The organism is Thalassospira sp. MCCC 1A02491, from assembly GCF_001613785.1.
GTDB lineage: Bacteria > Pseudomonadota > Alphaproteobacteria > Rhodospirillales > Thalassospiraceae > Thalassospira > Thalassospira povalilytica.
In genome coordinates, this window is record NZ_LPVX01000001.1 from 57,672 (window position 1) to 115,342 (window position 57,671).

The following is a 57,671-nucleotide window of genomic DNA, read 5'->3' on the forward strand; positions in this document are numbered from 1 at the left end:
ATCGTCATCAATGTCGGGTCTGCTTTCATCAATATGCCGGTGATGTCGGCCTGCATCAAAACCGGTGTTGCCTATCTCGATACCGCCATCCATGAAGAGCAGGACAAAATCTGCGAAACCCCGCCATGGTATGCCAACTATGAATGGAAGCGCCGCGAAGAATGCGAAAAGGCCGGTACCACCGCGATCCTCGGTGTCGGCTTTGATCCGGGCGTTGTGAATGCCTATGCCAAACTGGCGGTCGAAGACTATTTCGACAAAATTGACTCGATTGACATCATCGACATCAATGCCGGCAGCCACGGCAAATATTTTGCCACCAACTTCGACCCGGAAATCAATTTCCGCGAATTCACCGGCACCGTCTATTCCTGGCAGGATAACGAGTGGAAATCGAATAAGATGTTCGAGATCAAAAAGATCTGGGACATGCCGGTGGTTGGCGAAAGCCAAACCTTCATGACCGGCCATGACGAAGTCCATTCCCTGTCCCAGAATCTTGACGTTCCGAACGTTCGCTTCTGGATGGGCTTTGGCGATCACTATGTCAATGTGTTCACGGTTCTGAAAAACATCGGCCTTCTGTCCGAACAGCCGGTCAAAACCGCCGAGGGCCTTGAAGTTGTGCCGCTTAAGGTCGTTAAGGCCTGCCTGCCCGATCCGAGCTCGCTTGCACCTGATTACACCGGTAAAACCTGCATCGGTGATCTGGTCAAGGGCACGAAGGATGGCAAGGAAACCGAGGTCCTGATCTATAACGTGGCCGATCACAAGGACGCCTATAACGAAGTCGGAAGCCAGGGCATTTCCTATACCGCCGGTGTTCCGCCGGTTGCCGCCGCGATGCTGATCGCAACGGGCGAATGGGATGTGAAGAAAATGGCCAATGTCGAAGAACTTCCGGCCAAGCCGTTCCTCAATCTGCTTAATGGCATGGGTCTTCCGACCCGCATCAAGGATGCCAATGGCGACCGGGCACTCGACTTTTCCTAAGTCCGGGTGACATCAGAAATACAAAGAAAATGGCGGGTTTTGACCCGCCATTTTTCATTTCAGCGATCCGAGAACCGCAAGACTTTCATATCGCTTGATATAGGGTTCATGAAACACCCGATCGACAAAGGCGCTGTATTCTTCCATGTCACCGACCTGAATGCGCAGCACAAAGTCATGGGCACCGGTGACGTGATGGCACTGCACGACTTCGGGCATTTTGGCGAATTCTTCGCGCATCAGCATATACCGGTCCGGGCGATCACGTTCCATGGTCAGCAGCACGATCACGGTCATGCGCTTGCCAAATACCTTGGGCGATACCACCGCAACATCACGTTCAATCACACCGGTTTCACGCAAACGCTGAACACGGCGCAGGCATGCCGCCGACGAAAGCCCCACTTTCCCCGCCAGTTCATTGCCTGTCATGCGGCTGTTTTCCTGCAACAGCTCCAGCAGGCGATAGTCGAATTTATCGAGTTCCGCCACGTTTCGAATTCCCGGCTCGTGATGATGCCATGTTAACCCATCAATCGGGTTCGGCCCCTAACACCCTGTAACCAAACATGGCGCAGGCCGCAAACGAAAGAAAATCGTTTTTACAGAATTTTTGCGAAAATCTCGCACGAATTTGCGAAGTTTGCGCGCCAATTCACATAAGTCAGGCGTAAATTGTTTTCGGGTTCAGAGGAAACTCTGCCCCTTATTAGCAAACAAACTAGCGAGCCAGCATCATGCCAGCACAGTTTACGAATGACTCCCTCGTCGCCACCACCAATGTAGCGCCGGTTTCGGGCGCATCCATCTGGCGCTGGCTCGTCCTTTTGCCCCGCAAATGGGCCCATGCCCACAAGGTCGCCCGCGACACCGAAATGCTTCGCCATGCCCCGCGTGAACGCCTTGAAGATATCGGCATTGCCCGCAGTGACATTGACTTTGCCTGCGAACACGGCCACGCCCCGCGGTAATTCACATCCCCCAAAAAAGATGGCAGACACGTGCCCCACACAGTCTGACCAACTAAAAAAGCCTGTCCATGCAGTGTGCATCGACAGGCTTTTTTTGTTCTGGCAATACGCGAATTACAAAAACCGTAAAACCGCCGCTCTCCTTGCTGTGGGAACGCGGAAATTCCTGCCCGAAACATCCGTCGCGACCAGCCTGTTTCTGCCGATTTGTGAAAGTTGATCACCCTGTTCGCGGCCGACGGGAAATAGGCCAAATACCCGTTTACCGCTTGGTTACCTGCGCCTGCGTGATGATCGCCCATAACAAGCCAAAAGAGAGAGATGAGGCGGTCATGCAATATCAGCTTAAAATCAATGGCGAGACCCGCACCGTTGATGCCGAACCCGGCACACCGTTGCTTTGGGTTTTGCGCGATGAACTTCAACTGACCGGGACCAAATTCGGTTGCGGTGTTGCCTATTGCGGTGCCTGCACCGTGCATGTGGACGGTTACCCGACCCGTTCCTGCCAGACCTTTGTCGAAGACGCGGTTGATAGCGAAATCACCACCATCGAAGGTGCGACCGACAAGGTTGCCCAAGCCGTTCAGGAAGCATGGCGTGAAAAAGACGTCGTGCAGTGCGGCTGGTGCCAGTCCGGTCAGATCATGTCGGCTATCGGTCTTTTGACCGAGAACCCGAAACCGACCGATGAAGACATCAAGGATTACATGAATGGCAATGCCTGCCGCTGTGTGACCTATATCCGGATCAACGAAGCCATCAAGCTCGCATCCCAGAAGCTGGAGGCCTAAGTCATGAACATCAATGTTTCACGTCGCGGTTTCCTTAAGGCATCTGCTGCGGGCACCACCGCCCTTCTGGTCGGGATCAATGCCAAGGGCGTTCTGGCCGCCGGTTCAACGGCGGCTGCGGCAACCGATCTCAACCCGTTTGTTAAAATTGATGCCGATGGCACTGTTACCGTCATCATCAAGCATTTTGAAATGGGCCAGGGCACGACAACCGGCCTGACCACACTGGTCGCCGAAGAACTCGATGCCAATTGGGATACGGTTGTTCCCGAATTCGCCCCGGCCGATGTTGAACGCTACAAGAACCTGTTCTTTGGTGCGCAGGGCACGGGTGGATCGACCTCAATCGCCAACTCCTTCATGCAGTATCGCGAAGCCGGCGCTGCTGCCCGTGATCTTCTGGTGCGTGCTGCCGCCCAAAGCTGGGGGGTTGATGCATCAACCATCACGGTTGAAAACGGCATGCTGTCATCGGGTGGAAAATCCGGTCATTTCGGCGAATTCGTTGCCATCGCCGCAACGCTTTCCCCTGTCGAAAAGCCCGTGGTCAAAACCCCCGATCAGTTCAAACTGATTGGCAGTGACAAGCTGCACCGCAAGGACAATACCGGTAAAACCAATGGCACCGCGATGTTTGCCATGGATGTCAATCTGCCCGGCATGATCTATGCCGCCATCATCCGCAGCCCGAAATTCGGCGGCACGGTGGTGTCATTTGATGACAGTGCCGCCAAGGATGTCGGTGGTTTTATCGCTGCACAGGTTCTGCCCAACAAGGCCGGCGTGGTTGCCTTTGGCAAAAATACCTGGGCTGCGTTTCAGGCCCGTGATGCCCTGTCGGTTGAATGGGATTTCAGTGCGGCGGAAACACGCAGCACCGATGCCATGATTGCCGATCATGTGGCATTGCTTGATGCTCCGCAATTTGATGCCAATCACGAAGTGCCGCTGGCCTCGGTTGCGCCGATCCTTGACGGGGCCGCCAAAACGATTGATGCACAATTCACCTTCCCGTTCCTGGCCCATGCGCCGCTGGAACCGGAAAACTGCACGATTGAGCCGGTTGGGGATGGTGTACGCGTCCATGACGGCTGCCAGTTCCCGACCCTGACCCGTCCGATGGTCGCCGCAACCCTTGGCATTGATCCGTCCAAGGTCGAGATCAGAACATTGTATGCCGGTGGTTCGTTCGGGCGTCGTGCCAATGCGGCATCGGATTACAATGTCGAAGCCGCCATGGCCTTTGCCGTTTCCGGGCGCAAGGTCCCGGTCAAACTGGTCTGGAGCCGCGAAGACGATATCAAGGGCGGCTATTATCGTCCGATGTCGGCCCATCGTGCCAAAATCGGCCTTGATGCCGATGGCAAGATTGTCGGCTGGGATCATCGTCTGGCAACCAAATCGATCGCCAAGGGTGGCCCGTTCGAAATGATGGTTCAGAACGGCGTTGACCCGACCTCGGTCGAAGGGGTCGCCGAAAGTCTTTATACCCTTCCCAATATGGGGATCGGTCTAAGTGACTTTACCACCGCGGTTCCGATCAACTGGTGGCGGTCAGTCGGTCATACCCATACCGGCTTTGTCATGGAAAGCCTGATGGATATGGTCGCGACCGAAACCGGTCAGGACCCGATTGACATGCGTCTTGCCATGCTCGATCCGTCCGGTGCCAATCAGGCCCGCATGATCGAGGCCATCAAACTGGTCCGCGAGATTTCCGGTTGGCAAAAAGGCGACAAGCGCGGCTTTGCGGCCCACTTCTCGTTCAATACCTGTGTGGCAGTGGTTGCCGATGTCACGGTCGAAGACACCACTGTTCACGTCAACAAGCTGTTCATGGCGGTCGAATGCGGGGTTGCCATCAATCCCGATGTCATCCGTGCCCAGATGGAAGGCGGGGCGGGCTATGCCCTTTCGGCCATCTTCCGCAACGAAGTCACCCTGACCGACGGCGAAGTCGATCAGTACAACTTCCCGGACTATGAATTGCTGCGCAATCCGGAAATGCCGGAAATCGAAGTCGCCATTGTTTCATCGAACAATGCACCAACCGGTGTTGGCGAACCGGGCGTTCCCCCGACCGGTCCGGCTGTTGCCAACGCCATCTTTGCCCAAACCGGCAAACGGATCCTTGATCTTCCCATGACCAAGGCCGGTTTCGATTTCGTCTAAGGTATCGTCGGCATTGCCGGCATCGCTGCCCGGGGGACCAAATTTCTTCCCCTTCCCCGGCTCTCCGGGCAGCTCCCCTTTTATTGAAAGGGCGTGTGACTGATGAATAACCAACTTTCCGCCATGCTGTCGGCCTGGCAGGAAAACCGCAACAGCACCGAATGGGTGCTGGGCACGGTTTACCGCACCGAAGGATCGGCCTATCGCAAGGCCGGGGCCATGATGCTGATTAACGGGCACGGACAGCAGTTCGGCCTGCTGAGTGGCGGCTGTCTTGAGGCCGACATTATCCGCAATGCCCGCAAGGCCATGCTGACCGGTCGCCCGGTCATGCTGACCTATGACGGCAATGACGAAGACGACCTTTCCTTCAAGCTTGGTGTTGGATGTGGCGGCACGGTCCATATCATGCTGCAACCGGTCAGTGCCGAAAACGACCTTGGCCTGTCGGATTTGCACAGCGCCCTGACCCGACGCCAAAGCGGCCTTTATTTTCAGAAAATCAACGCGGTCGAAGGCTATTTTCAGACTGGTGAAATTCACGCCTACCCGCCCGCCCATATCGAAAATCGTATCGATGGCGACTGGCTGGTTACGCCGATTTCCCCCGAACCCCACATCCTTGTGGTGGGGGGTGGCATTGATGCCCGCCCGGTGATCGGGATTGCCCATACCATGGGCTGGAAAACCACACTGGTCGATCCGCGCCCCGCCAATGCGCGGCCCGAACATTTTCCGCAGGCCGATATGATCCTGCGCACTATTGACCGGGACCTTGCCGTCTATGTCCGCGATCAGCGGGTCGATGCCGTGATCCTGATGGCGCATAGTGTCGGCATTGATGCCAATGCACTTGGCGTTTTGTGCGACACCCCGATCCGGCATCTTTCGGCCCTTGGCCCGCGCCATCGTTTTGCCGATGTGCTTGAACGCGCAGGCCTGACCCGCAATGATCTGGCATTTGATATTTCAAGCCCTGCGGGTCTGGATATTGGCGGGCAATTGCCCGAAAGCATTGCGCTTTCGATGTTGTCGGGCATCCATCACGCCCTGTTCAAGCAACGCGCCGCACCGGCCATGGCGCAGGCTGCGGAATAAGACTGATGCATTCATGACCCCGCAGACAAATCATCCCGTGCCCAAATGCGCTGCCCTTATTCTGGCTGCGGGTGAAAGTACGCGTTTTGGCGGCCGCAAACAGTTGGCCGACATCCATGGCGTTCCGATGATCCGCCACACAATCGATGTGCTTGCCAGTTTGCCCGGGCTTGATCGCTTTGTCGTACTGGGCGCTTTTGCCGATGAAATTCGCCCGGTCATTGGTACCGATTGTCATATCGTTGACAATCCGGACTGGGCATCGGGGATGGGAAGCTCGATCGCTGCTGGTATTAGGGCCATTGCGAAAAACGGGGATTATGACGCCGTTCTGATCGCGCTGTGTGATCAGGTCAGGCTAGGACGTGGCGATTATCAAAAACTGATCGGATCCTTTGACGGCGAACACATCATTGCCACGCGCTATTCCGGTGGCTTTGGTGTTCCGGCCCTGTTTCCGGCACATCTGTTTTCCGAGCTTGCGATCCTGTCCGGGCCATCGGGGGCGCGCGCAATCCTGAACGGGGCGGATCATGACGTGATCGGTCTTGAACTTGAAGCCGCGCGTTTTGATATCGATACCCGTGACGATCTGAACGCCGTTCTGAGCATGCCCGCTGGCTCGACTGTTCCCGGCAAGCCGGTTATTTCCGGCTGACCTGCGGGTGGAAATGCGCCATGGTAACCCTGCGCGCTGTTAACGAGATGACGTGAATGAAAGCAACCGCCAACATCATGGTCCTTCTGGTCGAGGACAATATGGATATCGCCGCAACCGTCAGTGACTATCTGACGATTGAGGGGGTCGAATGCGACCATGCCTATGATGGCGAAACCGCGTTCAAAATGGCCCTGACCGGGGAATATGACGTTATCCTGCTTGATCTGATGTTGCCATTTCGCGACGGCATCAGCATTTGCAAGGCGCTGCGCGATGAAGGGGTTGATACCCCGGTCTTGATGCTGACCGCGCGCGATACCCTTGATGACAAGATCGAAGGTTTCCACGCCGGTGCCGATGACTATCTGGTCAAACCGTTTGCGCTTGAAGAACTTTTGCTGCGGACCCGCGTTTTGTCACGTCGGCGCAGTGGCGAGGTAAAGCGTTTCTCGCTTGGGGACCTTCGGATTGATTTTGAAAACCGTTCGGTCGTGCGGGCCGGGCAAAATATCAACGTATCGCCAACCGGTTGGACGATATTGGAAGTTCTTGCGCAAAACAGCCCGCGCGTTGTCACCCGGTCGCGTCTTTCAATGGCATTGTGGCAGGGCGATCCGCCTGATACCAATGCGCTGAAAACGCATCTTTACAAATTGCGCCATCGGATCGACAAACCGTTCGAGCAAAATCTTATTCACACCATTCCGGGCCAGGGCGTGGCCCTGCGCGAGTAACTGTTATGTCGTCACCCTGCTGTGCCCCCAAGACCCGCTCCTTTTCGCGCTTTGTGCGCAATTACGTGTTGCTGGGTCTGATCATCACGCTGGTTCTGTATACCGCCGTGCTTAATTTCTACATGCTCTATGGCAAGTGGATGGTCGCAGCCTTTCAGCTTCAGCTGATTGCCGAACAATATGACGATCAGCTTCTTCGTGACCCGAATGCGCCCCTGCCCAAGGGGTTCAATATTGAATCCTTTGAAAATTTTGATCAGTTGCCCGCGGAATTGCGCGCCCATGTCACACCCGACGATCTGGAAACCGGCGAGCTTTTCTACATCAATACCGATCAATATACCGATCAGAAAACCCCGGAAAATCCGATCTTTCTGGTCTTTCCCCATCAGCTTGTCGATGGGCGCAACATCCTGATTTTGCAGACCTATCACGTGGGTGACGGTGATAGTGTGTTTTTCGAACGCCTGCATAATCTGGCATGGCTGTCTGTTCCCTTTGCCCTGATCGTGATCTGCATCTTTGCCTGGTTCCTGTGGATCATTGGCAAACGCCTGACCAAACCGTCCGAAGATTTGCAAAGCTGGGCCAACAACCTGACCGCCGACAACCTTGGTGCGCCGATCCCCGATTTCGGGTTCGAGGAACTGAATGACGTTGCCCACGAACTGCATCGGTCCGTTGACCAGATTGACAAATTCGTTGCCCGCGAACGCGAATTCCTGCGTCAGGCAAGCCACGAATTGCGCACGCCTGTCACCATCGTTTCGGGTAACGTGGAACTTCTGGAAAAAAGCCCGCTCAATGAAACCCAGTCACGGGTGATGGCACGCATCAAACGTGCAAACCGCAACATGCAGCAATTGCTTGAAACGCTTTTGTGGCTGGGTCGGGAAAACGCGCCGCTGGGCGAAACCGAGCACATCCATTTTTCAAGCTTTATCGAACAGGAAATCAGCGATCTTTCCTACCTGACCGAGGGCAAACACGTCACATGCCACTTTGTCCCCGATAGCCGGGAAACCGAAATCGCGACATCACGTGCGGCCCTGATGATTGTGGTCTCCAACCTGATCCGCAATGCGTTCCAGCACACCCCAAAAGGCCAGGTTACCATCACCCTGACCGGCACCGAACTGACCGTTGAAAACACCATTTCGACCTGTAACGGCCAATGCACCACGCCGCAGGGCGAAGGCATCGGCTTGCAGCTTGTCCGGCGCATTTGCCAGCGGCTGGACTGGCATTGCACATCGACACATCTGCCCAATGGCGGCATGTCGGTAAGCTTCGACCCCGGCGCCAGAACACTGGTCAAGCCGACGCCAGAACTGGTGGAAAGCTAAGTTCATCTGCATTCCTTGTCGCGGTATCGAAAAAACCGCGACAAGGTAACTGCCATCGCCTATCGTGATGGCATCATGGCATTTACCATTCGACAGCTTCAATATTTCGTCGCCGTTGCCGAACAGGGAACTGTATCGGGGGCGGCGCATATTCTGTCGATTTCGCAATCTGCCGTGACCGAGGCAATCAAGGAACTTGAAGCCGATCTTGGCGTCACCCTGTTTGACCGGCATTCGCGGGGCCTTAACATCACCCATAACGGGCATCAGTTCCTGCGCCATGCCACCACGATCCTGGCCAGCGTATCGGACGCCAAACAGGCCTTCGAAGACACCGCCAAGGCCGAACAGGGCGAATTGCATCTGGGCGTTACATCGCTTGTTGCCGGTTATGTTCTGTCTGACATTCTGGCCCGTTATCGCCGCGCCTATCCGCATGTGACGGTCAGTGCGATTGAAGATAACGGTGATTATCTGGAACATCTTCTGATTGGCGGGGAAATTGATGCCGCGGTCATGGTGATTTCCAACCTGCGCGATCGCCTTGCTCTGCAATCGGAAATTCTTGAAGTTTCCCCCTATCGTCTGTGGCTGCCACTTGGCCATCGGTTGGCCACCGCGCAAAGCATCACCCTTGATGATGTGACATCCGAACCGCTGATCATGTTGACCGTTGATGAAATCGAAGAAGCCACCGGCAAGCTTCTTGGTGCGCTGGGCACCCGTCCGCGGGTGGCATTTCGCACCAGATCGGTCGAGGCAGTACGCAGTCTGGTCGCCACTGGGGCGGGATTGTCGTTGCTGCCCGATCTGGTTTATCGCCCCTGGTCGCTTGAAGGTGACCGGATTGAAAGCCGCGATGTATCGGGCACCCTTCCGATGGTTCAGGTCGGTGTGGTCTGGCGCAAAGGGTCACCGCTTTCACAAGCCGCGCGCGATTTCATCGGATTGGCCCAGGCCCACCGCGCGACACGTCTGCGTTAAATCTACCAATCGCTTTGCTACCATACGCCTCAGGATGATATCGGAAAAACCGATAACGTATTTCTGATAAATGAAATTGTGAATGCTCAGGATCGGCGTACCCTTGGCTGCGGGAAATAAAAGTCACACGAATTGACGCCCTGCAACTGGGAGACATCACAATGAAATCGTTACTGAAATCGGGCACGTCCGTCATGGTCGTGCTTGCCTTGGCGGCAAGTCAGGCCGCCGCCGCCGACATGATGACCGAACTTGGCACCCCCGAAGGCAACGTGAATATCGTTGCATGGCCGGGCTATATCGAACGCGGTGAAACCGATGCCAATTTTGACTGGGTGACATCGTTTGAAAAGGAATCCGGATGCAAGGTGAATGTCAAAACCGCCAACACATCCGATGAAATGGTCGCCCTGATGAACGAGGGCGGTTTTGACCTTGTCACCGCATCGGGCGATGCATCGCTTCGCATGATTGCCGGCAAACGCGTTCAGCCAATCAATACCGACCTTATTCCAAGCTGGAACACGGTTGATGACCGTCTGAAAAGTGCCCCCTGGCACACGGTTGACGGCAAACATTACGGCACGCCCTATCAGTGGGGGCCGAACGTTTTGATGTATAATACCGAAGCCTTCAAGGAAGCGCCCAAAAGCTGGGATGTTGTTTTCAAGGAAATGACGCTGGCCGATGGCAAGTCCAACAAGGGCCGCGTTCAGGCCTATGACGGCCCGATCCATATTGCCGATGCGGCGCAATATCTGATGGCGCATAACCCGGAACTCGGCATCAAAAGCCCCTATGAGCTCAATGCCGATCAATATGCCGCCGCCCTTGACCTTTTGCGCGGACAGCGCGAACTGGTTTCGCGGTATTGGCATGACGCCTTCATCCAGATGGATGACTTCAAGAACGAAGGCGTTGTTGCATCGGGTTCCTGGCCGTTCCAGGTCAACCTTCTGAAATCCGAAGGTCTGCCGATTGCATCGACCATCCCCGAAGAAGGTGTGACCGGCTGGGCCGATACCACCATGCTTCATGCCGATGCCGAAAACCCGACCTGTGCCTATTTGTGGATGGAACATTCCCTGTCACCAAAAGTTCAGGGCGACCTTGCCGCATGGTTCGGTTCAAACCCGGCAGTTCCGGCTGCTTGTAAAGGCAATGCCCTTTTGGGTGACGAGGGTTGTGCAACCAACGGATTTGACGATTTCGACCGTGTCAGCTTCTGGCAGACCCCGGTTTCGAAATGTGAAAGCCAGGGCGAATGCGTCCCCTATTACCGTTGGGTATCTGACTATATCGGTGTGATTGGCGGTCGCTAAGACCTCCTTGTGACCAAACATGGTAGGGCGTCAGGTGTCTCGTACACCCGGCATCTGATGCCTGCCTGCTGAAATGCGCAATCGCTGCCAATCCGGGGGGCTTGGCCGTGCGATGGGCATCAGCCACGGTCACGCATCACCCGATTGGGCGCCACCCGCCACCTCCCTTGCGACCCGAAGCCCGCCCTGCGCGGGCGGGCTTCAAACAACTGGTTTACCAATGACGACTGCAGTTTCCTTTTCCAGAGTTTCACGCCATTTCGGCGCCGTCCGCGCCGTTGATGATGTGGATCTGTCAATTGCCGAGGGCGAATTTTTCGCCATGCTCGGCCCGTCAGGATCGGGCAAAACCACCTGCCTGCGCCTGATTGCCGGCTTTGAGCAACCGACAAGCGGCCATATCGAAATCTTCGGTACCAAGGTCGAAAACGTGCCGCCCTATCGGCGCAACGTGAATACCGTGTTTCAGGATTACGCCCTGTTCCCGCACATGAACATCATCGACAATGTGGCCTATGGCCTGATGATTCAGGGAATGGGCAAGGCCGAACGTCACAAGGCCGCCAATGAGGCCCTCGAACTTGTCGCCCTGCCGGGTTATGGCGACCGCCGGCCGGGGCAGCTTTCCGGTGGACAGCGCCAGCGCGTTGCGCTTGCCCGTGCCTTGGTCAACAAACCCAGGGTCCTTCTGCTGGATGAACCGCTGGGCGCGCTTGATCTGAAACTGCGTGAACAGATGCAGGAAGAACTTAAAACCCTGCAACGCAAACTTGGCATCACGTTCGTCTTTGTCACCCATGATCAGGGCGAAGCCCTGTCGATGGCCGATCGGGTTGCTGTTTTCAATGACGGTAAAATCCAGCAGGTCGGAAGTCCGCAGGATATCTATCAACGTCCGCAAAGCCGCTTTGTCGCCGATTTTGTCGGATCATCAAACGTTCTTGAACCCGATTTTGTCAAACAGCTGACCGGCAAGGCCGCCTATGCCAGCCTGCGCCCCGAAGCCATCCGCTTTGTTCAGTCTGATGGCCACGCAGCAACCGTGACCGGAAGCAGTTATTTGGGCGGCACCACCCGGGTCGGGTTGGCGCTTGGCGATATGCGGATCAATGCGCTGATCGCTGCCGATCAGGTCGTGCCGCAAAATGGCGCCGCTGTTCAAATCAGTTGGCAGGAAAGCGAATTGCATTTGATGGAGGATGCCCAATGACGGCCGCATCCCCCGTCACGGAACCCGCGCAAGGTACAGCCATTCTGCCCGGTCAGGGCGGATGGACCGGATCGCTGTCAGACCGGTTCTGGCGCAATCCCAAACTGCTTTTGATCCTGATGCTGACCCCGCCGGTTCTGTGGCTTGGCATCATCTATCTTGGATCGCTGTTTGCGTTGCTGGCGCAAAGCTTCTTTTCCATCGATGAATTTTCGGGGATGGTTCAGTACGAACTGACGCTTAAAACCTATGGCGAACTGTTCCGTCCGGCCAATCTTGATATCATCATCCGCACCGTTTCCATGGCGGCCATCGTCACGGTTGCCGCGGCCTGTGTGGCATTCCCCATTGCCTATTTCGCCGCGCGCTATGCACGCGGAAAATGGAAGGCACTGTTTTACATCGGTGTGATGCTGCCGCTTTGGTCAAGCTATCTGGTCAAGGTTTATGCCTGGAAACTGATCCTTGCCAAGGAAGGCATCCTGACATGGATTTTTGCCAAGCTGCATCTGACCTGGCTGCTTGAAGCGTGGCTGGCGATCCCGATCATTGGCGGCTATTCCCTGTCGGTCAGCTATACCGGGACTTTCCTTGTATTCCTTTATGTCTGGTTGCCCTTCATGGTTTTGCCGGTTCAGGCTGCCCTTGAACGTGTCCCGGGAAGCTATATCGAGGCATCGGGTGATCTTGGTGCCACGCCCGGTCAGACATTCCGCCATGTGATTTTCCCGCTGGCCTTGCCCGGTATTGTCGCGGGGTCGATCTTTACCTTCTCGCTGACCCTTGGCGATTACATCATTCCGCAAATTGTCGGGTCATCACGCCTGTTTATCGGTCAGGCCGTCTATGCCCAGCAAGGCACGGCGGGCAACATTCCGCTGGCCGCGGCCTTTACGGTCGTGCCGATTGTCATCATGGGCTTCTATCTTTGGGGTGCCAAACGCATGGGGGCTTTCGATGCGATCTGATGGAAAGCAACGCGCGCCCTTTGCGCTTAAGCTTGCTGCCGGGCTTGGACTTGCCTTCATGCATCTGCCCATTGCCCTGATCTTTGTCTATGCCTTCACGACCGAGGATAAGTCATATCAGTGGCCGCCCCCGGGTTTCACCCTGAAATGGCTGGAAGTTACATGGAACCGCCCGGATGTCTGGGATGCACTGAAACTGTCGCTTCAGGTCGCGACCATTTCGACCGTGATTGCCATGGTTTTGGGAACACTGTGTGCCGCCGCCGTATCACGCACCAAATTCTTTGGCCGCGAAACCATATCGCTTCTGGTGATCCTGCCGATTGCCTTGCCCGGCATTATCACCGGTATCGCGCTTCGATCCGCCTTCAGCATTGCTGACATCCCGTTCTCGATCTGGACGATCATTCTGGGTCACGCGACCTTCTGTGTTGTCGTTGTCTATAACAACGCCGTCGCACGGTTCCGGCGGACATCGGGGTCGCTTGTCGAAGCATCGATGGATCTGGGGGCCAACAGTTTCCAGACATTCCGCCATGTCATCCTGCCCAATATCGGCACGGCCCTTTTGGCGGGGGGGATGCTGGCCTTTGCCCTGTCCTTTGACGAGGTGATTGTCACGACCTTTACCGCCGGTCAGCAATCAACATTGCCGATCTGGATGCTCGAAGAACTTGTCCGACCGCGCCAGCGACCTGTCACCAACGTGGTGGCGATGGTTGTGGTTCTGGTCACGGTCCTGCCGATCCTTGCGGCCTATTACCTGACCCGTGATGGCGATCAGGTGGCCGGATCCGGGAAGTAACAACGTAATAACGATAGAAACGGGAGAGCTTATCATGGACACAAAGATGCTGATCGGCAGCAGCCTTGAAACGGGCGTCGAAGCCGAAGAAAACATCATCAATCCCAAAACCGGCGAAACCATCATGATGCTGCCCGAAGCATCGATGGAACAGATCGACCGGGCCGTAAATGCCGCCGAACATGCATTCCAGTCATGGTCGCGCACCACACCGGCAGAACGGTCGAATTACCTTCTGAAAATTGCCGACCGGATCGAGGCCGAGGCCGAAGAATTCGTCAAACTGGAATCGCTTAACTGTGGCAAACCGATCAATGCGGTGCGCGATGACGAAATCCCCGCCATTGTCGATTGCTATCGCTTCTTTGCCGGTGCTGTACGCTGCATGCAGGGATCGCTTGCCGGTGAATATATGCCCGGTCATACATCAATGATCCGTCGCGATCCCATCGGGGTTGTTGGTTCCATTGCGCCGTGGAACTATCCGATGATGATGATGGCCTGGAAACTGGCCCCTGCCATTGCCGGGGGCAACACCGTTGTCTTCAAACCGTCTGAACAAACCCCGCTGACCGCCCTTAAGCTTGCGACCATTCTGGCCGATATCCTGCCCGAAGGTGTCGTCAACATCGTTCTGGGCCGTGGGGCCACGGTCGGCAATGCCCTGATCAACCATCCCAAGGTCGATATGGTTTCGATCACCGGCGATGTCGCGACCGGCAAAAAGGTCCTTCAGGCCGCCGCCAAATCGGTCAAGCGCACCCATCTTGAACTCGGTGGCAAGGCGCCGGTGATTGTATTTGATGACGCGGATGTCGATGCCGTCGTCGAAGGCCTTCGCGCCTTCAGCTACTATAACGCCGGGCAGGATTGCACAGCGGCATGTCGTATCTATGCCGGCCCGAAAATCCATGACAAGCTGGTGGCAGATCTTTCATCGGCGGTTTCAAGCATTGCTTATGCCCGCCCCGATGATGCTGAAAACGAAATCGGCCCGCTGATTTCCGAACGTCAGCGCGACCGGGTGGCAAGCTTTGTCGCCCGTGCATCCGAACAAAAGCACATCGAAATCACCACGGGTGGCAAACTGCATGACGGGCCGGGCTTCTTCTATCAGCCGACCGTGATTGCCGGTGCCCTGCAAAGTGACGAGATCGTCCGTCGCGAGGTCTTTGGCCCCGTGGCCTCGATCACCCGCTTCACCGATGTCGACGAGGCCGTCGCATGGGCCAATGATTCCGATTACGGTCTGGCATCATCGATCTGGACCAAGGATATCTCGCGCGCCATGCAAACCAGTGCGCGGCTGCGGTATGGCTGTACCTGGATCAACACCCACTTCATGCTGGTCAATGAAATGCCCCATGGTGGTTTGAAACAGTCCGGCTATGGCAAGGACATGTCGCATTACGCACTCGAAGATTACACCGCTGCCCGTCACATCATGATCGCGCACGGCTAAGCTAAAAAAAAACAATCATCAGACAAAAGGGCAGCCCGGAAAGCTGCCCTTTTTTCATTTGTATGATTTATGGGTGAAACAGCCTTGCGGCGGGATGTTCGAACGTGACCCGCCCGTCTTTCATACCCCACACGGGGCGGCTGATTTCGGAAACCACCTGGGCGCGACTTTGGGCGGGCAGGATGATGAAGCTTGCAGCTTCGCCTGCCGCGATCCGGTTTGATTTGCCCAGAAGTTTGGCCGGGGCATCAGCGATCATGGCAAAGCAGTTTTCAAGTTCGGCTTCTGTCGAAAGCTGACTGACATTGGCATAAAGGTTCGCCATGCGTGACAGTGAACAATCGCCATAGGGCGTAAACGGATTAAGCACATTGTTGGTCGCAATCGTGCAGCAAACCCCATGCGCGGCCAACTTGTGTGCCGGGGCCACACCCCGCGGCACACTATGATCATGATCGCGCCCGGTCAGGAAAAGATCGGTTGCCGGAAGCACGGTCAATCCGATCCCGGCATCACGCATAATCGCAATCGTGTCTTCAAGTTGCGGTTTGGGCAGCACCGACAGTTTGGTGACATGGCCAATCATCACCCGGCGCTGCCAGCCAAAGGCAATGGATTGGCGGGCCACTTCATCAAGATGACGCCATGAACCGTCCAGATCAAAATCCAGATGGAAATCAAGATCTACATCATATTCCCGCGCCATTTCAAACAGGCGCAGGATCTGACCGTCGGGATCGGTATCCATATAGGGGCAGCCCCCCAAAAGATCCGCGCCGTTTTCAAGGGCCTCGCGCAGCAATTCCTCGGTCCCCGGATAATTCAGCAATCCTTCCTGCGGGAAGACGCAAATCTCGATATCCATCGCCCATGCGTAATCGGCCTTAAGCCGCTTAATCGCGTCAAAGCCCGCAAGCCCGATGCCCGGATCAATTTCCACATGGGTGCGAATGGCATTGGTGCCCTGGGTGATTGCCTTTTCAATCACCTTGGCCCCGCGGGCATAGACGTCATCTTCGGTAAAGCCGCTTTTGGCATTGGCAACCGCACTGATCGCACCTGAAAGCGTGCCGGTTTCATTCTTGGCACGATCCAGAATGCAGGCCTTATCCAGATGCAGGTGGCTTTCAACAAAGCCCGCCGTCACCAATTGCCCGGCCGCGTCAAAAGCCGCTCCATCCCCGGTTATCGATTGGCCGATTTCAACGATCTTGCCATTGGCGATCCCAAGATCAAGAAGGGTGTTTTCGCCATGCAGACAGGCATTCTTTACCAGATAATCAAACATCTCCAACCGCCACCTTTTCTTGATTTTTATCGCCCTGTTCACTGCCGCCAAGATAGGCGGCAATCAGGCGTTCATCCTGACGCAAATCCGATGCGGGACCCTCGGCAACTACCTGTCCCTGTTCAAGGACATAGGCATAATCCGCCACCGAAAGCGCCATGGTCGCCATCTGATCAACCAAAAGGATGGTCACGCCATCATCGCGAAGCTCGCCCAAAATGGCATAAAGTTCTTCGACCATCGCCGGTGCCAGACCAAGGGACGGTTCATCAAGCAACAGCGCCTTCGGCTTGGCGACCAGACCGCGCGCAATCGCCATCATTTGCTGCTCACCACCCGACAGCAACCCTGCCGGACTGTTGATGCGGTCACGCAACCGCGGGAAGCGTTTCAGGATGGCTTCAAGTTCTTCGGCACTGACCGGCTTGGGCTGCTTATAGGCCCCCAGTTCGATGTTTTCGCGCACTGTCAGTTCCGGGAAAACCTGACGCCCTTCGGGTACAAGGATCAATCCCTGTTCCACGATCTGATGCGGGGCAAGGGCATGGATATATTCGTTATTAAGAACAATCTGCCCCTTTACCGGGCGCAACAGTCCAGCAAGGGCGGTCAGGAAGGTCGACTTGCCCGCACCATTGGCGCCAAGCAGTGCGACCATCTCGCCCTGACGGACCTTGATATCAATCGATTGCAGAACCGGGGCCGCCCCATATCCCGCGGTCAGGCGCAGGGTTTCAATCACCGGGGAGTCCCCGGCTTCGAACGGAATGGGTCGTGGGCGCGCCTTCATCTTGCCATCGCCCAAATAGGCGGCAATGACTTGCGGGTTGCTTTGCACTGCCTGCGGGCTTCCGAAAATGATCTGGGTTCCGGCATCCACCGCCAAAATCTGATCAGAAATACCCATGACCATTTCCATGTCATGTTCGACCAGAACAACCGCGATCCCGGCATCGGCCAGTTGGCGCAGCAGTTTGGAAAGTGCGACCTTATCGGCATGCATCAATCCGGCAGCCGGTTCATCAAGCAGAAGAACACCGGGCCTGGTCGCAAGTGACCGGGCAATTTCGACAAGACGGCGATCCACATGCGGCAAATCACCCGCACGGGCATCGATATCGCCCTGATAGCCGCAAAATGCCAAAAGTCCGGCGGCATGATTGCGGTTGTCATCTGATGCAATCGCGCTGAACGGCTTGCCAAAACGACCAACCGGAAGACCGGCAATGACATTATCGACAACCGACATATTTTCAAAAAGCCGGGTCGCCTGATAGGTGCGCGCAATCCCGTTGCGGGCTGCAAAGTCGGTCGGTTTTCCGGCAATGTCCTGATCACCGATGCGAACCGCACCCTCGGTCGGTTTGTAGAACCCGCTGATGATGTTCAAAAGCGTGGTCTTGCCTGCCCCGTTTGGACCAATGATCGACGTAACCTGCCCCGGCTTGGCGGTGAAGGATACGGAATTGACCGCCTTCACCCCGCCAAAGGCAATCGAGATATCATCAACCACCAGACCGTCCGACTTGGCATAGGCTTTAAGCCCTGCCTCGATCTCGGCCGCGGGGGTGGCATTGACCGTGCGTTTTTTAAGCGGGATGAACCGTTCGACCACACCGACAATACCTCGCGGCGCGATCAACAGAACAACGATCAGAAGTCCGCCAAAAATCAGCAACCGATATTCGGCAAAATCGGCCAGCATTTCGGGCAGCATCACTGAAACCGTGGCGCCGACCAGTGGCCCCAGAACCGTACCGGCCCCGCCCAGAATGACCGCAAACAGATACAGGATTGATTGACTAAGCGGGAAGTTGCTGGGCGCAATAAACATCATAAGCGGCGCAAACAACGCACCGGCCAGACCCGCCATCGCCGCCGCAATGGCAAAGCCGGTCGCCTTGACGAAAAAGGCATTATAGCCCAGCGAACTGGCCGCAATTTCGGCATCGCGCATCGATGTCATCGCCATGCCCCAGCCACTTGTCGCCAGACGACGGAATGCCAGCAACGCAACCCCGCCCAGAATAACGCACAGCATCACAAGATCGGTTTCACTGAGCATATAGCCAAACAATTCGGGCATCGGGAAGCCCATCAAACCGTTCTGCCCGCCGGTCAGGGCACGCCATTCAATCGCGCCATGTTCGACAATAAAGGCAAAGGCAATGGTCACCATGGCAAGGAACGGCCCCGCCATCCGCACCGCCGAAAGGGCCAGCAAACACCCGGCAAGCCCGGCAATCACCGATGACACCACCAGCGACAGCCAGAAATTCAAGCCAGCCAACGTCAGGATCGCACTGGCATAGGCCCCGATGGCAAAGAACCCGACCTGCCCCAGTGACACCAGACCAGTCAAACCATAAAGAACGTTCAAACCCACACACAAAATCGTTGTGATCGCGACAAGACCAATGATGAACTGGGTATAGCCGCCGGTGATTGAAACACCGATCAACCCGCCAAGCACGGCAAGGATGATTGCAGCATCAAGGGCGACAGGTTTGTTCAGTTTGGGCATCGGATTTTTAAATTTCATATAGCGTTTCATCATCAGACCTTCTTGATCGCTGCACGACCAAACAGGCCGCTTGGTTTGATGGTCAGAACCGCGATCACAAGGGCGAACACGACGATGAAGGTATAAGACGATCCGAGATAGGTGGTCACAGCGGCCTCAACCAGGCCATAGATAAAGCCTGCCAACATGACGCTATAGGCCGAAGTCATGCCGCCCAGAATGGCGACGGCAAATGCCTTAAGCCCGAAAAGCGTTCCCATATCCGAATGCACCGAAAATAGCGGCGCGATCAGAAGTCCGGCACAACCGGCAAGCATCGATGAAATGGCAAAGGAACCCGTGACCATCACGGTGGTATTGATCCCCATCAGTTTGGCGGCCTGAAGGTTTTGCACCACCGCCAAAAGCGCACGACCCTGACGGGTATGGCGAAACAGACCATGCAGGGCCAGGGCCACACCGATGGCCGCAATCGGGATCAGGATCTGTTGCGGATAAACACCGGTGCTAAAGATATTCCAGGTTTCGCCGACAAGGGCGGATGGCAACGTGCGCGGTTCATTACCAAAGGTAAAAAGCACCGCGTTATCAAGCAAAATGCCGCCGGCAACCGTCGCCATCAGCCAGGCTTCGGAATTGCGAATGGCAAAGGGACGCACAAGGAAAAACTCGACCAGAATTCCGCCAAGCCCGCAGCACAGAATGGCAAGCGGATAGCCGACAATGACAGGCAAGCCATATTGTTCACAGAAAACAAAGCCCAATACCGCACCCAGCATCACCATCGATCCTTGGGCGAAATTGACCTTTGAGGACACCGAATAGGTGATCTGAAAACCAAGTGCGATCAGTCCGTACATACTGCCCAGACCGATCCCGGTAATCAGGGCTGCGATTAATAATGTCATTGCCAGTCGCCTGTTATGTCGCGCACCAGAAGTGCATCATTCAAAAAGGAATAAAGCCCTGTGCGATGCAGGGTGGGTCCGCCGCGCACAGGGGTAAAAAGCGGCTTATTTAATCGGAATGATTTCGCCTTCGACGAAATGCGCGAAGGTGTAATCTTCCGGACCAAGCGCGTCCTGATCATCCGGGGTGAACGGCTTGTCATAGGTTTTGATCATGCCTTCGATGCCCGAAATCTCGTACATCGCTTCGCGGATGGCCGGACCGTCGGTCGAACCGGCCTTTTCGATGGCCGCTGCAATCAGAAGGGTCGCGTCATAGGCATTGGCAATACCGGTCGCCGGGGTCACATCGGCGAGGGTTTTGATTTCCGGGAATTTTTCCTGAAGCTTGACGAACATCGGGCTGGTTGCATCGGTAAACAGATAGGTCTGGATGAAATGGACCTTCTCGCCGGATTTGCCTGCCAGTTCGGTAAAGCGACCGCCCGCCGGGCCCCAATGCGAGGAAATCGGCACATCCCAACCCATACGATCAAGCGACTTGATCACCTGTGCGGTCGGGGCAACGTTGGCAACCACAAACAGGGAGTCAGCACCATTTTCCTTAAGGCGGGTCAGTTGCGGGACAACATCGACGTCGTTTGATTCAAACTTTTCGATCCCGGCATGAGTCATGCCGCGTTTTTCCAGCGCCTTGAGCAAGCCCTTCTCGTTGGACTCCCCCCACGGGTTGTTGATCAGGATCATGCCCGGCTTTTTGGCACCGTAATTTGCAATCAGATATTCGGTGATTGCTTCGTCGACATATTCATCAACGGCGGAAACGCGGAACACATAGTTTTCTTCAGCACCGTTTTTGGTGATGCCGGTACCAGCAGCCCAAGGGCCGATGAACGGAATTTTCTGCTGATTGGCATACGGGACAATGGCAAAGGATACCGGCGTATCAAGACCGCCAATGATCGCAGCAACGCCTTCGCGCTGTGCCAGTTCACGGGCCGCGACCAGACCTTTGCCCGGGTTGCTTTCATCGTCGCGCGATACAAGTTCAAGCGGCTTGCCAAGAACGCCGCCCTCGGCATTGATCTTGTCAATCGCAAGGGTAATGCCGCGCGTGATTGCTTCGCCGGATTTGGCCGACTGGCCACTCAGCGCAGCAACAAGGCCAAGCTTCACGGTGTCTTCGGCACGGGCGTTATGGATGGGCAAGGTGGCAGCGAACATCATCGCAGCAGCGGCCCCCAAAAGGGCGGCACGGCGCGTCAGTTTCGGAATAGGCGAAGAAATAGGCATGTGAGACTCCCTGATTATGTGACTTTCGTATTCCGGTCGCATTCGGTCGTCGCAGTTTCACGATACGCGCCGAACAACCACCGCACTGCAGCAAGGCCCGTGCCAAGAATCAGAATTGATAATTTTCAGACACTTACGGGAATTCAGGTCAATTAACGAAGCGCATTTGCCTCATGTATACGCAAATTGCATGCAATTATTGCATAAAATTAGTGCATGCAAATTTTCTGCCTGCGTATTATGCTGATCACAGATCAATTGCAGTGAATGAGGAATTCCAGATGACCGATCAGACTGCGGTAAATGTGCTTGATACACTGCCGCCCGAAGCCCGGACCGTGCGCGATTTTCTTGATGCATCCATGAAGCCCGACCCCGAACTGGCGGCGACTTTCATGTCTGATGATGTCGTCATCACCTTTACCGATGGTCAGAAATACGACCATCCGTCGGGCACCACGGCCTTTAACGCCGCGCGCTATAAATGGGTGAAAAAGAAGTTCGGTCAGTTTGATGTCGCCAATACCAACGGCCAGACCGTGGTTTACAGCACCGGCTGGCTTTATGGCGAATGGCCCGACGGAACGCCGTTTGAAGGCAACCGTTATGTCGACCGTTTTGTGATTGAAAACGGCAAGATCGTCAAAATGGATGTCTGGAATGAAAGTGCCGAACGCATTCTGGTGCGCAAAGGCATCAAGGCCTGATCCCCGATGCATATCAGGCGATGCGGCGTATCGATCCATGATCACGTTTGCGGAACTGACCGCCTGCTTTTGCGGGCGGGCGGTTATATCCGCGAACGTACTATTGCGTTAGGCCCCGCCGTCACGCACCTTTCTGGCATAGGGTTCCAGCGCATCCAGATACAAAAGCGGCCCGCCTTCCTCGGTCGTGAACAATGCGCGGTCGGCCACGGCGGTCAGGTGATGCCGCATCAATTTGCGCGCGGTTTCCTCATCCCCGGTTTTCAGGGCTTCGATGATTTGCCGATGTTCCTGAATGCCGCAATCGGTCGAATGGGGCCTTGCATACAGCGACAACGTCAAACCACAGCGATATCCGATTTCCTCGACATAGCGCAGCAAAACCGGGCTTCCCGAAAGCTTGGCCAGCAGGATATGGAACTCGGTGGCAAGTCGGATCGAAATTGGCTCGGACGCATGTTCGGCGGCGACTTCCTTGGCCAGATGGGCTTCGAGTTCGGCCAGAAGTTCCGGGCTCATATTCTTGATCACCCGGCTGATCACAAGGTCTTCGATCTGGGTGCGCAATTCAAACAGATCGCGCGCTTCTTCAAGGCTGGGTTTGGCGACCATCGCACCCTTGTTGCGGCGAAGCTCAACCAGGCCTTCGGCGGCAAGTCGTTCAAGGGATTGACGAATAAGTGTGCGGCTGACACCGAAACGTTCACCAAGGGAATCTTCGGGCAATTTCATGCCGGGCATCAAAACGCGTTCCAGGATTGCCGAACGCAATGCCGAACTGATCATGTCCGTGCGGTGTTTAACCTTATCAGATGCCTTCATGCCTGCCCGCCACGTTTCCCGATGCATACAATAAACTGTTTGCGTTTGTATAATTGATTGCATGCAATTTCGCCACAGCTGATCCGCCCTTTGCCTGATCCCGCCCCATCATTTGAAATCGCAGAAAGAAATCCGACCATGTCCGATCCCGCATCCATCCACCGCCATCGCGCCATGATCACAAGCCCAAGTACGGCTGCCAGCGAAGCCGGTGCAAAAGTCCTGCGCGATGGGGGCACCGCGATCGAGGCCGTGATCGCAACAGCGGCAATGTTAGCGGTAACATACCCGCATTTCTGCGGCATTGGCGGGGACGCGGTCTGGATGGTGTCGGACGGATCGGGCAAGGTACAATCCTTTTTGGGCATCGGACAGGCGGTCGCAAATCCCGGCAGTCATGCCACGCCGGGCAAACCGATCCCCCTGCGCGGTCCGGGTTCAACCCTGACCACTGCCTGCACGGTTGATTCCTGGCAACATGCGCTGGATCATTCGGCGCGTCATTGGGACGGCAAAAAGACGCTTTCCGATCTGATTGCACCCGCCATTGATCTTGCCGAAAACGGCTTTCCGATCAGTGCATCACAATGCTTCTGGCTTGATTTCCGCAAAGATGACATCGCCAACTGGCCCGGCTTTATCGATATCTTTGCCCCCAACGGCAAAATGCCGGTAGCGGGCGAGATGTTTTATCAGCCGCAACTGGCCGAAAGCCTGAAACTGATCGCGCAAAACGGCGCGCGCGATTTTTACGAAGGCATCCTGTCGGAGCGCATTGTTGCCGGGCTTTCAGCGGTCGGATCACCAATCACCAAGGCGGATCTTGCCAACACCCGCACCCGCACGGTTGATGCGGTTTCCCTTGATTATGGTGATGTCACCCTGTTTGCCCCGCCTGCCCCGACCCAGGGACTGGCAACGCTGATGACCATGGGGGTTTTGCGCGAACTGGGAACCAAAAACTGGACCGAAGGCAATAGCGGTCATTTCCATCTGGTGGTCGAGGCCATCAAGCAGGCCTTTCTAGAACGCGATCAGATCGGTGATCCCGATTTCGCCCAAACCGACTTTACCGCAATGCTTGATCCCGCAAATCTGGCACGCGCAGCCATGTCCGTTTCGACTGAAACCGCGATGGACTGGCCCCATCCGTTCCGACATGGCGATACGGTTTTCCTTGCGGCCAGGGACGCGCAGGGCAATTGCGCCAGTGTTCTGCAAAGTACGTATTTCGATTGGGGCAGCGGGGTGGTTGCCGGTGATACCGGCATTGTCTGGCAGAACCGGGGTGCGGCATTTACCACCAATCCGGACCACCCGAACTGCTTCAAACCCGGCAAACGCCCGTTCTATACGCTTAATCCCGGTTTGGCCCTTAGGAACGGCAAGCCGCATCTGCTGTATGGGACCCAGGGTGCTGACGGACAGCCGCAAACATTAGCGATGTTGCTGACCCGTGTTCTTGATTTCGGCCTGTCACCAGCCGACGCCCTTGCCAAGCCGCGCTTCCTTCTGGGCAAGACATTTTCCGACAGCAATGACAGCCTGAAGCTTGAAGTCGATGCCGGCGATGACGTGTTTGATACGCTTTCTAAGCGTGGTCACATCCTGCGCGCTATTGAAGCCCAAAGCGCGCTTGCCGGTCAGGCGGGAATCATTCGCATTGACGATGACGGCTTTGTTGACGGCGCCCATGATCCGCGAAGCGATGGCATGGCAATCGGGGTTTCTGATGCAAAAGCTTAACGGCATTCAGTCGAAAGCGGTCGAAGCATTCTTAATCAGCTGGCATAACCTAATCTTCTTTGTCTAAAAGCTTACTCAGAGCGTCGCGCAGCTTCCTACCATTGATTGAGACAACGTCATCTCGCTGTGGATTGATCATTTTGGTGCCGAGCGATGGAGACATCCATTGGACTTCACCGCCAACAACAGGGTTACCTTTACTGTCAAGAGGAGTCTCAACTTTATTAGTATTACTCCAATTACAGAAAGCCTTTGACCGCGCTTGCGTCAGGTCGATAATTGAAGGCAATGGTCGGTTTTTCACTAGCGAAGCAATTAATCCAGTATCCGGTACCGGAATCCCTGCAGCAGAAACGCTAATCACTTTTGCCACGTAATTCCAGACAGCAGAAAGCGGTTCAAACTTACGAATTTTCCCGCCAAGCAACCGGATATGCATTAAGGCGTCGTTTCTCGAGAGCGGATCAGACAGCCTAGCAATATTATGCGAGTACTCTAAGTAAGTTTCATCGTTGATCAAGCGATCAAACATCAAAATAGTGTCGGATGGCTTGGTTCTATTGACCAACGAGGGCGCATCAAAATTCACTGCCGAATATGTACCGAGAACAGCCTCGAGCTGAGCTAGTATCACTCGGGTTTGCCCATCCAGAACTTTGCCCCTCATGAACCTCAGCAGCTCAATTGATTTTTCGAGTTCGATGTCAACCTGAAGACTATGGTTGAACCCTATTGCCAATTTCCTGACAAGCGAGTGCAGTTCAACCATAGGCGAGCGAATATCTCGATCAGATTTCGACTTAAACTTTAATTGAATACCGTCTTCAGTAAAGACAACACCAAACTCTTTTCTCAAACCGTGCAGAATTCTGTGAGAAGCGTCAATTTCATAACTGTCGTCAAATAATTTAACCCTGCATTTTAAAATTTTTGGCATCTCATCAATTGACGACACCTCTGGAGCTGAATTCGGCATGTAAATTCTTGCAACTCCATAAGAAATATATTCCTCCAACATAGAAGCAAAGCATGAGTAATCTTGCGCAAAAATCACTTCCTCGGTTTTCGGCAAAAACCCAACCCGAGTTAGTGGAAGAGAATCATATAAAAGCTTGGATATTTCCATTACTCAAGACTGCGCGATGCAATTGAATATTTTAAAGATATCAAAGCATATACAGAATCGTTGTGTTGAGAAGTAAAAATACAATCTAGCGCGGGCACCTGTCGGGATGGGCATTGGCAAAGGCATCAATGGCGAGACAGCTTTGCTCGATCGCCCTGATCCGCGGAAAGTGAGAAAGGCTCACATTCCAGCGGCGTGCGTTGTATAGCTGCGGGATCAGGCAGATATCGGCCATGGACGGGCGATTGCCATGGCAAAATTTTCCACCGTCCGTCTTGTTGCCATCGCCACCTTCATTCGTGCGCGTTGCCAGCATGGCCTCGAACGCGGCCAGGCCACCGCCGATATATTTCTCCATCCAGTCATGCCGGAACGTGTCCGCGTCTTCGCCACTGGCGGATGCCAAATCCATGACATGACGCACCACACCCAGATTGCAGATGGGATGAATATCCATGGCAATAACATGTGTCAGGGCGCGCACGCGTTGCCGGGCAAGGGTTTCGGATGGAAGCAATCCCTGCCCCGGCCTTGTTTCATCAAGAAATTCGATGATTGATACCGACTGGGTCATCATGATCCCGTCAATCTCAAGCGCGGGCACCAGCCCCTGGGGATTGCGTTTGAGATAGTCCGGGACCTTGTGAATCCCGGCCAGAAGGTCAATCGGCACCGTCCGATAAGGAATATTCATCAGCCCCAACGCAATCCGCACCCGGTAACTTGCCGATGATCGCCAGTAATCATACAGGACGACTTCGCCCATATTCGGTCCTTATGGCTTGTATTGACGAACGGTCTGATCAATCGCACCAAAGATTGACCGGCCATGATCATCAAGCATTTCAATTTTGACCCGGTCGCCAAATTGCAGGAACGGGGTTATCGCCGCACCGGTTTCAATCGTTTCGATCATGCGGATTTCAGCAATACAGGAATACCCAGCCCCACCTTGATCGACCGGCTTGCCTGGTCCGCCATCAAGTTTGTTTGATACCGTCCCCGACCCGATAACCGTGCCTGCCGCCAGCGGGCGTGTGCGTGCAGCATGGGCAATAAGCTGGGCAAAATCAAATGTCATGTCGATCCCGGCATTGGCCCGTCCAAACGGCTTGCCATTCAGATCAACATGAAGCGGCAGATGAAGCTTCGCCCCGTCCCAGGCATCACCCAGTTCATCCGGCGTGATCGCAACCGGCGAAAATGCCGAAGACGGTTTGGACTGGAAGAAGCCGAACCCCTTGGCCAGTTCGCCGGGAATAAGACCGCGCAGCGATACGTCATTGACCAGCATGATCAGCCGAATGGCAGAACGGGCCTGATCAAGGCTTGCGCCCATCGGAACATCATCGGTGATGACCGCAATCTCGCCTTCCATATCGATGCCCCAGGCGGTATCGGCCATCAGGATATCGTCGCGCGGACCAAGGAAACTGTCAGAGCCGCCCTGATACATCAGCGGATCGGTCCAGAAGCTTTGCGGCATTTCGGCCCCGCGGGCCTTGCGCACCAGTTCCACGTGATTGACATAGGCCGATCCGTCCGCCCACTGATAGGCGCGTGGCAATGGGGAATGAAGGTCTGCCATATCAAGCGTGACGCGCCTGGCAATCGTGGAACCGGCTTCGATTTCATCGGATAGTTCGCGCAAACGCGGTGCGATCACCGACCAGTTATCAAGGGCGGTCTGAAGGGTTGGCGCGATCGCGCTGGCATCGACATAGGATTCCAGATCACGGGTTACCAGAACCAGCTGACCATCACGGGTGCCGTTTTTAAGGGATGCAAGTTTCATCTTATCGTTTTGCCTTTATTTCCGGCCTTCGGGTGTGCCATCAAATTTGCGTTCAAGCCCGGACCAGCAATCAAGATAATCATCCTGAAGGGTTTCAAGTTCGGCGGCGAATTTGGTCAATTGCTGTGGAAAGCGGGTTTCGAACATAAACGCCATGGTGCCATCAAGTTTCTGCGGGCCGAGTTCGGCATTTGATGCCTTCTCAAAGCCGAATGCATCGGGACCATGGGCAAGCATCATGTTGTGCAAACTCATGCCGCCCGGAACAAATCCCTTTTCCTTGGCATCATATTGCCCGCAAATCAGGCCCATGAATTCCGACATGATGTTGCGGTGATACCATGGCGGGCGGAATGTATGTTCAGCCACCATCCAGCGCGGCGGGAAAATCACGAAATCGACATTTGCCGTGCCTTCCTCGCCCGAGGGTGCGGTCAGAACCGTAAAGATCGACGGATCGGGATGATCAAACAGGATCGCGCCAACCGGCGAGAATGTCCGAAGATCATATTTGAACGGTGTGTAATTGCCGTGCCACGCCACCACGTCGAGTGGCGAATGACCAATCGACGTTTCGTGAAACTGCCCACACCATTTCACCCGCACCCGACACGGGGTTTCCTTATCCTCATAGGCGGCAACGGGTGTTTTGAAATCACGCGGATTGGCCAAACAGTTCGCCCCGATCGGCCCGCGGTCGGGCAGCGTGAATTTCGCACCATAATTTTCACAGACATAGCCGCGCGCCCCGCCATCAATCCCGGCATCAAGGATGCTGACCTTGAACATCATGCCGCGCGGGATCAGGGCGATTTCAAGCGGGGCGACATCCATCACGCCAAGTTCGGTAAATATCCGAAGCGTGCCGGATTCCGGCACGATCAGAAGTTCACCATCAGCATCAAAGAAATAGTCATCGACCATGTCGGCATTGCAGACATAGACATGGCTTGCCATGCCCGATTGCGACATCGCATCGCCCGCCGTCGTGATGGTGCGCATGCCCGAAATGAAATCGATTGCGTCTTTTGGCATCGGCACCGGATCCCAGCGCAATTGACCAAGGGCAAGACTATGATCATTCAGGCACGGGGCGGTTTTCCAATGCGGGTGATCAAGGACGGTAAATCGCCCGTTATGTTTGACACTGGGCCGGATACGATACAGCCAGGACCGCTCATTGGTGCCGCGTGGCGCGGTAAAGGGCGAACCGGAAAGCTGTTCAGCATAAAGCCCATAGGCGCATTTTTGCGGGCTATTTTGCCCCTGCGGCAGGGCACCGGGAAGGCTTTCGGTTTCGAAATCATTGCCGAAACCGGGCATATATTTCAGATCGGCTTGATCCACGGCCGGATTGGCCGGGTCACGGGTCGGTTTATCAAGCATGGCGGTCAATCCAACTGCGATAACAACAAACCGTCAGGGCCGCGTAACACACGGCCCTGAACTGGATATGGGGTTGGCGGACCTATTCCGCAGCATCAACTTTCAAAACGCCACGGCGGATCTGGTCTTCTTCGATGCTTTCAAACAGAGCACGGAAATTGCCCTCGCCAAAGCCTTCGTCGCCTTTGCGCTGGATAAATTCAAAGAAGATCGGCCCGATCACGGTTTTTGAGAAAATCTGAAGCAGGATCTTGGTCATGCCGCCATCAACGACCCCTTCGCCGTCGATCAGGATGCCATGCTTTTTCATCCGTTCGATCGGTTCGTCATGCCCATTCACACGGTCATGGGATTTCTCGTAATAGGTTTCCGGCGGACCGGGCATGAATTTCAGATCATTGGCCGCAAGCTTGTCGGTGGCGTCATAGATACCATCCGTACCGACTGCGATATGCTGAATGCCTTCGCCCTTGTATTTGCGAAGATATTCTTCGATCTGGCTTTTATCGTCAGTCGATTCATTCAGCGGAATGCGGATTTTGCCGCAGGGCGATGTGATCGCACGGCTGACCAGGCCGGTGATTTTACCGGCAATGTCAAAGAAGTGGATTTGCTTGAACCCGAACAGATCGCGATAGAAGTCCCACCATTTATCCATATTGCCGCGATAGACGTTATGGGTCAGATGGTCGAGATAATAGAAACCGACACCTTCGGGCTTGGGATCCCGTTCGCCCAGCCAGTCAAATTCCGCGTCATAGGCCGATCCGGTATCGCCATATTTATCGACGAAATACAACAGCGATCCGCCAATGCCGACAATCGCCGGGACATCAATGGCTTTGTCATCGCCCAGATACGGTTCCGCCCCCTTGGACACCGCATGATCAAAGGCATGTTTGGCATCAACCACACGCCATGCCATCGACGGTGCGCAGGGGCCGTGTTTTTCAACGAACTTCATCCCATGCGAGCCTGGTTCGGCATTAAGGATGTAATTGATATCGCCCTGACGCCAGACGGTGATATTTTTGGTCTTGTGCTTGGCCACCGGGCTATAGCCCATGCGGGCAAACAGGGTTTCGAGTTTTTCGGCATCCTCATGGGCGAATTCGACAAATTCGAACCCGTCGGTTCCGGCAGGGTTATCATCACTGATGGTGGCACGGGGGGCATCATGCGGGAACGGACCCATCGGAAGTCTCCTTTGATTGAAACATTCGAATTTCTGGAACTGTTCGAATTCTTGTTATGTCCCAATCGTGCGCCAAACCGCATGCAACGTGCATGCATTTTGGGTTGATTTCCGCCAGCTAATGCACACATCATGCATGATTGTGTAAATGGACGCGTATAACATGCAACTTGATCGACTTGACCTTAAACTGCTTGCGGAATTGCAGCGCGACGGGCGTCTGACCAACAACGATCTGTCAGAACGGATCGGGCTGTCGCCGTCGCAATGTTCGCGCCGTCGTGCCCGGCTTGAAGAAGACAAGGTCATTCGCGGATATCGTGCCGATATCGACCGTCAGAAGATGGGTCTGGGGTTGCTGGTGGTGATTTCGGTGACCCTTGCCACCCATAACCGCGACAATGCCAAACGGTTTGCCCGCCTTCTGGCCGACTTACCCGAAGTCCTTGAAGCCTTTTCCCTGACCGGGGAAATGGACTATCACCTGAAAGTCGCGACCAAAGACCTGGCCGCACTGTCGCATTTCGTCAACGAGGTGCTGCTGCCCCATGATTCCGTGCAACATGTCAAAACATCGATTGTTTTAAACGTGTTAAAGGATTTCGAAGGACTGGCCGTCAGCCCCGATCTTTAGGATCAAAATGGCAAAGGCCGCACCTGCTGGCGCGGCCTTACCTGTCCCGAAGCCCCCCTTACAACAAAGCCTCGGCGACACCCCCCTATTTTTCGGAAATCAGATGGCCAGATACTGGTCACGCAATTCCGCATCATCAAGAACAGCCTGTGCAGTCCCGTCAAAGACGATTTCGCCGCTATCCATGATGATGGCGCGATCGGCAAGTTTCAGGGCCGCGATCGCATTCTGTTCAACGATGATGGTGGTGATGCCCAGTTTCTTGACGTTTTGAAGCGTCTTTTCGATTTCCTGAACAATCACCGGTGCCAGACCTTCGTACGGTTCATCAAGCAGCAATATCTTGATATCGCGCGCCAAAGCCCGCCCGATCGCCAGCATCTGCTGTTCACCACCCGAAAGCGTGATGGCTTCCTGTTCCGCCCTTTCGCCAAGGCGCGGGAACAGCTCATAGATCCGTTCGACCGACCAGCCGATCGGTTCGGCAATCTGGGCCAGCTCAAGATTTTGCTGAACCGTCATGCCCGGAATGATCCGGCGGTCTTCTGGAACAAGCTGCAATCCGAGACGGGCGGCCTGCCACGCCTTCATGGTGTGCAATGGCTGATGATCAAGCCAGATTTCCCCATGTTTGACTTCCGGGTCGGACATGCGGGCCAGCGCACGCAGGGTCGATGTTTTTCCCGCCCCGTTTCGGCCAAGAAGAGCCAGAATTTCGCCTTCGCGGATGTCAAAGGACACCCCCTGAACGATATAGCTTTCACCATAATAGGCGTGCAGGTCATAGACCGAGAAAAAGGCCGGGTCGCCGCCCTGTTTGCGGACAGGTTCCTGTTTTGGCAGCGCGTTCATACTGCTTCCCCTCCGAGATAGGCTTCTTTTACTCTGGGATCATTGCGGACTTCTTCGGGCGTGCCTTCGCAAATGATCGCCCCCTGTGCCAGCACGCTGATGCGATCGGCCAGACTGAAGACAACATGCATGTCATGTTCAATGATCACTTTGGTCATGCCGCGTTCCTTGATCCGTTTGAGCAGATCAATCGTGCGATTGGTATCATGACGCGACATGCCCGCCGTCGGCTCATCAAGCAGGAACAGCTTGGGATGCTGTCCCAGACACATGGCCAGTTCGAGACGCCGTTTGTCACCGCGCGACATCGATCCCGCGAGATTGTCCTTTTGCGAAATCAGCCCGACATCTTCCAGCAGATGTTCGGCATGTTCGCGGATCTCGTTTTCGGCAAACAGGCTTTTGAGGAAGCCCAACTTGAACTCGCCATCGCGCTTGGCAAAGGCGGGAACCATCACATTTTGCAAAAGCGAGAGTTCCGGGAAAATTTCCGGGGTCTGGAACACACGCGCCACACCAAGCTGGTTGATTTCGTGGGGCTGCTTGCCGGTCAGAACCTGATCGCCAAGCAGAACCCGCCCGCGATTGGGGGCAAGACGCCCGACAATCACGTTCAGCAAGGTCGATTTCCCGGCACCGTTCGGTCCGATAATGGCGTGAACCGTGCCTTCCTTGACCCGAAGATTGATGTCGGAAAGCGCACGCAAACCGCCAAAATTCTTGTCTACATCGGTTACATCAAGAATGTATTCAGACATTGATCAGACCTCCCCCGCCGATGCTTGTTCTTTTTCTTTGTTTTCATGTGCGCCGGATTTCGGTTCGGCCTTGTTGCGGTTGGTGACCAGTCGTGCAAGACGGCTGATCCCTTCCATGATGCCACCAGGCAGGAAGATCACGATCAGCATAAAGACCAGACCAAGGGTCAGGTGCCAGCCTTCGCCAACGAACAACCCGACCACAGCCGCAACCGGATGCGCCAGCCAGTCCGGCAGGAACGAAAAGGCATTCAGAAGCACCGTCTCGTTAAAGGCCGAGAAGATGTTTTCGAAATACTTGATGATACCCGCACCAAGCAGTGGACCGATCAGGGTGCCGACGCCGCCAAGAATGGTGATCAGAACCACCTCGCCCGAGGCCGTCCACTGCATGCGTTCCGCACCGGCAAGCGGATCGGTCACCGCCAGAAGCGACCCGGCAAGCCCGGCATACATCCCCGAAATGACAAAGGCCGTCATCAGATAGGGCCGGGTATTGTACCCGGTATAGCCCATGCGGTTCTGGTTGGACTTGATCGCGCGCAGTTTAAGCCCGAAGGGCGAACGGAAAATGCGCAGATAGATAAAGAACGAAATCAGCATCAGGGCCGCACAGATATAAAAGCCCGAATAGCCGATCCCTTCGATCCCGAACAGGTTCGGGGTCGGAAGCGACGCATCGGCTTCGATCCCGGCCATCCGGTCGAGAACGCGCGCATCACCCTGGGTCAATTGCAGACCGGTTTCACCATTGGTGATCGGGGTCAGCACCGAATAGGCCAGGTTATAGGACATCTGCGCAAAGGCCAGCGTCAGGATCGAGAAGTAAATCCCCGACCGGCGCAAGCTGACAAACCCGATGGCAAGAGCAAACAGACCCGACAGGATGGTGCCAAAGATCAAAGCCGGAATGACATTCATCGACAGCAGCTTGAACGACCAGACAGCGGTGTAGGACCCCACCCCGAGAAAGGCCGCATGCCCGAATGACAGATAACCGGTCAACCCGAACAGAATGTTATAGCCGATGGCAAAAATGCCAAAGATCATGAATTTCTGCATCAGATCGGGATAGGCCGCACCAAATGGCTGCAACCAGATCGGCATGGTCAGGACCACCACCGACAGGATCGCCATGTAAAGAAGGTCCTGCTTGGGGGAGACGATTTTTGTGTTTGTCATTTTAGCTCTCCATCACGCCCCGACGACCCATCAGACCACGCGGGCGGGTCAGCAGAATGACGACGGCAACAAGGTAAATGATGATCTGGTCAATGCCCGGGAAGATGTCTTTCACTTCGGTCATGGACGAGAAGGATTGCAGAATGCCCAGTAGGAAACCTGCAAGCACCGCACCGGGCAAGGAGCCCATACCCCCGACAACCACCACAACAAATGACAGTACAAGGAAGTCCATGCCCAGATGATAATCCGGTGGCAGGACAGGCGTGTACATCACCCCGGCAAGACCGGCGACCACCGCCGCGATGCCAAACACAATCGTAAATCGCCGTTCGATATTGATGCCAAGAAGTTCGACCGTTTCGCGGTCTGCCATGCCCGCACGCACCACCATCCCATAGGTGGTGAAATGCAGGAACGAAAAGACAAGCCCGATGGTCAGAAGCGAGAAGGCCAGATAAATCAGACGCCACCACGGATAGACAACCGACTCACCCAATCCGAAAACCGCACCGATTGCCGCAGAACCCGCCACAATATCAGGGGCACCTTGCGGGATCGGGTTGGCCCCGAAAAAGGATTTGACCAGTTCCTGCAACACAATGGCCAGACCAAAAGTCACAAGGATCTGTTCGGCGTGCGGACGCTTGTAGAAATACCGGATCAGACTGCGTTCCATCACAATACCGATCAACAGCATCACGGGTATCGCCAGTATGATCGAAAGCGGCACGGACCAGTCAATGATCGCCTTGCCGGTTTCACCGAACCAGACTTCGAGATAAGGGGTTTCCTTATAGGCATCAAAGAAGGTCACGGACTCATCCTTGACCCGCACAGACAAGGTCAGGATTTTTTCGAGCGTAACAGCACAAAAGGCGCCCATCATGAAAATGGCGCCATGGGCAAAGTTCACCACGCCAAGCGTGCCGAACACCAAAGTCAGGCCAAGTGCAATCAGCGCATAGGCCCCGCCCTTGTCCAGACCGTTGAGAATTTGAAGAAATATAGCGTCCATCAGTTATCCGCCGCGTATTCGTAAAGGACTTAATGAAAAGACCGTTGGGACATCTTGAGGGGCAAAATGGGCCGACCACTGGGAAATGGCCGGCCCTGCTTGCATCACTTGGGCTGTATCAGACCTGATACGGGCCAAGCTCCCCACCGAACATGTCGGCCGGATACTCAACCTGCGAACGCGGTACCTGTTTGACGACTTCAAGAAGGTCAAAGTTGGACTGCGGTTCCTGTTTACCACGCACCACAAGAACATCCTTGAAGCACTGGTGATCTTCCGCACGGTACAGGGTCGGACCATTGCCCGCGCCATCGAACTCGAACCCTTCGAGCTGCTTGATGACTTCCCAGGGTGCGAACGTACCGGCCATTTCACAGGCGTTTGCATAAAGCAGCGTCTGGACATAGCAGGTGTGTGCAGCCTGGGACGGCGGGAAGCCGTATTCCTGACCGAAGGATTTGACAAAGGCCTGCGAACCCGGATCGGTCAGCGACCAGTGCCAGTTGGTGGTCCCCAAAATGCCCTTGGCAGCATCACCGGCACCCTGTGCCATCAGGCGCGAATACAGCGGAACAACGATTTCGAAGTTCTTGCCATTGACCTGTTTGTCACGCAGACCGAACTGAACCGCCTGGGTCAGGGAGTTGACCATGTCCTTGCCATAGTGGTTCAGGATCAGAACATCCGCACCCGAGTTCAGAACCGGCGTGATATACTGCGAGAAGTCACCCGCACCAACCGGGGTCCGGACGGTGTTGACGGTTTCCCAACCGATATTCTCGGTCGCGGCCTTGATCGATTCTTCCTGGGTCCAGCCCCAGGTATAATCCGCCGTCAGGTGATAGGCGCGGCGATCGGTGCCATATTCATCCTTGAGCACCGGCGCAATTGCCTGACCGGACATATAAGCGTTGAAGAAGTGGCGGAAGCCATAACGCTTTCTGTCCTTGCCCGTGGTGTCGTTGGAGTGGGTAAGACCCGCCATGAAGATGACGCCCATTTCCTGGCAAAGACCCTGAACGGCAATCGCAACACCCGATGACGAACCACCGGTAACCATTGCGACATTGTCTTTTTCGATCATGCGCTTGGCAGATGCACGTGCGGCATCGGACTTGGTCTGGGTATCGCCGGTCACGAACTCGACCTTCTTGCCGAGAATACCGTTTCCTTTGAGTTCAAGCGGCTTGATGGTGTTGAGCATGCCGCCGTCACCTTCACCATTCAGGTGCTTGACCGCAAGCTGATAGGCACGCAATTCGTCAGCGCCTTCGTCGGCATACGGACCGGTCTGCGGTACGTTGAAGCCGAGTTTCACACTGCCTGAACTACCCGGATCGCCACGGAAAGTCTGGGCGTGGGCATTCTTGATGAAATGCATCGGGAACGTGCCACCGATCAGCGCCGCACCGGTCGTCGCAGCTGTCCCCTTCAGGATCGTACGACGAGTTACATTTCGGGTATTTTTAGTCTCCGACATGGTTTTCCTCCCCAATGTCTTGGGATCTGTTTCAGAGAAATCTGAGGTCTGTTTTCTGGTTGGTTTTTTTCACGACCTGTCAAAACAATGGCCACGTTCTGAAAATGAATCAACACTGAGTTGATATATAACGATTTTTTTGTAAATATATTGGCGAGAGAGATGAAAATTTGTAAATTTTGTCAAGATTGAGGTCGCCACATGTCCCGCCAGGCCCCCATCGGACACCGCATTCGCGGCCGCCGCAAAGATATCGGCATGACGCAAAATGCCCTGGCAAAAGCCGCCGGGATTTCGCCGAGCTATCTGAACCTGATTGAACATAACCGCCGGTCGATCGGCGGCGGGTTGCTGATGCGGATCGCAGCCGTTCTGGACATCCATCCCCACACCTTGTCGGGATCGGAAGAAGGCCGCCTGCTTGCAGATCTGAGCGAAGCCGCATCCGATCCGGTTTTTTACAATACCCCGATCGAAAGCCGCGAATTCCCCGCGATGATTGCAGCAGCACCGGGAATGATCAGCGCGTTTCTTGCCCTGTACCGTGCCTATCGCAGCGGCCTTGACGAGGTCGACGCCTTGTCCGAACGCCTGAGCCACGATCCGTTCCTGACCGAGGCCAGCCATTCGATCCTGACGCGGATCACATCGATCCGCACAGTTGCCGAGATTTTTGATGATTACGACAACCTGTCACCGCAACAGCGCGCCCGGTTCAACGCAACACTGGTCAAGGAATCCCATCGGCTGGCGGAATCCGCGACCGAGATTTTCAACTTTCTTGAACGCGGAAATGCCGGGCGCCCGGCCAACAACCCGGCCGAAGAAGTCGATGATCTGCTTTATGACAATGCCAACTACTTTCCAGCCCTTGAAGACAGTGCCGCCAGACTGCGCCCCGAGATTGATCCCGATGGCGGACTTTATCTGACCGATCTGATCAATTACCTTGAAAGTGCGCATAATATCCGGGTCGAACGCCTGCCGTCCGAAGACTTTGCCACCAACGGATATCACTGGGACACAGAACAAAAAACGTTGCGCATTTCGCGCGCGCTTCCGATCACATCGGCGCGGTTTCAGGCCGCCCGAACCATCTGCAAACTTGAAGCTGGTGATACGGTCAATGCGGTTCTTGCCACCGCCAATATCAGCAGCGATGCCGGACGCATGCGCGCCTATGAGGCGTTGATATCCTATTGCGCGGCGGCACTTATCCTGCCCTATGATGCGTTTCTGGCCGATGCGCACGATCTGCGCCACGATATCGAATTGCTTCAGCAACGCTATGCGGCAAGCTGGGAGCAAATCTGTCACCGGCTGACCACATTGCGACGCCCCGGCGCAGAAGGTGTCCCTTTTCACCTGATCCGCACCGACATCGCCGGCAATATTTCCAAACGATTTTCGGCATCCGGCCTGCAATTGCCACGATATGGCGGCGCCTGCCCGCGATGGGCCGTGCATGAGGCATATCTGGCGCCGGAACGGGTGATTTCGCAATTCGTGCGCCTGCCTGACAACAGCGAATATCTGTTTGTGGCCCGGGCCTTGCGCACCGGGGCTGGCGGCTATGGCACGCCGCAATCGGTTCATTCGGTCATGATCGGCTGCGACACGGCATTTGCCAATGAGGTGATCTATGCCGATGCCTTGCCGCTTGAACGTCCGGAATCCGCCGTTCCGGTCGGCATTGCCTGTCGCCAGTGCCCGCGTGAAGATTGCGCACAGCGCGCCTATGAAATGTCTGACACCGCCGATGGCCGGTCCAGTCGGGCGTAATGGCGCGCACGGTCGGAACCCCGGGTTGTTTTCACCGGCATTTTGCCGGCTGGCAACCGCACAAACCCGCCAGATTTGCCCCCACCCAAAGTAGCATTATAATTCCTTAAATTAACAGATAGGATTACCATCATAAGAATCAGAAAAATCGGGGAGAATGTCCTTGAATGAGAGACCAAAGGTCCTGATTGCTGAAGATGAGGAAACCATTGTCGAATCCCTAAGCTTTCTTATGGAAAAGGAAGGCTATGACGTGCGTGTGGCCACCGACGGCCAGACCGCGATTTCCATGATCGCCCGCGATGCGCCAGACATGGTTTTGCTTGATGTCATGATGCCCGGCTGTGACGGGTTTGAAGTCGTGCGCGCGGTGCGCAGCGATGCCAATACCAAACTGATCCCGATCATGATGCTGACGGCCAAAACCCGCGAAGTTGACCGGCGCAAGGGGCTGGAACTTGGCGTTGACGATTTTGTCACCAAGCCGTTTTCGACCCGCGATGTGGTGTCGCGGGTGCGTGCCCTACTTGAACGGGCAGATAACTGAAAACACCGCATAAAGACCGTTTTCCGACCGACAATCAGGAGACATTCCCATCACGCCACCCCGCAGACTGACAGAACGTGCGCTTGCCCTGATGCTGGTCGCCCTGTTTCTCTGGATACCGCCACTTGTCGGGATGTTTTCCCTTGATGGCATGGTATTCGGGTTGCCGATCCTGTTTGTCTATTTCTTTGCCGGCTGGGGAATTCTGATCATATTTTGCGCGCTGTTGACGCGCGCCCTGCGCAACGCGGCGCAATCCGAGGGGCGATAAAAATGCTGTCCTCGGAACTGGTGATTTTCGTTTCGCTTTTTTATGTCGGGCTGCTTTACACCATTGCCTGGTGGGGCGACAAACGGGCCCGCGATGGGCATTCCTGGGTCCGGAACCCGACGGTCTATACCCTGTCGATTGCAGTTTACTGCACATCCTGGACATTTTATGGCGCGGTTGGAACGGCGGCGCGCAACGGACTGGAATATCTGACGATCTATCTTGGTCCGACGGTGATTTTCCTGGGCTGGTGGTTTTTGTTGCGCAAGATGCTGCGCATTTCCAAGGCCCATCGCATCACCTCCATCGCCGACTTCATTTCATCGCGTTACGGCAAAAGCACCCAGCTTTCCGTGCTTGTCACCCTGATCGCGGTTGTCGGCACCACGCCCTATATCGCGCTTCAGCTCAAGGCGATTGCAACCAGCTATACGGTTTTAACCGTCTGGGACCATGGCATGGTCGAAACCGCACAGCACAGTCTTTCGATCTTTTCCGATAGCGGTTTCTGGGCGGCCCTGGGCTTGGCGCTATTTGGCATTCTGTTTGGCACGCGTTTTATTGATGCCGATGAACATCACGAAGGCATGGTTGCCGCCATCGCCTTTGAAAGTCTGGTCAAGATGTTCGCCCTTCTGGCGGTCGGCATTTTTGTCTGCTTTGTGATGTATGGCGGGATCGGTGATCTGTTTGCACAGGCCGCGGCCAATCCCGATACGGCGCAATTGCTGCTTTTGCGCGAAGACAGCGCGCCGCGTTGGCTGACGCTTATGATGCTGTCGATGGCGGCAATCCTGTGCCTGCCGCGCCAGTTTCAGGTGATCATTGTTGAAAATGTCGATGAACGCCATCTTGCCACGGCCAGCTGGGCCTTTCCGCTTTATCTGTTGTTGATGAACCTGTTTGTGTTGCCCATCGCCCTTGCCGGGCTTGGCGCCCTGCCCGCCTGGGCGGACCCGGACTTTTTCGTCATTTCCGTACCACTGTTTGAAAACCAGTCGATGCTGGCACTGCTGGCCTATGTCGGCGGGCTTTCGGCCAGCACAAGCATGGTGATTGTTGCCACCATCGCATTGTCGACCATGGTTTGTAATGACCTGATTGTCCCCGCACTTTTGCGCATCAAGCCGCTGCGTCTGACCGAACGCGATGATCTGACCGGACTTTTGATTTTCATCCGCCGCGCATCGATTGTTGTCGTGGTGTTTTTGGGCTTTGCATACTACCGGTCGGCGGGGGCCACCGATGCACTGGCCGAAATCGGACTGATTTCCTTTGCCGCCACCGCGCAATTCATTCCGATCATGATTGGTGGCCTTTACTGGAAAGGCGGCACCAAAACCGGCGCGCAGGTCGGGCTTGTCGTCGGCTTTGCGCTGTGGGGATATACCCTGTTGCTGCCATCCCTTGCCGATAGTGGCTGGATGGACCCGGCCCTGATCCAGAACGGCGCATTCGGGCATCCGTGGTTGCGGCCCGAAAACCTGCTGGGCCTGACCGGATTTGCCCCGCTGACCCATGCGCTGATCTGGTCGATTTCGCTTAATACCGCCTTTTACGTGCTGATCAGCCTGTTCACCCAGCCAAGCGCGCTTGAACGTATTCAGGCGACCCTGTTTGTCGATGCCTTTTCGCGCAAAGGACAGGATACGGTGATCTGGCGGTCATCGGCATCGATTGATGATCTGTATGAACTGGTTGAACGGTTTCTGGGACGCGAACGCGCCTTTCATTCCTTCCGCGAATTCGGCTGGGAAAAAGACACATCCTGGCGCGGCAAGGGCGAAGCAGATGCCGATATGATTGCCTTTACCGAACGATTGCTTGCCGGGTCCATCGGGGCAGCATCGGCGCGCGTGATGGTGTCATCGGTTGCCAAGGGCGAAATGGTCAGTCTTGAAGAAGTCCTTGAGATCCTTGAAGAAACATCACATGTGATCGAATATTCCCAGCGGCTTGAACAAAAATCCCATGAACTGGAAAAAGCCGCCGCCGAATTGCGGGCCGCCAATGACCGGCTCAAGGAGCTTGACCGGCTTAAGGATGAATTCCTGACCATGGTCAGCCATGAATTCCGGACACCTTTGACATCGATCCGGTCATTTTCGGAAATTCTGGTCGATACTCCCAACCTTGAACATGACAAGGTCGAACATTTCCTGTCGATCATTGTCCGCGAAAGCGAACGCCTGACCCGCCTGATTGATGACCATCTTGATCTGGCCCGGCTTGAAGCAGGACATTCAGACTGGCGCGCAGTTGATGTCGATCCGCGTACCGTACTTGATGAAAGTGTCGAAGCGGTCAAGGGACTGTTTGACAGTCGCGCCGTGCAGCTCACGACCGAGTTTTCACGTCAGTCGGTATTGCTGCATGTTGATCGCGACCGCCTGACACAGGTGTTTATCAATCTTTTGTCCAATGCCGCCAAATTTGCCGATCCCGACCATCCCAGCGTCACGGTACGCGGTGAGGCCATGGATGGCGGATATCTGGTATCGATTACCGATAATGGCCGCGGGGTTGCCCAGACCGAACTTGAAACCATCTTCGACAAGTTTTCGCGCAGCGGCAAATATGCCGATGATCAGCCAAAACCATCCGGGTCGGGCCTTGGACTGGCGATTGCCCGCCATGTTGTCGAACATTGCCAGGGAAAAATATGGGCCGAAAGTCCGCCAGGTCAGGGCGCCACTTTCCGGGTATTCATTCCCGGCCAGATCATGGAGGCCATCGATGCGGTCCGCCCGGGCGTTTTCCGCACGGACAGTTTTGGCACCTGATCCCGAGCCCGTCTTCCCGATAGCGCCGATCAGCTGACCTTTTCCGGATCAAAAACCGTATTATCAAGGAAACTGTCCGGCCCGACAAAGGACCGGTCATCGGCATCATTTGCGCCTTCGACCCGCCAGTCATGTTTGGGCACTGCGACATCAAGATCAGCCACCGCCGCGCGATACAGATCGGGGCGATAAACCTGGCGCACCACGGAATTAAGATCGGAATCCGCAGGCACCTGTCCCCAGCGTTTCATCTGTGTGCCAACCCAGCTTCCCTGTGACAGCCACGGGAAGGTGGCGGTATAGCGATAAAACACATGGCGATCAGGGATATCGGTCGGGGCTTCGCCCGGGCGCAGAACCGGCCGCCCGCCCAGCGACGCCTTAAGAATTTCATAGGGCGCACCGACGTTGGATTCTTCAGACAACATTTGCGCCAGTTCGGAACGATTGCCCGGCTGATCGGCCCATTCGGCGGCCCGCACAAGGGCACGAACAAGACCCGATACCGTTTCCGGGCTGGAATTCACCCAGTCTTCGCGAATGCCCAGAACCTTTTCCGGGCTGCGCGGCCAGATATCATCCTTAAGCGCGACAATCACGCCATCGCCATGAAATACCGCGCGCTGGTTCCAGGGCTCACCGACGCAATAACCATCGACCCAGCCATTGCGCAGACTGTCAAACATGCGCGGCGGGGCAATCACACCGATATTCACGTCCCGATCCGGATCGATCCCGGCCGCCGCCATCCAGTAGCGCAGCTCGTAATTATGGCTGGAGAACGGAAATACCGTCGCAAAGGACATGACCGGCCGACCCGCAGCCCGATCTTCATCAATCACCTTTTTAAGGGCGCGGCCCGAAAGTCCGCGCGGGCCATGCATTGCCGCCGGGTCGGCTTCAAGCATGCGCTGATACAATCTGGTTGAAACCGTGATCGCATTTCCGCCGCGCCCCAATGCCATCGGCACGACAATGTGCTGAACCGGGACCCCGCCAAGGCCAAGACGGGCCGCAATCGGGATGCCTGCCAGAAGATGGGCTGCTTCGAACACGCCATAGGACAGCTTGTCGCGAATGGCCGCCCATGACATTTCACGGACCAGTTCCAGATCAATATTTTCCTGCTCGGCAAAGCCCATCGCGCGCGCGACAACCGGTATGGCGCAATCAACAAGCGGGACAAAACCAAGACGAACCTTTTCAGCCATTCCTCAAAACTCCAACTGAAACGCCGTGATGACGCTTTGGGCGATCTCGTAAATCTTGCGATTCTGTTTCATGGCGTTCTTGCGCAGCAGCGCATAAGAATCTTCTTCGGACAGGCCTTTTTCCTTCATCAGGATGCCTTTGGCCCGTTCGATCAGTTTGCGTTCATTGAGTTTTGCCTGCGCCTCGTCGCGTTCGCGTCTGAGCTGATCAAAAACATTGAAGCGCGATATCGCCATTTCGACGATGGGGCGAATGCGGTCCTGTCGCAGACCGTCCACCACATAGGCACTGACCCCGGCCGATACGGCTTCCTGGATCATTGAGGCGTCGCTTTGATCAACAAACATCGCGATCGGGCGGGCAATGGCGCGCGACACCTGAAACATTTGTTCAAGCGTGTCACGGTCCGGGTTTTCCAGATCAATAATGATGATATCAGGCGCCAGCGCCTGAATGCGTTCGACCAGATTATGTGACGTCCCGATACGGGCGACGCGGGCATATCCGCTTTCGACCAGGCCACGTTCGACAATGGCTGCGCGATCGGGATTCTCGTCAATTACCAGAATGTTATATTCTTCCAGCTTTACCAAAATTAACTCTAACTCCCTGACAACCCGGGTGGTCGCGTCTCTCTAACTTATTTTTATCTTCCGATCCGTTTGCAGATTCGGATTACTGCCTAGTGATGAAACAGTATTCGATCCCTAATGGCATCGCTATCGGCTCAAGAATTACAGCGCCCCAAATCAAGCCTTTTTTCCAACTCATCAATAGCGGCTCTAAGCTCAGCCAATTCTAAGTTCAGACGCTTCAATCGCTCTTCTTTCATGTGCCTAAATGGCCAACCATCCGAGGCAATTTTAGTCAAAACATCCAAATTGCAGCGAAATATCTCAGGAACTCCACTCAATTCAATTGACCAGCCCTTAGGGGAGAAGTGCGCAAATTCGTTTCTCAAGCCATGTAACTTTTCGAAGGCTCTTTTCTCCCCCTCAGTCACACTCAGTATATCTCCTGCCCATTCCTGACGTTTATGCTCATTACTCAACATTGAGAACAAAGTTCGGCTATCAGCGATTTTAGTTTCAGGGGCCTTTTCGGGTATATTCGGGAACTTTTCTCTAGCAGTTGGCTCCCCATGCACCGCCCGACATCGGTCCCGCTGATGCCAATCTTGAGAACGCTTGAACGACTTCCGATCCAACGCACCTAAATTCGCAGTTCCCATCAAATGACAAACCATAGCCCCCTGCAGCGCATTATGAAGCGAGAGAATAGCCCATTTGACGAACTGCCGGTCATTTATGGCTTCCGTAACACAAAGGCGACACATGACGATTGACGAAAGAACATCTTCTCGCTCATCGGTATCCAGCCAGACGTCAATCATAGCAGCCTCTTTATCAACACCTTGCAGCCACAAAGCGCTGTGAACCGCCAAAAGCGAGGATACGAGCAATACACTCGTATCCTCGGAACGATCACTCTGCCGGAACCGGCTGTGCAGACGGTGCTGCACCAAGGCGCTCGGCCTGTGCGCTTTCAAATCGTGCCTTTTCTTCGGCCTGCGTTGCCGCTGAGAAGCGAACCGCCAGGGCCGCGAACGAGCAAACAATCACAGCACAACCGAGATAAAGCAAACCTTCCTGATATGTAAGCGCTTCGGACTTGAACAGGAAGCCCGCCGCAACCGCACCGGCATTGCCACCGGCACCAACGATACCGGCAACCGAACCCAATGCCTTGCGATTGACAAACGGCACGATCCCGAAAGTCGCACCTTCGGACATCTGCACAAACAGCGAGAAGACGATCATCACGGCAACCGCAACAGCCAGTGCCTCCATCTGGGAGAAGGCAACAAGTGCGACACCTTCGATGAACAGCGCCATGAACAGGAATTTGACGCGCCCCGAAAGGCCACCCTTGGCGGCAAACTTATCGGAAAACACACCACCCAGCGTGCGGGCAAAAATGTTCATCAGACCAAACAGACCGGCAATCATGCCCGCCGTTGCCAGCGACAATTCAAACTTGTCGAAGAAATAGATCGCCGCAATGTTGTTGATGGTTAGTTCAACGCCAAAGCAGGCAGCATAGACCAGGAACAATGCCCAAACGCGATAATCGGAAACCGCGGCCATCATGCCCTTGGCAGCACCGGCCGTATCATCTTCGGGTTTGAGCGCGCCGCTTTTGCGCATCTCGTCATAGTTGCCTTCCGGGCAATCCGTGGTGAAGACCCAGTAAAGAACAGCAACCACCAGCATGATCGCCCCCGGGAACACCATCGCCAGACGCCAGCCCATGGTTTCCGCAACCCCGAACCCAAGCACCATGGCAAGGATCAGCGGCATGACCATTTGGGTGACACCACCGCCAAGGTTACCCCAGCCAGCCGTCGTGGCATTTGCCGTACCGACGACATTGGGGGCAAACATCATGGATGTATGATACTGGGTAATCACAAAGGATGCCCCGATCGCCCCGATGGCAAGACGCGCCAAAAGGAAGGTTTCATAGCTGTCGGCAAGGCCGATCAGCATGACCGGAAGCGACCCCAGAACCAGAAGCCCGGTATAGGTCTTGCGCGGGCCGATCTTGTCGCAAAGCGGTCCGATCAGAAGCCGCACCAGAACCGTGATGGCAACCGATGCAATGATGGTGCTGCCGATTTCGCTTTTGGTAAGTCCAAGATCATCGCGCACCAGCGGCATCAACGGCGCGATCCCGAACCAGCCAAAGAAGCACAGGAAGAATGAAAGCCAGGTCAGGTGAAAAGTCCGCATCTGAACAGTCTTGAGACTGAAAAGATTTATGCGTGTAGCCTTGTTCTTGATTTCCATAATGTGAAGCCCTTCGTTTAGGTCGCGCAGAGCTTGCGAGATGCTGTGTACGACCGACGGTTTTTCCCCATGGGCCTCTTGCTTCATCTGATGGATTCCGCAGGCGACCCGTCATTCGTATCGGAAAGGCTGCGCGTCCATCGCGCTGCTGTTCCAAACGTCTGATCGTCCGCCGTTGGACGAAGAACTGTGAGCCACCCGTCGTTGGGCCTGCTTTCGTCAAAGCTGCTCACACGGGATGACATGCTGCAAACAGCGCGCCAGTTTTTCGCGATGCGGGATAAAATTTGCAAATTGCTGGAATCCAATGGTTTTGGACGAACGCGCCTGCAAACAGCAATTTTGGATTTTTGCAAATTTTACAATTTTGCATATTTTTTAATCTTGTTGATTTTGCTCTGTTTATTTTTTAATCAAAACCGATTATTCCCTGCATAACAACTCAACCATCCGGATTGCAATCCCCGTTAAATTACAGACGGTTGCAAGATAATTTTCCTCTTTTTCCATTCTGGCACGGGACTTGAATATATCGGGGTATGAGCGCGGGCAGTGTCGCCTGCGGCTCCGGCCGAAAAGCCGATTGCATATATAAAGAATCCAAAGACGGGTTCACCGGATAACGACGTCCGTTGCGAAATGCCTTTTAAAAGAGCAGGCCGCATCGGGCGTTTTTTTGTGCCAACTTCGCATCCCGCGACGAGGAGCCAGAGACAAATGAACCACGTCCCTGCAAACATAAAAGCCGCAAAATCCCGCCTGGTTGTCATTGGCAACGGCATGGCCGGCATGAGAACGGTCGAAGAAATCCTGAACCGGGCACCGGACAAATACGACATCACGGTTTTCGGTGCCGAACCGCGCGTGAACTATAACCGCATCATGCTTTCGCCCCTGCTGTCGGGCGAAAAGAATTTTGACGAAATCGTCATCAACACCCCGGAATGGTATCGCGAAAACAACATCCATCTTTATTCCGGCGACCCGGTTGTTGAAATTGACCGCATCCGCAAGGTCGTCATTTCCAAAAGCGGCACGGAAACCGAATATGACCGTCTGTTGCTGGCCACCGGTTCGGACCCGATCATCATTCCGGTTCCCGGCCACAAACTTTCTGGCGTTGTTACCTTCCGCGATGTCGATGATGTTGACGTCATGCTGGGTGCTGCGTCCAAGGGCGGCCCGGCCGTTGTGATTGGCGGCGGGCTTTTGGGTCTTGAAGCCGCGGTCGGACTTCAGGCACGCGGCATGGATGTGACGGTTTTGCATCTGGCAGGGCACGTCATGGAACGCCAGCTTGATCCGTCTGCGGGTTACCTTTTGGCACAGGAACTTGAACGGCGCGGCATCACTGTAATTACCGAGGCCGACACCGCCGAAATCGTCGGAACGGAAACCGTAACCGGCGTGCGTCTTAAGGACGGGCGCATGATCCCGGCTGATCTGGTGGTCATGGCTGTTGGCATTCGCCCCAACGGGCGCCTTGCCGCAGACACCGGCATCGCAGTCGAACGTGGCATTGTCGTTGACGATGTCATGACCACCAGTGACCCGGCGATCTTTGCGGTTGGCGAATGCGTGCAGCATCGCGGCCAGTGCTATGGCCTTGTCGCTCCGCTGTTTGAAATGGCGAAATCCTGTGCCGATCATTTGACCGAGATTGCGACCGATGGCTACGCCGGGTCGGTCACCTCGACCAAGCTTAAGGTCACGGGTGTTGATGTTTTTTCCGCCGGTGATTTTTCAGGTGGCGGCAATACAGAAGAAATCGTGTTCCGCGATGCCGGACGGGGCGTTTACAAACGCATCGTCCTTGAAGACGGCAAGATCAAGGGCGCGGTTCTTTATGGCGATACCACCGATGGCGGCTGGTATTTCCAGCTGATGAAAGATGGCGAGGATGTTACGGAACTGCGTGACACCCTTGCCTTTGGTCAGGCGTTTGCGGGGGGATCTGCCGGAAACCCTCTTGACGCCGTTGCAGCCCTGCCAGATGACGCAGAAATTTGTGGCTGTAACGGCGTTTGCAAAGGTTCCATCGTTTCTGCCATCACCGAAAAGGGCCTGACGACCCTTGATGAAGTCAAAGGCCACACCAAGGCGTCGGCGTCCTGCGGATCATGTGCAGGGCTGGTTGAAAACCTGCTTGCCGCAACTCTTGGCGGTGATTATCAGGCCGCAACGGTCAAGCCGATCTGCACTTGCACGGAACATGATCATGACAGCGTGCGCCGCCTGATCATTGCCAAGGGCCTTAAATCCATGCCCGCCATCATGCAGGAACTGGAATGGAAATCATCCGATGGGTGCCATGTTTGCCGCCCGGCATTGAACTATTACCTGTTGGCTGCATGGCCGGGGGAATATGTCGATCATGGCGCATCACGTTTCATCAATGAACGCGTACACGCCAACATCCAGAAAGACGGCACCTATTCCGTGGTGCCGCGCATGTGGGGCGGCCTGACCAATCCGCGCGAACTGCGTGCGATTGCCGATGTCGCCGATAAATTCGACATCCCGACGGTCAAGGTTACCGGCGGTCAGCGTATCGATCTTTTGGGTGTGAAAAAGGAAGACCTTCCGGCGGTTTGGGCCGATCTTAATGCCGCAGGCATGGTATCGGGTCATGCCTATGGCAAATCGCTTCGGACCGTCAAAACATGCGTCGGACAGGAATGGTGTCGTTTCGGCACCCAGATGTCGATGAGCATGGGGGTCGAACTTGAAAAAATGACCTGGGGATCCTGGATGCCCCACAAGTTCAAAATGGCCGTATCGGGCTGTCCGCGCAACTGTGCCGAAGCAACCATCAAGGATTTCGGCGTGGTGGCAACCGATGGCGGCTGGGATTTGCATGTTGGCGGCAATGGCGGCATCCATGTCCGCGCGACCGAACTTCTGTGCAAGGTCACGACCGATGAAGAGGTCAAGGAATATTGCGGTGCCTTTATCCAGCTTTACCGCGAAGAGGCCCGTTATCTGGAACGCACCGCACCGTGGATCGAACGCGTTGGCCTGAAACATGTTCAGGAACGCGTTGTTGATGATGCCGAAAATCGCAAGGCCCTGTTTGATCGCTTCATGATCAGTCAGCAAAACGCCCAGAAAGACCCATGGGCCGAACGCGCATCCGAGGGCGTTGACGCCCACGAATTCAAACCCCTTTCGATGGTCGCAGCGGAGTAAGACAGATGACGAACAATCTGACCTGGGTAGAAGTCGGACCCGCTGCCAATATCCCGCAGCAAGGCGCGCGTACCCTGCAAACCCAAACTGATCGCATCGCGATTTTCAGAACCCTTGATGATCAGATCTTTGCCCTGCTTGATCGCTGCCCGCACAAGCAAGGCCCCCTGGCACAAGGCATCGTGCATGGCCATTTCGTCACCTGCCCGCTTCATAACATGGTGTTTTCGCTTGAAACCGGCGAGGCACAGGGCCCCGATGACGGCTGTGCCGCCAAGGTCGAATGCAAGGTCATTGACGGCATGGTGCGGGTTGGCCTGACCGAACTGCAAGCTGGATTGCGCCATGCGGGATGAGGTCAAAACAACCTGCCCCTATTGCGGTGTTGGCTGTGGCCTGATCATTTCGCCAACCCGTGACGGATGGGCTGTCGGCGGCGATCCCGACCACCCCGCCAACCTTGGGCGCATCTGCTCCAAGGGGGCGGCGTTGATCGATACCATCATGGCCGAGACCAAGCGCGATTTTCGCCTGCTTGAACCCGAAGTCGACGGCAAACAGGTCAGCTGGAAAACCGCCATTGCCGAGACCGCCAATCGCCTGCGCGATACCATTGAAAAACACGGCCCGAAATCGGTGGCCTTTTACGTCTCCGGTCAGCTCCTGACCGAGGATTATTATGTCGCCAACAAATTGATCAAGGGCTTCATCGGATCGCCCCATATCGATACCAATTCGCGCCTGTGCATGGCATCGACCGTGGTCGGGCATAAACGTGCCTTTGGCGCGGATGTGGTGCCCGGATGTTACGAAGACCTTGAAATCGCCGATCTGGTCATTCTGACCGGGTCAAATCTGGCATGGTGCCACCCGGTGCTTAATAAGCGCCTGCGTGCGGCCAGGGAAAAGCACGGCACAAAGATTGTCGTGATTGATCCAAGACGGACGGCAAGTTGCGATATTGCCGATTTGCACCTTGCCATCAAACCGGGCAGCGACGTTGCCCTGTTTAACGGTTTGCTGGCCTGGCTTGACCAGACCGGCAATACCGATCTTCGCTACGTCGCCCGCCATGTCAGCGGCTATGAACAGGCCGTGGCAGAGGCCCGGGCCGACTGCCCGGATATCGAGACAACCGCAAAAAAATGCGGGCTCGACCAACAAGACAGCGCCGATGAAACCGGCTCAGGTCTGGGAAAACTGGAAACGTTGTTTAACTGGTTCGCGGCCTTTGATCGTACCGTCACGGTCTTTTCACAAGGCGTTAATCAGTCATCTAGTGGATCGGATAAGGTCAATGCGATCCTTAATTGCCATCTGGCAACCGGTCGTGTCGGAAAACCGGGTTCAAGCCCGTTTTCCGTCACCGGCCAACCCAACGCCATGGGCGGACGCGAAGTTGGCGGCCTTGCCAATCAGCTTGCCGCCCATATGAACCCCAATGATCCGGTCGATATTGATCGTGTCAGACGGTTCTGGAAATCCGATGCCCTTGAACCGGGCGAAGGATACAAGGCGGTCGACATGTTCCGCGCCATTGAAACCGGTGAAATCAAAGCCGTCTGGATCATGGCAACCAACCCGGCAGTCAGCCTTCCGGATGCGGATCGCGTGCGTCTTGCCCTGTCGCGTTGTCCGCTTGTGATTGCATCCGATGTCGTCAATGACACCGACACATTGCGCCACGCCCATATCAAACTGCCCGCCACCGGCTGGGCAGAAAAATCGGGCACCGTCACCAATTCCGAACGGCGCATATCGCGCCAACGCCCGTTCCGCGAGGCCCAGGGCAATGCCAAGCCCGACTGGTGGATCATGACCAAAGTCGCGCGCGCCATGGGGTATGGCAAGGCTTTCAAATACAAGGATCCCGCCGATATCTTTGCCGAACATGCCGCCCTTTCGGAATTTGAAAATGACGGCATGCGGGCCTTTGATATCGGCATCTGGCACAAGGCCAGGAAATCGGCCTATGACGCGATGGAACCGTTTCAGTGGCCGGCTTCTCGCAAACATCAACCGGCCAGCGGTTCCCAACGGCTTTATGGTGATGGCATATTCACCACATCAAGCGGTCGGGCCAAAATGCTGGCAGTTGCGCATATTGCGCCGCAATCCCGAACCAGTCGCAACTTCCCGCTGATTGCCAATAGCGGCCGGTACCGCGATCAATGGCACACCATGACGCGCACCGGAACAGCGGCACGTCTTTCGGCCCATCGCCCGGAACCGCTGCTTGAAATCCATCCAAAGGACGCCGCCAAATTCGGGCTTTCGGATGGTGGCATTGCCCGGATCAAAAGCAGCCATGGTGCGTCCCTGATGCGGGTTCTGGTCACAGATGCACAAATGCCCGGACAGGTTTTCGTACCCATGCACTGGAACGATATCTTTTCGGCAGCAGGCGGGATCGGTCGGCTTTTGCCCCCCAATGTTGACCCCCATTCCGGTCAGCCCGAAAGCAAGCATATCCCCGTTGCCCTCGAACCATTTGCCCCGAAATGGCAGGGATTGCTGTTTTCGAGTACCCCGGTTGACCTTGGCAGTCTGCCCTATTGGGTGGCGGCGACCGGACCGGGCAGCATGATTTATGAAATCGCCGGGTCCGAACCGATGATGTTCAAGTCCCTTTTGCCGATTGCGGCCAATCAGGATGACGAACAGGTCATTGAATATAGCGACAGCAAAAAGGGCATACATCGCTATGCCCGATTGAACGGCGATCGCGTTACCGGCGCCCTTTTCATCGGCCCGGACCGCCCGGCCCTTGGCCGGGATTGGGTTTCAAACCTGCTGGCAACCGATCAGGTCGCACCCCTGGAACGCAATGCCCTTCTGGCCGGGCGGATGCCCGATGCGGGCGCAATTAATGATCGCGTGATCTGTTCATGCTTCTCGGTCGGGCTGGCGGCCATCAGCCGTGCCATTTCTGATCAGAATGCCGTAACGGCCGCCGATATTGGCCGTTTGCTTCAGGCCGGGACCGGGTGCGGTTCGTGCCTGCCGGAAATAAAGGAGATTCTCGATGACGCATTACCGCGCGCCGCAGAATAATCGCGGGCTTACGCCAGATGTTGCTGCCCATGCTGCGACATCTGAAAACTTCGCCTATTTTCCGGCCTTCATACATGTGACCGGCAAAAAGGTATTGGTGCTGGGCGGCGGCGAAGTCGCACTTGGCAAGCTGCGCCTGCTCGTGCGCAGTCAGGCAAAGATCACGGTCGTCGCACCCGAAATCTGCGACGACATTGCCGTGATGGTGGACGAAGGGCGGATCGTTTGGGAAAGCGCGCCCTTCGTCGACACCATGATCAACCGGGCGGTCATGGTATTTGATGCCGCCGATGATCCGTATTTGACCGCACGGGTGCAGGCCGCGACCAGACGGCGCAACATCCTTTTGAATGTGGTCGACAAGACCCCGCATTGCGATTTCATCGTGCCGGCAATCCTTGATCGCGCACCGGTAATGATCACGATATCAACGGGTGCCTGCGCCCCGGCCCTTGCGCGCATCATCCGGCAGCGCCTTGAAACCGTCCTTCCGGCATCCATGGCACAACTGGCCCGCATTGCCCGCGATGCCCGTCAAAAAGTCGCCGATCACCTTCATGACAATGTGTCACGCCAGCGGTTCTGGACCCATTTTTTCCAGCGCGGATTGCAAGAAACCCCGACCGGCACCGCACGCGACAACGATATTGACCATGCCCTGCGCCAGTTCGTTCCCGATGGCAGCAGCGCAACCGTCCCCGGCGGGCAGATCATGAACGCCGAAATCGATGCCGATACTGCCTTTGATCTTCCGCACGGCATCGCGCGCGCGATTGAAACCGCCGATATCGTCTTTCACGAAGACCACATTGCCGAAGATATCCTGACGCTTGCCCGGCGCGATGCCACCCTGATCCCGATTGGTTGCATCAGCCTTGATCACGACCCCGACGCCAAACGTGACAGCATCGAACAGCAAACCAGAATTTTCGCCCGACAGGGTTTCAATATCGTCACCCTGACCCAGGCGATCACGCACTAGATCATCCTGACGTCCATCCGGTTCACCCTGTGGATTATGGCTCCCCGTATTCCACAAAAACTAAAGGCGCGCAAAGTACCCCCTGCGCGCCTTTCTTTTTGCCAGAAGGGCAAAAGTTATTTCATCGTCGGCATGACGAATTCCGCACCTTTGCGAATACCGGTCGGCCAGCGTGAGGTGATGGTTTTCAGTTTGGTGTAGAAACGCACACCTTCCGGGCCATGCATGTGATGATCGCCAAACAGCGATGCTTTCCAGCCACCAAACGAATGGAACGCCATCGGAACCGGGATCGGAACGTTAATGCCGACCATACCGGTCTGGGTACGTGCGGCAAATTCACGCGCCGTATCACCATCACGGGTAAAGATCGCAGTACCGTTGCCATATTCGTGGCTATCGACAAGGTTGGCAGCGGTTTCGTAATCATCGGCGCGAACAACCGACAGAACCGGGCCAAAGATTTCTTCCTTGTAGATGCTCATATCCGGGGTGACGTCATCAAACAGGGTGCCCCCGACAAAGTAGCCTTCTTCATAGCCCTGAAGCTTGATGTCGCGGCCATCGACGACCAGCTTTGCACCTTCTTCGACACCCTTGTTGATATAGCCGACCACCTTGTCACGGTGTGCAGCGGTTACCAGCGGCCCCATTTCAGCCGCCGGATCGGTCCCCGGTGCAACGCGCAGTTCATTGATGCGCGGTACCAGCTTTTCAATCAGAGTATCTGCCGTGGCCTTGCCAACCGGCACGGCCACCGAAATTGCCATGCAACGTTCGCCAGCCGACCCGTAAGCAGCCCCCATCAGGGCATCGACCGCCTGATCCATGTCGGCATCCGGCATAATGATCATGTGGTTTTTCGCACCACCAAGGGCCTGACAACGTTTGCCCTGCGCGGTTGCGGTTTCATAGATGTATTTGGCAATCGGGGTCGACCCGACAAAGCTGATCGCGGTGACGTCCGGATCAAACAGAAGCGCATCAACCGCTTCCTTGTCGCCCTGAACAACGTTGAACACGCCATCAGGAAGCCCCGCCTCGGTCAGCCATTCCGCCAGCAAAAGGGATGCAGACGGATCACGCTCGGACGGTTTGAGGATAAAGCAGTTACCGCATGCAAGTGCCACCGGGAACATCCACATCGGCACCATGGCCGGGAAGTTGAACGGCGTGATACCGGCAACGATCCCCAAGGGCTGACGCACCGAATGGCTGTCGACCTTGGTGCCGACATTTTCGGTGAACTCACCCTTGAGCAACTGCGGCGCGCCGGTTGCAAATTCGACAACCTCGATCCCGCGGGTGACTTCGCCCAGCGCATCGGAAAGAACCTTGCCATGTTCGGCGGTGATTGCCGCGGCCAGTTCTTCGGAACGGTCTTCAAGAATGCCAAGAAACTTGTTGAGGATACGCGAACGGCGAAGTGGCGTGGTGTTGGCCCATTCATCGCGAACAGCCGCAGCCGATTCAACAGCCGCACGCACTTCGGCCTTGGATGCAAGATCAACCGTGCCGCTTTGTGCGCCGGTTGCCGGATTAAAGACAGCAGCAGAACGACCGGATTTACCGGCGACGCGCTTGCCATTGATGTAATGGGTGATCTGGGTCGACATGGGGTTCCTCCCGACTAAACCTGATTTCGGATTGCCTGATTTCATCACCGGCAAACTGGACCCATTATGACTATGCACTGCAATGCACATCAATTATCATTCCTGCAAATTCGATGTGCAAAAATTAAAGTCATCAGGGGTCATTCACCGTAATGGATTGGGATCGCTTCCGCATTTTCCTTGCCGTCGCCAGGCAGGGGCAAATCCTGGCCGCCGCACGCCAGCTTGGCCTGAACCATGCAACGGTCGGACGGCAACTGACCACCCTTGAGCAGGAACTTGGTACCAAACTGATTGACCGGCGCACCACCGGATCGGAATTGACCACCGCAGGGCGCGAATTGATGGCCGCGGCGGAGGCCGCTGAATCTGCCTTTCTGCGGGCCGGGACCGCCGTTTCGAACCAGTCCGAAGTCATCAGCGGCACGGTCCGGGTTGGTGTGCCCGATGGATTGGGGAATTATTTTTTGGCAAGTGAGTTGGCTCACTTTGCGGCGAATCATCCTGATCTGGTGATCCAGATTGTGCCGCTGCCACGCACATTTTCCCTGTCACAACGCGAAGCCGACATCGCCATCACCCTTGATCGCCCCAAACAGGGACGGCTGGTGATCAAGAAGCTGACCGACTATACGCTCAGCGTCTATGCCAGCCGGGATTATATTGAGCGTTACGGGGATGTTCGGACGGAGGCCGACCTGTCAGACCGGCTGTTTGTCACCCATATCGAAGACCTGATTTACAGCCGTGCGCTTGATTATGCTGCCCGGCTTGGCAAATTGATGAAACGTCGCTTTGAATGCGGCAGCGTGGTCGCCCAGATGGAAGCCGTGCGCAACGGACATGGCATCGGCATCCTGCATGATTATGCCACCGATGGCGTGCCTGATCTTGTGCGTTTGCTGCCTGAAATCCGCTTTACCCGCAATTACTGGATGCTTCAGCACCCTGACACCAAGGACACGCGCAGCGTTGCGTCGGTCGCGGAATATATCACGCGGGTTGTCCGCGCAGCGCGCGACCGGTTCGTCATGAGCTAACCCACCAAACCCAAACCCGAACCAAAGGCTATAAACCCTTGCCCGAAACGACATCAGGCACAAAGACAGGATTCTGTCCTTGTGCCTGGATGGGGTCCGCTTTTGCGGGCGTATCTGACAGTCAAAGACCGGCCAGATCAAATATTAATGACCATTGGTCAATGTTTACGCCAGTCAAATTCGATCACTTGCTGATCGGACAGGCTCCGCAATTTTTCTTCGAAATAACCGCGGATCTGATCAAGACCCTTACCGTCGGAAGCCGACATCGCGACAGTCAGGAAAGATGAGCTGGCAGAGATTTCACAAACCCCGTCCTCAAAGGCCAGAAGACCCTTGTTTGCATCGCGCAGTTCACCATGAACCGGTTCCTGCACAGAACCAAGAAAGCCTTCAAGATAGCGGGGGGCGTTGCGTAGATAGATATCCGCAAAACAATAATTGGCGTCCATATCCTGATCCAATTCCATATCCGGATGGTTTGTCATTTCCGATGATTCCGCCGGGGCATCATCATCCTTATCTTGGCCGGTACCCTGTGCCTTGATTATCCGGTCAGACATGCACAAACCCATTTCTTCCAATGGCGCATAAAATGCACCAAACGAATCCCCATTACCCCTATCACCTGCATAGCACAGAATACATGCACGCGACAATAGTGACCAGCGGTCACTAAAATGTGAGCTTTAATGTAAAGACCACATTTTCTAAAGCGGAAAATGTCTCAAAATCGTCGAAGCGCAACCCGTCATGGCGATTTTTTTCATAAAAATCTTATTTTCTGCCAATTCGATGACGTTCAAAAATCGAAAATGTCATAAAAATCCCATGAAACCAGCGACCTGCACCTTGAGACGCAGCCGCAAAAAAATCACGAAATGGCGACTCCATGCACGAAAATTACGACTCTTGGGACCAGCTTTGACCGCATCGGAACAGGGCCAAACCAGATCTTTCCACGACGGCATGACACCCCGGCATGACAAACCAAACCCTCGGGATCACCAACCAGCCGCGCAGATACATCCGCAGTCATGGCTTGGACATACCCAAGGCATGCCATTTCGCCATGCAGGACAACCGGCCTGTGCTAAACACGTGACCATGTAAGAAAGCGCGCCAACCAACGTGTTTCCGGATGGTTAGCCGCGCGATATCGCGATCCTTCAGGACGCCGTCACGACAAGGTGGCCGGCAAAACCCGCTGGCAGTTTCGGTACATGTTCCACGATTGGCGACAACCTTGTCTGTGCCTGCGGGTCGATAATTCCTGTGGCCTTGAAAACCGCTTCATAGCGGCACCAAGCCTGATAGAAATCATCAAGGCTGGTTGATCGCGGCAGCAACAATTGTTCTGCCATGTCGGCAACCGGCCGGCGGGCGTCCTTATATTCAATGTCGATACCGACCGAAATACCCGGTCGTGTCGCCAGCGCGACCGCAATCAGGTGCCGGGAATGGCTGATTGAGGCCGATAGATTTGCCCCATCCCGACCAATTCCCCGAACCCAGGGCCGCCCATCGGCATCCTTGAAAACAAGTCCCTGTCCGTCGCCGAGATCATGACCAATGTCATTATGCGGCCCCGCATCCTGTATCCCGGCACGGGGCAAATCAGCACTTTCGGAAACGACTTTTCTGGCAAGAAGCCCCAGCAATTCATGCGCGAGCGCGGACATTTCCCGGCGTGACGACCGGGCCGTCGGCAACTCGGCCCCATGGGTGCGGATCGCGTAAACAACCCCTTCATCCAAAGCCGAACAATGCTTCATTCCCGTCAAATTGCCGATCCCAAAAGTGGTACTTGTCGCCACCAGCACAATCCATTATTGCTGAACTCTGGTCACACGAGCACGGTCAGAAGCAATGAAAAATCATGTTTCCCGGCCAATCATGACTGCGATCAATTGAATTCGTTTTCACCAAAGAATCAAGGCAGATCAAAAATGCGTAGCTTGAAACTTGCAGCAGTTGCCATCGTTTTTGCAGCACTCAGTGCCTGTACGGCAACTGTTCAGAACTTTTCGAACCAGCCCTTCCCGAGCGATGTCGAAAAGCTCAGCATGGAAGAAATTGAAGCAACCATCATCGAAGCCGCATCTGCACGCG

At 55.3% G+C, this 57,671-nt stretch carries 50 protein-coding genes (2 of these 50 cut by a window edge); 27 read left to right on the forward strand and 23 right to left on the reverse strand.

Features of this window, described 5'->3' with window-relative positions; translation table 11 throughout:
* On the forward strand, positions 1-993 hold the 3' portion of the coding sequence (locus AUQ42_RS00265; protein WP_068516951.1) for a saccharopine dehydrogenase family protein. 249 nt of this gene lie to the left of the window's left edge; the window shows 993 of its 1,242 coding nt (coding positions 250-1,242); its start codon lies beyond the left edge, outside the window; the stop codon is at positions 991-993.
* 54 nt (positions 994-1,047) lie between these two features.
* On the opposite strand, the gene AUQ42_RS00270 is transcribed toward AUQ42_RS00265, so the two are convergent.
* Positions 1,048-1,485: an Lrp/AsnC family transcriptional regulator gene (locus tag AUQ42_RS00270; protein WP_068516952.1), complete on the reverse strand. Its 438-nt coding sequence runs from the start codon at positions 1,483-1,485 to the stop codon at positions 1,048-1,050.
* Between the two features lie 245 nt (positions 1,486-1,730).
* Between AUQ42_RS00270 and AUQ42_RS00275 the strand changes: the two genes are divergently transcribed.
* The 13 genes from AUQ42_RS00275 to AUQ42_RS00335 all read left to right on the forward strand — a co-directional run bounded on the left by AUQ42_RS00275 (position 1,731) and on the right by AUQ42_RS00335 (position 15,520).
* Positions 1,731-1,964 carry a hypothetical protein gene (locus tag AUQ42_RS00275; protein ID WP_068516953.1) on the forward strand — a complete coding sequence of 78 codons (234 nt, stop codon included), beginning with the start codon at positions 1,731-1,733 and terminating at the stop codon, positions 1,962-1,964.
* Positions 1,965-2,296: 332 nt separating this feature from the next.
* Positions 2,297-2,758, forward strand: coding sequence for a (2Fe-2S)-binding protein (locus AUQ42_RS00280; RefSeq protein WP_068516954.1), 462 nt, complete (start codon positions 2,297-2,299; stop codon positions 2,756-2,758).
* A 3-nt stretch (positions 2,759-2,761) separates the two neighbouring features.
* Positions 2,762-4,930: a xanthine dehydrogenase family protein molybdopterin-binding subunit gene (locus AUQ42_RS00285; RefSeq protein ID WP_068516955.1), complete on the forward strand. Its 2,169-nt coding sequence runs from the start codon at positions 2,762-2,764 to the stop codon at positions 4,928-4,930.
* Positions 4,931-5,032: 102 nt separating this feature from the next.
* Entirely contained in the window at positions 5,033-6,028 is a 996-nt protein-coding gene (locus AUQ42_RS00290; protein WP_068516956.1) for an XdhC family protein, read from the forward strand.
* A gap of 13 nt (positions 6,029-6,041) precedes the next feature.
* Positions 6,042-6,686 (forward strand): NTP transferase domain-containing protein, encoded by a 645-nt coding sequence (locus AUQ42_RS00295; protein WP_231856630.1) that lies wholly within the window; start codon positions 6,042-6,044, stop codon positions 6,684-6,686.
* Between the two features lie 56 nt (positions 6,687-6,742).
* Entirely contained in the window at positions 6,743-7,423 is a 681-nt protein-coding gene (locus tag AUQ42_RS00300; RefSeq protein ID WP_068516957.1) for a response regulator transcription factor, read from the forward strand.
* A 5-nt stretch (positions 7,424-7,428) separates the two neighbouring features.
* Entirely contained in the window at positions 7,429-8,769 is a 1,341-nt protein-coding gene (locus AUQ42_RS00305) for a HAMP domain-containing sensor histidine kinase (protein ID WP_068516958.1), read from the forward strand.
* A 75-nt stretch (positions 8,770-8,844) separates the two neighbouring features.
* Positions 8,845-9,753 (forward strand): LysR substrate-binding domain-containing protein, encoded by a 909-nt coding sequence (locus AUQ42_RS00310; protein ID WP_068517017.1) that lies wholly within the window; start codon positions 8,845-8,847, stop codon positions 9,751-9,753.
* Between the two features lie 161 nt (positions 9,754-9,914).
* Positions 9,915-11,075: an ABC transporter substrate-binding protein gene (locus AUQ42_RS00315; RefSeq protein WP_068516959.1), complete on the forward strand. Its 1,161-nt coding sequence runs from the start codon at positions 9,915-9,917 to the stop codon at positions 11,073-11,075.
* 220 nt (positions 11,076-11,295) lie between these two features.
* The gene (locus tag AUQ42_RS00320; RefSeq protein WP_068516960.1) at positions 11,296-12,285 is read left to right on the forward strand and encodes an ABC transporter ATP-binding protein; all 990 of its coding nucleotides are present in this window, start codon (positions 11,296-11,298) and stop codon (positions 12,283-12,285) included.
* Positions 12,282-13,253, forward strand: a complete 972-nt coding sequence (locus AUQ42_RS00325) for an ABC transporter permease (RefSeq protein ID WP_068516961.1) — start codon at positions 12,282-12,284, stop codon at positions 13,251-13,253. The genes AUQ42_RS00320 and AUQ42_RS00325 overlap by 4 nt, the downstream gene beginning before the upstream one ends.
* Positions 13,243-14,058, forward strand: coding sequence for an ABC transporter permease (locus AUQ42_RS00330; protein ID WP_068516962.1), 816 nt, complete (start codon positions 13,243-13,245; stop codon positions 14,056-14,058). Before AUQ42_RS00325 ends, AUQ42_RS00330 begins: the two co-directional genes overlap by 11 nt.
* A 34-nt stretch (positions 14,059-14,092) precedes the next feature.
* Entirely contained in the window at positions 14,093-15,520 is a 1,428-nt protein-coding gene (locus AUQ42_RS00335; RefSeq protein ID WP_068516963.1) for a gamma-aminobutyraldehyde dehydrogenase, read from the forward strand.
* Between the two features lie 67 nt (positions 15,521-15,587).
* Here AUQ42_RS00335 and AUQ42_RS00340 read toward each other — a convergent pair whose 3' ends face one another.
* The 4 genes from AUQ42_RS00340 to AUQ42_RS00355 form a co-directional block, all read right to left on the reverse strand.
* On the reverse strand, positions 15,588-16,808 hold the full coding sequence (locus AUQ42_RS00340) for an amidohydrolase family protein (RefSeq protein WP_068516964.1): 1,221 nt from the start codon (positions 16,806-16,808) through the stop codon (positions 15,588-15,590).
* Positions 16,801-19,350 carry a branched-chain amino acid ABC transporter ATP-binding protein/permease gene (locus AUQ42_RS00345; RefSeq protein ID WP_068517018.1) on the reverse strand — a complete coding sequence of 850 codons (2,550 nt, stop codon included), beginning with the start codon at positions 19,348-19,350 and terminating at the stop codon, positions 16,801-16,803. Before AUQ42_RS00345 ends, AUQ42_RS00340 begins: the two co-directional genes overlap by 8 nt.
* Before the next feature lie 14 nt (positions 19,351-19,364).
* Positions 19,365-20,240 (reverse strand): branched-chain amino acid ABC transporter permease, encoded by an 876-nt coding sequence (locus AUQ42_RS00350; protein WP_068516965.1) that lies wholly within the window; start codon positions 20,238-20,240, stop codon positions 19,365-19,367.
* A gap of 105 nt (positions 20,241-20,345) precedes the next feature.
* Positions 20,346-21,533 carry an ABC transporter substrate-binding protein gene (locus tag AUQ42_RS00355; protein WP_197460749.1) on the reverse strand — a complete coding sequence of 396 codons (1,188 nt, stop codon included), beginning with the start codon at positions 21,531-21,533 and terminating at the stop codon, positions 20,346-20,348.
* Positions 21,534-21,814: 281 nt separating this feature from the next.
* Here AUQ42_RS00355 and AUQ42_RS00360 point away from each other — a divergent pair, with 281 nt between their 5' ends.
* Positions 21,815-22,240 carry a nuclear transport factor 2 family protein gene (locus AUQ42_RS00360; protein ID WP_068517020.1) on the forward strand — a complete coding sequence of 142 codons (426 nt, stop codon included), beginning with the start codon at positions 21,815-21,817 and terminating at the stop codon, positions 22,238-22,240.
* 108 nt (positions 22,241-22,348) lie between these two features.
* Here AUQ42_RS00360 and AUQ42_RS00365 read toward each other — a convergent pair whose 3' ends face one another.
* On the reverse strand, positions 22,349-23,062 hold the full coding sequence (locus AUQ42_RS00365) for a GntR family transcriptional regulator (protein ID WP_082817642.1): 714 nt from the start codon (positions 23,060-23,062) through the stop codon (positions 22,349-22,351).
* A gap of 138 nt (positions 23,063-23,200) precedes the next feature.
* On the opposite strand from AUQ42_RS00365, the gene AUQ42_RS00370 reads away from it, so the two are divergent.
* Entirely contained in the window at positions 23,201-24,808 is a 1,608-nt protein-coding gene (locus AUQ42_RS00370) for a gamma-glutamyltransferase family protein (protein ID WP_197460750.1), read from the forward strand.
* 49 nt (positions 24,809-24,857) lie between these two features.
* Here AUQ42_RS00370 and AUQ42_RS00375 read toward each other — a convergent pair whose 3' ends face one another.
* The 5 genes from AUQ42_RS00375 to hppD all read right to left on the reverse strand — a co-directional run bounded on the left by AUQ42_RS00375 (position 24,858) and on the right by hppD (position 30,310).
* Positions 24,858-25,934 carry a hypothetical protein gene (locus AUQ42_RS00375; protein WP_068516967.1) on the reverse strand — a complete coding sequence of 359 codons (1,077 nt, stop codon included), beginning with the start codon at positions 25,932-25,934 and terminating at the stop codon, positions 24,858-24,860.
* Positions 25,935-26,019: 85 nt separating this feature from the next.
* Positions 26,020-26,700: a maleylacetoacetate isomerase gene (maiA, locus tag AUQ42_RS00380; protein ID WP_068516968.1), complete on the reverse strand. Its 681-nt coding sequence runs from the start codon at positions 26,698-26,700 to the stop codon at positions 26,020-26,022.
* Between the two features lie 9 nt (positions 26,701-26,709).
* The gene (locus AUQ42_RS00385) at positions 26,710-27,729 is read right to left on the reverse strand and encodes a fumarylacetoacetate hydrolase family protein (protein WP_068516969.1); all 1,020 of its coding nucleotides are present in this window, start codon (positions 27,727-27,729) and stop codon (positions 26,710-26,712) included.
* Between the two features lie 15 nt (positions 27,730-27,744).
* Entirely contained in the window at positions 27,745-29,115 is a 1,371-nt protein-coding gene (hmgA, locus tag AUQ42_RS00390; RefSeq protein WP_068516970.1) for a homogentisate 1,2-dioxygenase, read from the reverse strand.
* A gap of 82 nt (positions 29,116-29,197) precedes the next feature.
* Positions 29,198-30,310: a 4-hydroxyphenylpyruvate dioxygenase gene (gene hppD, locus AUQ42_RS00395; RefSeq protein ID WP_068516971.1), complete on the reverse strand. Its 1,113-nt coding sequence runs from the start codon at positions 30,308-30,310 to the stop codon at positions 29,198-29,200.
* 148 nt (positions 30,311-30,458) lie between these two features.
* Between hppD and AUQ42_RS00400 the strand changes: the two genes are divergently transcribed.
* Positions 30,459-30,944: an Lrp/AsnC family transcriptional regulator gene (locus AUQ42_RS00400; protein WP_231856631.1), complete on the forward strand. Its 486-nt coding sequence runs from the start codon at positions 30,459-30,461 to the stop codon at positions 30,942-30,944.
* 99 nt (positions 30,945-31,043) lie between these two features.
* Here the strand turns inward: AUQ42_RS00400 and AUQ42_RS00405 are convergent, their stop codons facing one another.
* The 5 genes from AUQ42_RS00405 to AUQ42_RS00425 form a co-directional block, all read right to left on the reverse strand.
* Positions 31,044-31,796: an ABC transporter ATP-binding protein gene (locus tag AUQ42_RS00405; protein ID WP_068516972.1), complete on the reverse strand. Its 753-nt coding sequence runs from the start codon at positions 31,794-31,796 to the stop codon at positions 31,044-31,046.
* Positions 31,793-32,554 carry an ABC transporter ATP-binding protein gene (locus AUQ42_RS00410; protein WP_068516973.1) on the reverse strand — a complete coding sequence of 254 codons (762 nt, stop codon included), beginning with the start codon at positions 32,552-32,554 and terminating at the stop codon, positions 31,793-31,795. The genes AUQ42_RS00405 and AUQ42_RS00410 overlap by 4 nt, the downstream gene beginning before the upstream one ends.
* 3 nt (positions 32,555-32,557) lie before the next feature.
* Positions 32,558-33,736 carry a branched-chain amino acid ABC transporter permease gene (locus AUQ42_RS00415; protein WP_068516974.1) on the reverse strand — a complete coding sequence of 393 codons (1,179 nt, stop codon included), beginning with the start codon at positions 33,734-33,736 and terminating at the stop codon, positions 32,558-32,560.
* A 1-nt stretch (position 33,737) separates the two neighbouring features.
* Complete coding sequence (locus AUQ42_RS00420; protein WP_068516975.1) at positions 33,738-34,754, reverse strand: branched-chain amino acid ABC transporter permease; 1,017 nt, start codon at positions 34,752-34,754, stop codon at positions 33,738-33,740.
* Positions 34,755-34,872: 118 nt separating this feature from the next.
* Positions 34,873-36,234 carry an ABC transporter substrate-binding protein gene (locus tag AUQ42_RS00425; RefSeq protein ID WP_114113046.1) on the reverse strand — a complete coding sequence of 454 codons (1,362 nt, stop codon included), beginning with the start codon at positions 36,232-36,234 and terminating at the stop codon, positions 34,873-34,875.
* A 201-nt stretch (positions 36,235-36,435) separates the two neighbouring features.
* On the opposite strand from AUQ42_RS00425, the gene AUQ42_RS00430 reads away from it, so the two are divergent.
* The 4 genes from AUQ42_RS00430 (at position 36,436) to AUQ42_RS00445 (ending at position 41,617) form a co-directional block, all read left to right on the forward strand.
* Positions 36,436-38,016 (forward strand): helix-turn-helix domain-containing protein, encoded by a 1,581-nt coding sequence (locus AUQ42_RS00430; protein ID WP_068516976.1) that lies wholly within the window; start codon positions 36,436-36,438, stop codon positions 38,014-38,016.
* A 163-nt stretch (positions 38,017-38,179) separates the two neighbouring features.
* A complete protein-coding gene (locus AUQ42_RS00435; protein WP_369813515.1) occupies positions 38,180-38,563 on the forward strand; it encodes a response regulator transcription factor in 384 nt (127 codons plus the stop codon).
* Positions 38,564-38,654: 91 nt separating this feature from the next.
* A complete protein-coding gene (locus AUQ42_RS00440) occupies positions 38,655-38,834 on the forward strand; it encodes a hypothetical protein (protein ID WP_068516978.1) in 180 nt (59 codons plus the stop codon).
* Between the two features lie 2 nt (positions 38,835-38,836).
* Positions 38,837-41,617, forward strand: a complete 2,781-nt coding sequence (locus AUQ42_RS00445; protein ID WP_068516979.1) for a sensor histidine kinase — start codon at positions 38,837-38,839, stop codon at positions 41,615-41,617.
* A gap of 29 nt (positions 41,618-41,646) precedes the next feature.
* On the opposite strand, the gene AUQ42_RS00450 is transcribed toward AUQ42_RS00445, so the two are convergent.
* The 4 genes from AUQ42_RS00450 to AUQ42_RS00465 all read right to left on the reverse strand — a co-directional run bounded on the left by AUQ42_RS00450 (position 41,647) and on the right by AUQ42_RS00465 (position 45,678).
* On the reverse strand, positions 41,647-42,828 hold the full coding sequence (locus tag AUQ42_RS00450) for a CmpA/NrtA family ABC transporter substrate-binding protein (RefSeq protein WP_068516980.1): 1,182 nt from the start codon (positions 42,826-42,828) through the stop codon (positions 41,647-41,649).
* A gap of 3 nt (positions 42,829-42,831) precedes the next feature.
* The gene (locus tag AUQ42_RS00455; protein WP_068516981.1) at positions 42,832-43,422 is read right to left on the reverse strand and encodes an ANTAR domain-containing response regulator; all 591 of its coding nucleotides are present in this window, start codon (positions 43,420-43,422) and stop codon (positions 42,832-42,834) included.
* Positions 43,423-43,556: 134 nt separating this feature from the next.
* Complete coding sequence (locus AUQ42_RS00460; protein WP_068516982.1) at positions 43,557-44,291, reverse strand: hypothetical protein; 735 nt, start codon at positions 44,289-44,291, stop codon at positions 43,557-43,559.
* Positions 44,292-44,313: 22 nt separating this feature from the next.
* Complete coding sequence (locus AUQ42_RS00465; protein ID WP_068517024.1) at positions 44,314-45,678, reverse strand: NarK family nitrate/nitrite MFS transporter; 1,365 nt, start codon at positions 45,676-45,678, stop codon at positions 44,314-44,316.
* A gap of 717 nt (positions 45,679-46,395) precedes the next feature.
* Here AUQ42_RS00465 and nirB point away from each other — a divergent pair.
* From nirB to AUQ42_RS00485, 4 genes are read left to right on the forward strand one after another with little or no spacing between them, the layout of a single operon-like run.
* Complete coding sequence (nirB, locus tag AUQ42_RS00470) at positions 46,396-48,867, forward strand: nitrite reductase large subunit NirB (protein ID WP_068516983.1); 2,472 nt, start codon at positions 46,396-46,398, stop codon at positions 48,865-48,867.
* Between the two features lie 5 nt (positions 48,868-48,872).
* Positions 48,873-49,223: a nitrite reductase small subunit NirD gene (gene nirD, locus AUQ42_RS00475; RefSeq protein ID WP_068516984.1), complete on the forward strand. Its 351-nt coding sequence runs from the start codon at positions 48,873-48,875 to the stop codon at positions 49,221-49,223.
* Positions 49,213-51,921, forward strand: a complete 2,709-nt coding sequence (locus AUQ42_RS00480) for a nitrate reductase (RefSeq protein WP_068516985.1) — start codon at positions 49,213-49,215, stop codon at positions 51,919-51,921. The genes nirD and AUQ42_RS00480 overlap by 11 nt, the downstream gene beginning before the upstream one ends.
* Complete coding sequence (locus AUQ42_RS00485; RefSeq protein ID WP_068516986.1) at positions 51,893-52,903, forward strand: siroheme synthase; 1,011 nt, start codon at positions 51,893-51,895, stop codon at positions 52,901-52,903. The genes AUQ42_RS00480 and AUQ42_RS00485 overlap by 29 nt, the downstream gene beginning before the upstream one ends.
* 116 nt (positions 52,904-53,019) lie before the next feature.
* Here AUQ42_RS00485 and AUQ42_RS00490 read toward each other — a convergent pair whose 3' ends face one another.
* The gene (locus AUQ42_RS00490; protein WP_068516987.1) at positions 53,020-54,519 is read right to left on the reverse strand and encodes a CoA-acylating methylmalonate-semialdehyde dehydrogenase; all 1,500 of its coding nucleotides are present in this window, start codon (positions 54,517-54,519) and stop codon (positions 53,020-53,022) included.
* 152 nt (positions 54,520-54,671) lie between these two features.
* On the opposite strand from AUQ42_RS00490, the gene AUQ42_RS00495 reads away from it, so the two are divergent.
* Entirely contained in the window at positions 54,672-55,559 is an 888-nt protein-coding gene (locus AUQ42_RS00495) for a LysR family transcriptional regulator (RefSeq protein ID WP_068516988.1), read from the forward strand.
* A 158-nt stretch (positions 55,560-55,717) separates the two neighbouring features.
* Here the strand turns inward: AUQ42_RS00495 and AUQ42_RS00500 are convergent, their stop codons facing one another.
* Both AUQ42_RS00500 and AUQ42_RS00505 read right to left on the reverse strand, forming a co-directional pair.
* The gene (locus AUQ42_RS00500) at positions 55,718-56,122 is read right to left on the reverse strand and encodes a DUF2218 domain-containing protein (RefSeq protein ID WP_068516989.1); all 405 of its coding nucleotides are present in this window, start codon (positions 56,120-56,122) and stop codon (positions 55,718-55,720) included.
* 606 nt (positions 56,123-56,728) lie between these two features.
* Positions 56,729-57,343 (reverse strand): 4'-phosphopantetheinyl transferase superfamily protein, encoded by a 615-nt coding sequence (locus tag AUQ42_RS00505; RefSeq protein WP_156480793.1) that lies wholly within the window; start codon positions 57,341-57,343, stop codon positions 56,729-56,731.
* A gap of 165 nt (positions 57,344-57,508) precedes the next feature.
* Between AUQ42_RS00505 and AUQ42_RS00510 the strand changes: the two genes are divergently transcribed.
* Positions 57,509-57,671: the beginning of a hypothetical protein gene (locus tag AUQ42_RS00510; protein ID WP_068516991.1), read on the forward strand. The gene runs 236 nt beyond the window's last position; 163 of the gene's 399 nt are visible here — the first part of the coding sequence; the start codon lies at positions 57,509-57,511; the stop codon falls past the right edge of the window.

Excerpts from the sequence above, each read along its gene's own strand:
- AUQ42_RS00275 (WP_068516953.1), top strand. The coding sequence starts at position 1,731 with ATGCCAGCACAGTTTACGAATGACTCCCTCGTCGCCACCACCAATGTA.
- AUQ42_RS00280 (WP_068516954.1), top strand. The coding sequence starts at position 2,297 with ATGCAATATCAGCTTAAAATCAATGGCGAGACCCGCACCGTTGATGCC.
- AUQ42_RS00285 (WP_068516955.1), top strand. The coding sequence starts at position 2,762 with ATGAACATCAATGTTTCACGTCGCGGTTTCCTTAAGGCATCTGCTGCG.
- AUQ42_RS00290 (WP_068516956.1), top strand. The coding sequence starts at position 5,033 with ATGAATAACCAACTTTCCGCCATGCTGTCGGCCTGGCAGGAAAACCGC.
- AUQ42_RS00295 (WP_231856630.1), top strand. The coding sequence starts at position 6,042 with ATGACCCCGCAGACAAATCATCCCGTGCCCAAATGCGCTGCCCTTATT.
- AUQ42_RS00300 (WP_068516957.1), top strand. The coding sequence starts at position 6,743 with ATGAAAGCAACCGCCAACATCATGGTCCTTCTGGTCGAGGACAATATG.
- AUQ42_RS00305 (WP_068516958.1), top strand. The coding sequence starts at position 7,429 with ATGTCGTCACCCTGCTGTGCCCCCAAGACCCGCTCCTTTTCGCGCTTT.
- AUQ42_RS00310 (WP_068517017.1), top strand. The coding sequence starts at position 8,845 with ATGGCATTTACCATTCGACAGCTTCAATATTTCGTCGCCGTTGCCGAA.
- AUQ42_RS00315 (WP_068516959.1), top strand. The coding sequence starts at position 9,915 with ATGAAATCGTTACTGAAATCGGGCACGTCCGTCATGGTCGTGCTTGCC.
- AUQ42_RS00320 (WP_068516960.1), top strand. The coding sequence starts at position 11,296 with ATGACGACTGCAGTTTCCTTTTCCAGAGTTTCACGCCATTTCGGCGCC.
- AUQ42_RS00325 (WP_068516961.1), top strand. The coding sequence starts at position 12,282 with ATGACGGCCGCATCCCCCGTCACGGAACCCGCGCAAGGTACAGCCATT.
- AUQ42_RS00330 (WP_068516962.1), top strand. The coding sequence starts at position 13,243 with ATGCGATCTGATGGAAAGCAACGCGCGCCCTTTGCGCTTAAGCTTGCT.
- AUQ42_RS00335 (WP_068516963.1), top strand. The coding sequence starts at position 14,093 with ATGGACACAAAGATGCTGATCGGCAGCAGCCTTGAAACGGGCGTCGAA.
- AUQ42_RS00340 (WP_068516964.1), bottom strand. The coding sequence starts at position 16,808 with ATGTTTGATTATCTGGTAAAGAATGCCTGTCTGCATGGCGAAAACACC.
- AUQ42_RS00345 (WP_068517018.1), bottom strand. The coding sequence starts at position 19,350 with ATGAAATTTAAAAATCCGATGCCCAAACTGAACAAACCTGTCGCCCTT.
- AUQ42_RS00350 (WP_068516965.1), bottom strand. The coding sequence starts at position 20,240 with ATGACATTATTAATCGCAGCCCTGATTACCGGGATCGGTCTGGGCAGT.
- AUQ42_RS00355 (WP_197460749.1), bottom strand. The coding sequence starts at position 21,533 with ATGCCTATTTCTTCGCCTATTCCGAAACTGACGCGCCGTGCCGCCCTT.
- AUQ42_RS00360 (WP_068517020.1), top strand. The coding sequence starts at position 21,815 with ATGACCGATCAGACTGCGGTAAATGTGCTTGATACACTGCCGCCCGAA.
- AUQ42_RS00365 (WP_082817642.1), bottom strand. The coding sequence starts at position 23,062 with ATGAAGGCATCTGATAAGGTTAAACACCGCACGGACATGATCAGTTCG.
- AUQ42_RS00370 (WP_197460750.1), top strand. The coding sequence starts at position 23,201 with ATGTCCGATCCCGCATCCATCCACCGCCATCGCGCCATGATCACAAGC.
- AUQ42_RS00375 (WP_068516967.1), bottom strand. The coding sequence starts at position 25,934 with ATGGAAATATCCAAGCTTTTATATGATTCTCTTCCACTAACTCGGGTT.
- maiA (WP_068516968.1), bottom strand. The coding sequence starts at position 26,700 with ATGGGCGAAGTCGTCCTGTATGATTACTGGCGATCATCGGCAAGTTAC.
- AUQ42_RS00385 (WP_068516969.1), bottom strand. The coding sequence starts at position 27,729 with ATGAAACTTGCATCCCTTAAAAACGGCACCCGTGATGGTCAGCTGGTT.
- hmgA (WP_068516970.1), bottom strand. The coding sequence starts at position 29,115 with ATGCTTGATAAACCGACCCGTGACCCGGCCAATCCGGCCGTGGATCAA.
- hppD (WP_068516971.1), bottom strand. The coding sequence starts at position 30,310 with ATGGGTCCGTTCCCGCATGATGCCCCCCGTGCCACCATCAGTGATGAT.
- AUQ42_RS00400 (WP_231856631.1), top strand. The coding sequence starts at position 30,459 with ATGGACGCGTATAACATGCAACTTGATCGACTTGACCTTAAACTGCTT.
- AUQ42_RS00405 (WP_068516972.1), bottom strand. The coding sequence starts at position 31,796 with ATGAACGCGCTGCCAAAACAGGAACCTGTCCGCAAACAGGGCGGCGAC.
- AUQ42_RS00410 (WP_068516973.1), bottom strand. The coding sequence starts at position 32,554 with ATGTCTGAATACATTCTTGATGTAACCGATGTAGACAAGAATTTTGGC.
- AUQ42_RS00415 (WP_068516974.1), bottom strand. The coding sequence starts at position 33,736 with ATGACAAACACAAAAATCGTCTCCCCCAAGCAGGACCTTCTTTACATG.
- AUQ42_RS00420 (WP_068516975.1), bottom strand. The coding sequence starts at position 34,754 with ATGGACGCTATATTTCTTCAAATTCTCAACGGTCTGGACAAGGGCGGG.
- AUQ42_RS00425 (WP_114113046.1), bottom strand. The coding sequence starts at position 36,234 with ATGTCGGAGACTAAAAATACCCGAAATGTAACTCGTCGTACGATCCTG.
- AUQ42_RS00430 (WP_068516976.1), top strand. The coding sequence starts at position 36,436 with ATGTCCCGCCAGGCCCCCATCGGACACCGCATTCGCGGCCGCCGCAAA.
- AUQ42_RS00440 (WP_068516978.1), top strand. The coding sequence starts at position 38,655 with ATGCTGGTCGCCCTGTTTCTCTGGATACCGCCACTTGTCGGGATGTTT.
- AUQ42_RS00445 (WP_068516979.1), top strand. The coding sequence starts at position 38,837 with ATGCTGTCCTCGGAACTGGTGATTTTCGTTTCGCTTTTTTATGTCGGG.
- AUQ42_RS00450 (WP_068516980.1), bottom strand. The coding sequence starts at position 42,828 with ATGGCTGAAAAGGTTCGTCTTGGTTTTGTCCCGCTTGTTGATTGCGCC.
- AUQ42_RS00465 (WP_068517024.1), bottom strand. The coding sequence starts at position 45,678 with ATGGAAATCAAGAACAAGGCTACACGCATAAATCTTTTCAGTCTCAAG.
- nirB (WP_068516983.1), top strand. The coding sequence starts at position 46,396 with ATGAACCACGTCCCTGCAAACATAAAAGCCGCAAAATCCCGCCTGGTT.
- nirD (WP_068516984.1), top strand. The coding sequence starts at position 48,873 with ATGACGAACAATCTGACCTGGGTAGAAGTCGGACCCGCTGCCAATATC.
- AUQ42_RS00480 (WP_068516985.1), top strand. The coding sequence starts at position 49,213 with ATGCGGGATGAGGTCAAAACAACCTGCCCCTATTGCGGTGTTGGCTGT.
- AUQ42_RS00485 (WP_068516986.1), top strand. The coding sequence starts at position 51,893 with ATGACGCATTACCGCGCGCCGCAGAATAATCGCGGGCTTACGCCAGAT.
- AUQ42_RS00490 (WP_068516987.1), bottom strand. The coding sequence starts at position 54,519 with ATGTCGACCCAGATCACCCATTACATCAATGGCAAGCGCGTCGCCGGT.
- AUQ42_RS00495 (WP_068516988.1), top strand. The coding sequence starts at position 54,672 with ATGGATTGGGATCGCTTCCGCATTTTCCTTGCCGTCGCCAGGCAGGGG.
- AUQ42_RS00500 (WP_068516989.1), bottom strand. The coding sequence starts at position 56,122 with ATGTCTGACCGGATAATCAAGGCACAGGGTACCGGCCAAGATAAGGAT.